Source organism: Jiella avicenniae (assembly GCF_021390325.1).
Lineage (GTDB): Bacteria > Pseudomonadota > Alphaproteobacteria > Rhizobiales > Rhizobiaceae > Jiella > Jiella avicenniae.
In genome coordinates, this window is the sequence record NZ_JAJUWU010000020.1 from 1 (window position 1) to 57,465 (window position 57,465).

Below are 57,465 nucleotides of genomic sequence, written 5' to 3' on the forward strand. Positions count from 1 at the left end.
ACTGTTCAGGTTGAACGAGCGAAGCGGGAAGGGACCAGGCCATGCCACGATCTCCCGAAGGGCGATCCGGATCCCGTCGGTCTCCTTCCCGCACCCTTCATACACCAAGCCAAACACACAGGATCCCGGCTCGGAGGCCGGGATGACGAAGCGTTTATTTTCGCGGTCATCCTTTTCAGCCGATGCCGCGCGGCATGAGGCTGCCGGCGGAGCCGAGGGTATGCGTCAGTCTCGTCGGGACAAGTCCGAAGGCCACGCATATGCAGTGCTTCGACCCCGCTTTTCAGCCCTCTGTCGGCGGGGAGTGTGGGGCGTTCCTCGCCGAATTCCGCTACCGAGGCGTGTTGCCGCTGTTGGACACCGTCCGCGGACCGAACCACACCACGAGCGGTTCCGCCTCCGGCGACGGCGGCAGCCTCAGCGCGAGATGGCCGGAGGCGGGATCGGCCGAAAGGGTCTGCGCGCCGAGCCGGGCCGCGACGAAGGCGCTGGCGGGGATCTGCGGCAGGGCGAGCGTCGCTTCGACCTCCCCGCCGGGAACGCGGCAGGAAAACGAGCCCGGACCGAAGACGATCTCGGTAAACGCGCCCCGCCGATCGGTCTCGAAGACCGCATCGGCCCCGCGCGTCAGCCTCAGCGTTCCGTCTCTCACGGTGAGGCTGATCCGGCCGAGCGGACTTTCCACCGGGCCGAAAACGACGTCGGACCCGGCGTTGGTCACGCTCCAGCCGTGCCACGGCGAAAAATCCATGACCGCGGCGGTGGCGATCAAAGGCAGCATCGCGCTCCAGCCGTAGAAGCGGTCGGCATCGACCTGGTCGGTCGCAGATCCCGTCTCCGCATCGTAGTTTTCGGCGGCAATGCGCTCGTTGGCCCATGAGGCTTCGAACAGGGCGAGGCTCTTCCGCGCCAGTTCCGCGGCATCGGCGTCGAAGCCGTAGCGGCGCAGACCCTGCCAGACGAACCAGTTGACGTTCGGCCAGATGCGGCCGCGCCAGTAGACGTTGTCGCGATAGGCGGGATCGTCGCGGGCAGCGTTCGGAATGACGAAGCGGCCGCCGAATGTCGCGGGGTCGGCAAGGTGCCGCAGCAGGGACGCTGCCTGATCCGGCGTCGCGGCGCCGCAGGCGAGGGGATAGAAGCTCGTCGGCCCGACGCTTTTCACGAAGCCGCCGCTCCGCTGCCGGTTGGCGAAGAGGCCGCGACTTTCGTCCCACAGCTCCTCGCGAATGCGCCGGCGGGTTTCCTCCGCGAGCCGACCGAATTCCTCCGCCTCGTCGCTGCGACCCATCTCGGCGGCGATCAGGGCGAGCATCTCCGCATCGAGCGCCAGCGAGGCGTTCAGCCCGACGTCGAAGGTCGAAAGCGTCCGGGTCGCCGGATCGTACGCCGCCTCGTCGTGGGTGGCGGAATTGTCCATGCCGGTCTCGTTCCTGGCGCCGAAGGCCGTGCCCTTGTACAGCGCCTCGCCGACGTCCGACGTGCCGCAGGAGACCAGGCCGGCGCCGGTGGGATCGCGATGGGCGCGCCACCAGCGCTGATTGCGGGCGAGCGGCGCGTAGCAGCTTTCGAGCAGCGAGCGCTCGCCGGTGCGCAGGTAGAGCAGCCACAGGACGAAAGCCCCGTTCGGCGTCTGGGTGCGGTCGACCCAGGCGTCGTTGGAGGTGACGATGCAGGCGAAATTACCCTGCGGCGTCGCGCTCACCATCGCCGCCGCGAGATTGACGCGCGCAAGCTCGCGATCGAACAGGCCGGCCATCAGCGCGTGATAGGTCTGGTCGTTGTACCAGACCGCGAATTCGCCGAGGTTCCAGATCCGGCTGACGGCGGTGTAGGGCCTGCGGTTGACCGGGTCCCAGACGGTGTTCCAGGCCATGACGTCGCGCACGGCTTCGAGGGCCCTTACGGGCGCCTCGCGCTCGGCCGGCGGCCGTGCCGCCTCATCCAGACAGGCAGCGGCCAGCGCCTCCCGGGCCTTGGCGACGGCGAGGTCCGCGCGGTCGGCGACGGCCGCGGCGAAGCGCCCGTTGCGCATCATTTCGAGGTTGAAGCGCAGGCCGATCGTCGGCCCGGCGGTGCCGCGGCTGGCCAAGTGGAAATAGCCGTTCGCCTCGAAGTCGGCGGCGAGCGCCGCAACGTCCTGGTGCGTGGTCACCTGGACCGGCTCCTCCTCCGCCACGAGGGCGACGAAGCGTTGGCCGATCTTGACCAGCGCGGCGCGCTCGTCCGGCTGGTAGGTGACCGTTTCGCCGCCGTCCGCCGAAAGGCAGATCGTCACCCAGAAGCGCAGGCCCCATTCGCCGAGTTCCAGACCCTCCCATCGGCCGGCGACGGCAAAGGGATCGCCGGACTTTTCGTAGGACAGTGAAAGGCGCGTGCCGGCGTGTGTCGTCTCGATCCCGATAAGACTGCCGTCGATCGCGTGGCGGCCGAGCCGGGAGTCGCGCGCGCCGATCGTCGTCGCCTTGCGGGCGCTGGTCGAATAGATCACCGGCGTGATGCGGACGCCGAGCGGCAGGAACACCATCTCCGCCGGCCGATCCGACCAGGTGTTCCAGGCGCGGTCGGCGGGAATGGTCGGATCGATCAGCGGACGTCTCATGCCTCGTCCTTTCGCGGCCAGGACCGGACGATCTCCGAGCTCGTCGCGAGCTCGATCTGCTCGGGCAGGCGCGTTGCAAGATGCGCCAGCGTCCGGTCGTGCGAAGCTTCGGCGGCGCTCGCCAGCGCGTCGGTGGCAACGACGACCCGAAAGCCGCGCTCGATCGCATCGATCACCGAGGCGAGGACGCAGACGTCGGTCTCGACGCCGGAAAACACCAGCGTGTCGGCGCCGACGGCCCGCAGGCGCCCGTCCGTTTCCGTCGGAGTGAAGATCGAATAGGTGGTCTTGTCGATGATGCGCCCGGCCGCGGCGAGGCGCGCGAGCGGCGCGACGAGGTCGAGAAGCGCCTCGTCCATCCGCTCGCCCGTCAGCTCCGGCCAGCGTTCGTAGTAGTGCTGCCAGCGCCCCGGCGCATCGGCCGCCCGTGCCGGCACGAGGAAGCGGGCGAAGAAGGTCCGTTCGGGCCGGTGCTCGACCAGCCGGAGGATCGCCGGCAGGATGGCATCGAGGCCCGGCGTGTGCCACGCCGTTTCCTCGGCGAAGACCCGCTGCATGTCGACGACGACATGGACGGCGGAGGCGGGCAGGGGCTCTGCGAGCGGCATGACCGGCTCAGCCTTCGACCGACACGCTGTGGCGCGCCGCCCAGGAAAGGACGACGGCGCTCCCCTCGGCCAGCGGCGAGCCGTCGCTGTTCTGGGCGAAGACCTTCAGGGAAAGGTCGCCTGATCGCAGCATGTAGGTCAACGCCGTGCCGGTATAGATCACGGATGCGACCGTCGCCGGCAGGCTGTTTTCCAGAGCCCCGCTTCCGGCGGCATCGGCCGGGCGGATCGCGATCTTTTCCGGCCGGACCGCGAGCGTCACGGTCGCGCCGTCCGGCGGCAGGCGATCCTCGGTCGCGATGGCCGCGCCGGCGATCTCGACCCGGCCGGCGCGGACGATGCCGGTCAGGAAATTGGCGTCGCCGAGGAATTCGGCAGCGAATTTTGTGCGCGGCCGCTCGTAGACCTCCGCCGGGCGGCCCATCTGGACGATCCGGCCGCGATCGAGGATGGCGACCTTGTCGGATAGGGTCAGCGCCTCCTCCTGATCGTGGGTGACGAAGATGGTCGTCAGCCCGCTTTCGCGCTGGATGCGCAAGAGTTCGACTTGCATCTCCTGGCGCAGCCGACGGTCGAGGGCGGAGAGCGGTTCGTCGAGGAGGAGCACGTCCGGCCTGATGACGATCGCCCGTGCCAGCGCCACCCGCTGCTGCTGGCCGCCGGAAAGCTGCTTTGGATGGCGCGCGCCGAAGCCCGGCAGCCGCACCATTTCGAGCGCCTCTTCCACCTGCGCCCTGGCCGCCTTGCCGCGAATGCCGCGCCGGCCGAGCCCGAAGCCGACATTGGCGGCGACGCTCATATGCGGGAAAAGGGCGTAGGACTGGAACACCATGCCGATGTTGCGCGCATAGACCGGAACGCCGGTGACGTCGGCGCCGGCGATGCGCACGCTGCCCTCGTCGGGCGCGACGAAGCCGGCGACGATCCGCAGGAGCGTCGTCTTGCCCGAGCCGGACGGGCCGAGCAGGCTGGTGAAGGTGCCGCTCTCGAAGCTCTGGGTGATGTCCGTGAGGACCCTGGTGGCGCCATAGCTCTTGGCCACGCCGGTCACGTCAACTCCGCTCACCGATGCCTCCCGGTCTGGCGAAACGCGCGAAGCCGAGGATGACGATCATCGAGGCGACGAGCAGGATGGTGGAAATCGCGTTGATCTCGGGCGTGAAGCCCTTGCGGATCGCCGAATAGATCTCGACCGGCAGGGTCGTCATGCCCGGCACCGAGAGGAAGTAGGAGATGACGAACTGATCGAGCGACACGGCGAAGGCGAAGAGCGCGGCGCCGACGATGCTCGGCATGAGCAGCGGCAGCGTGACCCGGAAGAAGGCGTGGATCGGCGTCGAGCCCAGACTCATCGCCGCCTCTTCGAGATCGGCGCGCAGCGTCTGCAGCCCGGTGCCGACGACGAGCACGACATAGGGGATGGCGAGCGCGACGTGGCCGATGAGCATCGCGTGGAGCCCGCGGCCGATGCCGGTCCAGAAGAAGAAGACGAGCATCGCCGTGCCGGTGATCAGCCAGGGAATGGCGATCGGCGGCAGGAGCAGGATGCGCAGGATTGCCCGGCCCCGGAAGGTCCGCCGCCAAAGGGCGAGCGCCGCGAGCGTGCCGAGCGCGGTGGCGATCACCGCCGTCAGCACCGCCAGCCAGATGCTGTTCCAGCCGGCTTCGATCAACCGGCCGTTGCCGGCGAGTTCTTCATACCAATGGGTGCTGAAGTCGAAGGGCAGCGCATAGAGCGGCGAGGCGTTGAAGCCCATCGCCGCCATCACGACGATCGGCAAATAGAGGAAGACGAGCACGAGGCCGAGAAAGATGCGGGCAAGACTTGTCACGTCTTCGCCCCTTACGTCGCCGCCGAGCGGCGCAGCACGCCGGAGAAGGTCGCGAAGACCGCGAGCACGACGGCCAGCATGGTGAAGGCGAGGGCGGAGCCGAGCGGCCAGTTGAACGCCTGGGTGAACTGGTCCTCGATCACCGTGCCCATGGTGACGCCGACCCGGCCGCCGAGGATGCGCGGCTCCATGAAGGCGCCGATCACCGGCACGAAGATCAGGATGGCGCCGGTGACGAGACCGGGCGCGGCCAGCGGCACGAGGATCTTGAAGAGCACCGTCCACCATCTGGCGCCGAGGCTCTGCGCCGCCTCGATCACCGCGTCGTCGATCGACAGCAGCGCGATGTAGCAGGTGAGGACCATGTAGGGCAGGTAGCCATGCACGAGGCCGAGGACGATGGCGGGCGTCGTGTAGAGGAAACCGAGCGAGGGCGCCGACGGCCAGAACCAGCGGACGAACACGTCGAGAAAGCCGCCTTCGCGGATCACCATGGTCCAGGAGAAGACCCGGACGAGCCCGTTCGTCCAGAACGGCAGGAGGACGAGGATCAGCAGCGTCTCGCGCGTCCGGCCGGCGGTGGCGCGAACCAGGGCGAGAGCCGCAGCAAAGCCGACGACGGCACAGATGCCGGTCGTCCACAGCCCGATCGCCAGGGACGTCCAGGCGACGCCCAGAAGGTATGGCTGGTCGTGGAAGGCGCGATACTGCTCCAGCGTCCAGACGACCGGCTTGTTGCCGAGCGGGGTCGCATGCAGGAAGGAGAAGACGAACATCGCGGTGAGCGGCAGAAGCACCGCAAGGGTCAGCCAGGCGTAGCTCGGCAGCAGCAATGCCGCCGTGGCAAGCCATGGCGGCATGCGGCGGCGGGTGGCCGGAAGCCCGGCCGCGCCGACCTCAGGCGGCATAGAAGGCCTTCACCTCCTGCCACAGATTGTTGAACGCCGTGCGGCGATCGTCCGGCAGCGGCGCCATCAGCGTCATCGTCTCGATGTATTCCGGCTTGTGGATCTCGCGGTTGAGATCGTCCGCCGGCAGTTCTTCCATCGCCTTTTCGTTGGCGGAGGCCGGAGCACCGACCTTCGTCGCCCATTCGACGTAGAATTTCGGGTCGATCATGTAGTTGATGAACTTCTGCGCCGCCTCCGGGTTCTGGCTGGTCGCCGGAATCGAGAGGCTGTCGAGCCAGCCGATGGCGCCTTCCTTCGGCACGACGAAATGAAGCGGCAGCTTGAACTTGCGCTGCGAACGGACCGCTGCGCCGGACCAGTAAACCGAAAGGTCGAACTCGCCGGCGGAGAACGCCTTGTTCCACTGGTCCTCGCTCGACCAGAGCAGCTTGACGTTCGGCTTCATCGCCTTGAGCTGCTCGGCGACCTTGTCGAGATCCTGAGGATCGTTCATGTCCTGGCCAGAGAGGAATGCGCCGATGCCGATCATCGTCACCGCGTCGTCGAACAGGGCGACCTCGTTCCGGTATTCGGGCGCCGCCAGCGCGGCGTAGCTTTCCGGCTCGTCCATGCCGTCGCGGATCGCCAGGGCATTCATGCCCCACACCCAGGAGACGCCGTAGAGCGTCCCGTCGGTCTTCAGATAGGCGTTGTCGCGCAGCGCCGGGGCGAGACCCTCGGCATTCGGGAAGTTCGACAGATCGAGCGGGGTGAGAAGGTCTTCGCCGGCCGCCTGCTGCGAGCGGGCGCTGTTGATCAGCACGACGTCGTAGACGCCCGGATTGGTGCGCAGCTTCGTCAGCATCTCGGCTTCGGAGTTGAAGTAGTCGTGGACCACCTCGATGCCGGTGTCCGCCGTGAAGGCTTCGAGCGCCCAGCTCTCGTCCGTGCCGTAGCCCTGCCAGTTGAGGACGGTGATACGATCGGCTGCTCGGGCAGGGCCGACCAGAAGTTTCGAGCCCGAGAGGGTGGCAAGTCCGCCGCCCATCAGGGCCAGCGTCCGACGTCGCGTCAACTTCAGCATGACTGTACTCCCCCGATCGGTGTCTGCGTTTTATTAGCGTACAAACGAATAAAGCATCATACCAAGGGACGGTCAATCGGGCGGAAATTGCAATTCCATCGCACTTCGCGGTGGGCGCAGACGCCCCGTCAGCGGCTCTCCATCGCGACGAGCCGCGGCGGCGCGAGGAGACCGGAGTGGGTGGGCGGATCGGCTGCGAAGGGCGTCCCCGCATAATAGCGGTTGGCGCCGGTGTTGCGGATGTGGAGATCGACGAGGATCTCGCCCGTCCGATCGAGCGCGAAGCGCTTTTCGCCGTAAAGCCGGCGGCCGATGCTGCACCCGTCGATGCGGCATTCGACCGTCTCGCCGACGCGGTCGAGGACGAGATCCCACCGCTGGTCGGGCTTCAGGCGCGGGAGGGTGAGGCGGCGGCGATAGATGCCGGTGCCGGAATGCTCCGGCCAGCCCTGACGCTCCCACCCCGCCGTGACCGAGATCGGCACGAAGCCCTCGTCCTCTCCGACGGCGCGAAACTCCCAATCGTCCGCCAAGACGACGGGTGGCATCGCCGCCGGTACCCATGCCCTCGGTCGATCGCCCGGACCGGCGCCGCGGGGGTCGGCGCCTGGCCGGATCTCCAGGCAGATGACACCTTGCGCCGACAGTTCGATCCGCCCGTCGGGCGCAAGCGGGAAGGCACGGACCGCGCCGCTTTGAGGATCCCAGCGTTCGGCCAGCATGGCGTCGTTGCCGAGGTCGAGATGGAGCATTCGGGGCTCTGCGGTCTCGTTGAAGGCGGCGAGGCGCCAGCTCGTTCCGTGTCGCGCGGCAAAGGTCCAGGACGGCGCGCCTTCGAGACGGAGGCTCGGGCGAGGGCGATCGAGCGACCGGACGAAGCCCTCGATGGTGGCCTGGCTCGCCGCCGGAAGATGCAGGACCGTTGTCTTTGCCAGTGCCTCGGGCAGACGACCGGAGGCGACGAGGCTGCCGCCCTGGCAGGCGAAACTGCGGAGGCGGCTGGACGTCCCGGCCGCCGAAAGGACATGCGCGTCCGGCAGGATGAGGGTCCCGTAGCGCCCGCCCGTCGTGACGAGCTCGTCGCCCTGCAGGGCGCTGCGTGCGACGTCGCGTTCGTCGAGGACGTCGTAGCCGATCCCGGCCTCGGCCAGCGCCCGCGCCCACCAGCCGAAATGGTCTGCGCAGGGCGGGGTGCCGCCATCCTGCCAGAGGGCGGCCAGCGGATAGAGGAGGCCGACCGGCCGAAACGGTTCTCCCGCCTCGACAAACGCCGAAAGCCGGGCGATCTCGTCGAACACCTCCGGCAGATCCTCCCACCAGGGCTGGAAATTGACGCCGGGCGGAAAGTCGAAGCGCAGGTTCGCCGGCCCGTCGTCGCGCCAGGGGTGGCCGTCGTCGAGATAGACGGCGTGGAACAGGAACTGCCGGGCGCCGAGCAGCGTGTGGCGGATGGCCTGGGCTCTCAGCCGCTCGATCGTCAGGTCCCATTGCCCGGCAAGCCCGGGCCTGCCCATCTCCCGTCCGGTCGAGTACTGTTCGACGATGCAGCGGCTGCGGCCGTTCGAGCGTGCCACGGAGTCGCCGAGCTTGGCGGCGAGCTGCGAGCCGTAGTCGGCGGCGTCGACCGCCGTCACCGTGCGGAACGCGTCGAGCCCGAAATGGTCGACGCCCGGCATGCCGCGCGGATCGAGCGGCCCGAGCCCGCCTCGAAGCCCCCACTGGCCGACATGGGAGAGAAGCTCGTGTCCGGTGAAGCCGAAGCCCCGCCGATCGCACCAGCGCCGCAGCGTTCCGAAAAAGGCCTCGTGCATCCGGCGGGCATGTTCCGCGAAGACGGCGAGGCGGCGCCGGGCCGTCTCGGGACCGACGCATCCGACGATGGCCAGGAGGTCTTCGGGCGCGACCGCACGACCGAAATCGTCGCTCCACGAGAGGCTGTGGCCGAGATCGCCGCAGTGTTCGCGCCAGCGGTAGAAGCCGGCATAGGGATGATCGAAGAAGAAGGCCCGTGCGACACCCGGGCCCGCCGCCTCGGCGGCTTCGGCGAGCGGCGCGTAGACCGTCTCGGCGAACCGCTCCGCGGCCTCGGGGAGCAGGTAGTTGATCATCCGCGAAGAGGCGCAGCGGGCCGCGACGAAGACCCAGGCCGTGCGGCCGGCGAGGTCGCCGGCATCGACCGCGATCCGGCAGCCGGACGGATCGGCCGCGACGATCTCGGCCTCGACCGGGATGGCTGTCGAACCATTGCCGTGTGCGAGCGCGGCGACGACGGTCCAGTCGTCCCAGCACGCCTCGCCGCCCTCGTAGATCCATTCGCGGGCGGCTTCGCCGAGAAAGTCCAGAAAGTCCGAGCGGATGCCGGAGACGGTCAGTTCCAGCCGCCCGTTCGCGCCGGCGCTTGCGGCGTCGGCCCGCGTCCAGAACAGGTGGCGTTCGCGAAGGTCGTCGGCGCCCGCGACCGTGCGGCCGCCGCCGTGGCCGGACATCCAGGCATATTCGTCGTAGATCACCGCTTCGAGGCCGATCCTGGCGGCTTCGACGAAGGCGATCCGGCACGCATCGAGAAAGGGCGGCGAGAGATAGTCGCGAAGCGGCAGCGACAGCCGCGCCTGGATCATGAAGGTTCCGATCCCGGCCTGCTTCATGGCCGCGAGGCCGCGACGGATTTCGTGCTCGCCGGGAATCCGGTTCCAGAACCAGAAGACGGCGGGCCGGAACTCCGGCGGCGGGCTGTCGAAACGCGAAAACGGGCTCGTCACCGGGCCGACTGCCTCCAAAGACCTGCTTCGTCATCGACCCCGTCGAACGGCGCGTCGGCGGCCTCGCCATCCTCTTCTCCCATAGCCTACGCGATCGCTCGAAGACGAAAAAGTGCGAAAGCCGCCGTTCGGCCGCCATTGCGGGACAGGGACGTGGATCTCGGACCCGGCTCGCTCGGCCGTGCCGGTGAACTAGATTCAATCGGGAAAGACGATGGCGCGCTCGCGCCGTCCACTGGGAGAGCCGGCATGGGCATGGAAATGCGGAGCGACGCCGATGAGCGGTGAAAACGAGACGAACGGCGCGGAACGCCTGTGCGATTCCCTGATCGCGCAGGGGGTCGATACCTGTTTCGCCAATCCCGGCACCTCCGAGATGCATTTCGTCGGGGCGTTGGACCGGCGGCCCGAGATGCGCTGCGTCCTCGGCCTGTTCGAGGGGGTCGTGACGGGTGCGGCCGACGGCTATGCGCGGATGGCGGACAAGCCGGCGGCGACCCTCCTGCACACCGGACCCGGACTCGCCAACGGCCTCGCCAATCTGCACAACGCCAAGCGCGCCCGAACGCCGCTGATCAACGTGGTCGGCGATCATGCGACCTATCACCTGAAATACGAGGCACCGCTCGCCAGCGACATCGACAGCCTCGCCCGGCCGATGTCGAACTGGCTGGGCCGGGCGAGCCATCCCGACAAGGTCGCGGCGCAGGCCGCGGAGGCCTGGCAGGCGGCGGTCTCGACGCCGGGCGTCGCGACGCTCGTCCTGCCGGCCGACATCGCCTGGGGGCGCGCCGAGCCGGGGCCGATCGTGCCCTTGGAGCGGATCGCGCCGAAGCGCCCCGACGAGGGCAGGGTCCGGGCCGTCGCGCGGGAGATGGAAAAGCCGGGGCGGACGGTGCTGCTGATCGGGGGCAGGGCCGTCCGGGAAGGCCCGCTCGCGCTGATCGCCGCCATCGCAGAGAAGACCGGGGCCGACTTCGTCGCGGAAACCTTCAACGCGCGGATCGAGCGTGGCGCGGGGCGGGTGCCGGTCGCCAAGCTTCCCTATCCGGTTGACGACGCGGTCGCCCATCTCGCCGGGGCCGAACGGCTCGTTCTGATCGATGCGCGGCCGCCGGTCGGCTTCTTCGCCTATCCGGACAAGCCGAGCCTCCTTCACGATCCGGCCGCGAGCCTGCACGGTCTCGTCGAAGCCGACGAGGACCTCGGCGAGGCTCTCGCGCTGCTCGCGGAGTTCCTCGGCGTCGAAGCCCGGCGCGCCGACGCCGGTGCGGCCCCTGCCGTTGCGCGTCCCGAAGCTGCGGACTTGCCGCGAGGTCCGCTCGACGCTCAGGCGACCTGCGCCATCGTCGCCGCGCTGCTGCCGGAAAACGCCATCGTCTGCGACGAATCCGTCAGCGCGGGCGGCACCTTCTTCCCGGCGAGCCACGTCTCGCCCCGGCACGACTATCTGCAGATCACCGGCGGCTCGATCGGCATCGGCCTGCCGCTCGGCGCCGGAGCCGCCGTCGCCTGCCCGGACCGGCGGGTCGTCTGCCTGCAGGCCGACGGCAGCGCCATGTATACGATTCAGGCGCTGTGGACGCAGGCGCGCGAGCGGCTCGACGTGACGACGGTGATCCTGTCGAACCGGCGATACGCCATCCTCGAACACGAAATGCGCAATGTCGGCATCCGGGATTATGGCGAGAACGCCCGCCGCATGCTGCGCTTCGACGATCCGGCGCTCGACTGGCTGGCTCTCGCCCGCGGCCATGGCGTCGAGGCGGCACGGGCGGAAACCGGCGCGGCTCTCGCCGATCTTCTGCGGACGGCCAATTCCCGAAAGGGGCCGTTCCTCATCGAAGCCGTCATCTGAGGAGCAACGGGCGGAGCGAGGGCTACTCGGCCAGTTCGAAGACGTGATGGTGGATCCAGCCGTCGAACATCTTCATCAGCTCGCCCGTCTCCGCCCGGCTTTCGAAGCGGACCGGCGCATTCAGCGCTTCGGTGAGCGCTGCAGCATCGTCGAAGGTCATCGCAAGGACGAGCGGATAGGAGGGGGCCCCTTCGTCGCGCTCCAGCGCGAACATCACCTCGACCCTGCGAACGCCGACGAACCTTCGCCACATCGGCATCAGCCGCTCGCTGACGAAGCGGCGGAACTCCGCCTCGCGGCCGGCATGGATGGTCCCGTCGAACAGAGCCTGGCGGACGATCATCGTGCGTTTCCTTCGAGCTGGATCACCGAGGTCGGCGGCGTTGCGCCGTCGAAGAAAGCCGCGAGATTGGCGAGCACCAGTTCGCCCATCGCTCGCCGCGTCTCGATCGTCGCGCTGCCTTGATGCGGCATCAGAAGCACGTTTTCGAGCGTCATGAATTCGTTGCGGATTTTTGGCTCGCCGACGAAGACGTCGAGGCCGGCGCCGGCAATCGTTCCGTCCCTCAGCGCCGCGATCAGCGCATCCTCGTCGACGACGCTGCCGCGGGCGACGTTGACGAGGACGCCGTCTTTTCCAAGCGCAGCCAGCACCTCGTGCGACACCATGTTCTCGGTCGCCGCCGTGCCGGCGAGGCAGACGGCGAGGACGTCGCATTCAGAGGCCAGCGCCGTCGGGGTGTCGCACCGCCGATAGGCCGCCGGAGCCTCGACGGGCGAGCGGTTCCAGTAGGCGATCGTCATGCCGAAGGCCTCGGCTCTTCTGGCGAGTGCGCGCCCGATCTGGCCGAGCCCCAAAATACCGAGGCGCCTGCCGCGAAGGCTGGAGCCGAGCGGCAGCGTGCCGCCTTGCGACCAGTGCAAGCTGCGCACCAGCCGGTCGCCTTCGCCGAGCCGGCGAAGGATGCCGAGAACCAGCGCCATGGCGAGATCGGCCACGTCGTCGGTGAGAACGCCGGGGGTGGTCGAGACGTGGATGGCGCGCCGGCGGGCGAGGTCGAGATCGACCTTGTCGGTGCCGACCCCGTTCACGGCGACGAGCCCGAGCTCCGGGAGCCTGTCGAACCACTCGCGGGCAAGGCCGGTGCCGCCGCCGGTGACGACGGCGCGGATCCGGCCCTCCGCCGCCTTGGCGGCTTCGGCCCCGCCCGGCTCGAACAGCCGGACGACCGCATAGGCGGCATCGAGCCGCTCCTCGATCTCGGCGAGCATCGGCTCGACGAGCAGGATGTCGTGTTTCACGTCTTGCCTCATGAAAGCGGGGGCGGCCTCAATGGCCGGTGATCTGGCCGAGGAAGGTCCGCGTCCGCTCGTGCTGCGGGTTGGAGAAGAACGCGTTCGGCTCGGCGATTTCGACGATCTCGCCGCGGTCCATGAAGATGACGCGGTCGGCGACCTGCCGGGCGAAGCCCATCTCGTGGGTGACGACCATCATCGTCATGCCTTCGCGGGCGAGATCGATCATCGTGTCGAGCACCTCCGACACCATCTCCGGATCGAGCGCCGAGGTCGGCTCGTCGAAGAGCATGATCTTCGGGTTCATGCAAAGAGCCCGCGCGATCGCGACGCGCTGCTGCTGGCCGCCGGAAAGCTGCGCCGGATATTTCTCGGCCTGTTCGGGAATGCGCACCCGCTCGAGGAACTTGCGGGCGGTCTTCTCGGCTTCGCTCCGATCGACCCCGCGCACCTTCATCGGCGCGAGGGTACAGTTCTGCAGCACCGTCATGTGCGGAAAGAGGTTGAACTGCTGGAAAACCATGCCGACGTCGCGGCGAACCTGCTCGACGTTCTTCGGCCCGGCGGTGAGCTCGATGCCGTCGACGACGATCCGGCCTTTCTGCACGGCCTCGAGCTGGTTGACGCAGCGGATCAGCGTCGACTTTCCCGAGCCGGACGGGCCGCACACGACGATCTTCTCGCCGCGCGCGACCGTCAGGTCGATGTGTTTCAGGGCGTGGAAGGTGCCGTAGTATTTCTCGACACCCTCCATTTCGACGGCGGGCGTGCCTGCGGCTGCGCCGGAGCGCCCGTCGGGCGAAGTGTTGCTCATCGCTGACATCCCGCTTTCTCTGGCCCGAAAGCTCAGTTCTTGGTGTTGGCGATGAACTCCGGCAGCGGCGCGTCGAGCCACTTCTGGTGCAGTTCGTTCAACGCGCCGTCCTGCTTCGCCTTGGTGAGGAAGTCGTTGACCGCCGCCATCAGGTCGGTCGAGCCCGGGCGCGTCGCGATGCCCTGCTTCTGCTGGCTGAGCGAGAACTTGGTGTCGTAGGTGTCCGGCCGCACGGCCTCGACCTGCGCGACGACGGTGTTCGACGCGCCGATCAGCGGCACCTGGCCGGAAAGCAGCGCCTGGACGGCGGAAGCGTCGTCGTCGAAGCGCTGGATGTTGGTGCCCTCGGGCGCGATCTTGGTGATCGCCGTATCCTGGGTCGAGGCGCGGGCGACGCCGACGCTCTTGCCGGCGAGCGCCGCGGCGTCGGGGACGTCCATGTCGTTCTCGCCGAACAGGAAGATTTCGATGCCGGCATAGGGCTGCGAGAAATCGACCTGCTTGGCGCGCTCCTCGGTGATGCCGAGCGAGGCGACGAGGACGTCGACCTGGCCGGACAGGAGGTAGGGAATGCGGTTCGGGCCGGTGACCGGGACGAGCTTCAGTTCGACGCCGAGGTCCTTGGCAAGCAGCTTGGCGACGTCGGCGTCGTAGCCGTCGGGCTGGCCCGAGGTGTCGAGAATGCCGAAGGGCGGGAAGTCGACGAGCATGCCGACATTGATGGTGCCGCGCGATTTGACGGCTTCCAGCGTCTGCGCCCCGGCGGAGGCCGCACCGAAGCCGGCGAACAGCGCCGCCGCGGTCGCGAGCGCCGCGGCTTTCCTGAAGATGTTCATGTTCGTTCTCCCTGTTGTGGTTCGGCCACCCGTTCAGCGCTGGGTGGCCACTGCGAAACGTCGTTCCATCCAGCGGGCCAGGAGCGACAGCGGCCAGCAGATGACGAAGTAGAGGATTGCCACCAGGCCGAAGACCTTGAAGGGAACGAAGGTGGCGTTGTTGATGATCTGCCCGGCCCGCGTCAGTTCGACGAAGCCGATGATCGAGGCGAGCGAGGTGCCCTTGATCAGCTGCACCAGGAAGCCGACCGTCGGTGCGACGGCGATCTTAGCCGCCTGCGGCAACACCACCGATTTCATCCTGTCGACATAGCCGAGGCCGAGCGCCCACGACGCTTCCGACTGGCCGCTCGGCACCGCCTGGATGCAGCCGCGCCAGATCTCGCCGAGAAAAGCGCTGGCGTGCAGCGTCAGGGCGAGCGAGGCGGCAAGCCACGGATTGATGCCGGCGCCGAAGATGTTGAGGCCGAAATAGACGAGGAAGAGCTGCATCAGCAGGGGCGTGCCCTGGAACAGCCGGACATAGCCGAGAGCCAGGTAGCGGGGCAGTCTGGCCTGCGAGACCCTGAGGAGAGCGATGATCAGCCCGCCGACGGCGCCGCCGGCAAAGGCGATCGCCGAGAGCGCCAGCGTCCACTGGATGGCGAAGACGATGAACAGGGCTTCGTCGAGACCGAAGGGACGGATCATCTTGTCGCTCCTAGCGGCTCAGCGGATAGTTGAAGGCCAGGCGCTCGATGACCGAAAACAGCCCGGACAGGCCCACCGCCAGGACGAGATAGATGCCGGTGATGACGAGATAGACCTCGAAGGAGGCGAAGGTCTGCGATTGGATGTCGTTGCCGGCGGCGGCGAGATCCGTCGCCGAGATCACCGAGACGACGCTCGAGGTCAGCATCAGATAGATGAACTGGCTCGTCAGCGCCGGATAGACCGTGCGCAGCGCCGGCTTGACGACGATGTAGCGGAAGATCTGGACGCGCTTCAGTCCGAGCGCGGTGCCGGCCTCGACCTGACCCTTCTGGATCGACTCGATGCCGGCCCGGATGATCTCCGTCGCATAGGCGCCGACATTCACGGTCAGCGCGACGAGCGCGGCGGTGTTCGGCGAAAAGCGGATGCCGAGCGCCGGCAGGCCGAAGAAGATGAAGAAGATCTGGATCAGGAAGGGCGTGTTGCGGATGATCTCGATATAGGCGTCGACCAGCCATCGCACCGGGGCGGGGCCACCGGTCTTGCCGGCGGCGCAGGCGATCGCCACGACCGTCCCGAGCAGCATCGCGCCGAATGACAGCTCGATCGTCACCAGCATGCCGGCGAGGAGATGGTCGAAGTTCGCGAAGACCGGCGCGAAGTTCAGCTGATAGTTCAAGTCTCGAAACCTCCCATGCCGCATCGCCTCCCGGCTTGCGGCGCTTTCGAGCGACTTGGCGTCGTTTAGATCGATCTAAGGGAGGCCAAGTCCATGGTCAAGGGCGGCCGGAGCGGGCCCTGTGGATTCCCGTTCGACGTATCGCGTCGGAACGATCCTGCGTTCGATCGCCGCCGCCGGCGCGTGGATCCGGCGCAGCAGCAGCCGCGCGGCGTTTTCTCCCACCTCGAAGGGCCGGGTCGCCACCGAGGTGAGGCCGGGCAGGACGAGGGCGGCTTCCGCAACGTCGTCGAAGCCGACGAGGGAGACGTCGCGGCCGAGCCGCAGGCCGAGATCGAGAAGGCCCCGGTGCAGACCGAGTGCGACGACGTCGTTGAAGCACAGGAGGGCGCTCGGCCGCTTCTGTCTGTCGAGGATGGTGGACGCCGCGGCCCGCGCGGCCGTATGTGTCAGCCGGAGTTCGACGACGCCGCCGGCGTCGAAGCCGTGCGCTTCCATTGCGGCGCAAAAGCCTGCCAGCCGGTCGAAGCGCGCCGAATGCCGGCGATTGCCGCTGACGAACAGGATGTCCCGGTGGCCGAGGGCGATCAGCCGTTCGGTGGCGTCGCGCATGCCTTCGCGGTAGTCGATGCCGGCGTAGTCGCTCGTCGTTTCCGGCACGTAGCGCAGCGCCTGGACGAGCGGCAACTCCCACTTCGCCGCATCCTCGACGAGCCGTCGGTCGCTGCCCTCGCAGGGACAGACGATGACGCCGTCCGCCGCATGTTCGCGCATGCGCTTGAGGAAGCCGGCCTGCTTGGCGATGTCCTCGTTGGAGTTGGCGAGGATCACGGCGAGGTCCTCCGTCTCGAAGACCGCTTCCATGCCGGCGATCAGAACGGCGAAGAACGGATTGGTGAGGTTCGGCACGACGACGCCGACGGTGCGGCTGCGCGAGGCGCGCAACCGTGCCGCGCCGGCGTTGTAGACATAGCCGAGCTCGGCCATGGCCGCTTCGACGCGCTGGCGCGTCGTCTGCGAGACCAACGGGCTCTTGCGCACGACCAGCGACGCCGTCGCGCGCGACACGCCGGCATGTTCGGCGACGTCCATCAGGGTCGGGCGCCGCCCGCGGCCGGGTCGCTGATCGTCCGCCATCCGTCGAGGTCCTCCGCGAAATTGGATCGATCCAATCCTAGGCGTCGAAGGCGGCTCGCGAAAGTCCGTCGTCGTGGTCGCGCGTCACGGCGCCGAGATCGCCCGTCGGAAGGCGGCGAAACTGCCGCTCGTCGCCTATCGGGGCGACGTTCAAACGGAGAAGCTCTCCGGCGCTCCCGGATACGCTGGAGACCCGGCGATCTGGATGGGTTCGAGCCCGGTGATCTTCATGGCTGGCGGTCCGCATGAGTCGCTGGTTCGAATGGCGCCGGCATCGATGAGACGCGTCGCGTCGGGGCCGAATGACGTCGACGAAGCCAAATTGATATATTAGTATATTAATACGGCTTGGCTTCTCGGCTCAGATGTCTATGACAAACACCATGCTCGCCACCGGGCCTCGTGCCGCTTGCCGGCACCCGGCGCCTCGCGGCCGTGCAATGGAGAGGAGAATCCCCGAATGCTTTACGATGTTCGCACCTATGCCTGCCGGCCGGGCGCCTTGAAGAAACACATGGCGCTCTACGAAGAGCACGGCTATGCGGTGCAGAGCCGCCATCTCGGCGAGCCGCTCGCCTATCTGGTGACGGAAACGGGGCCGTTGAATTCCTACACCCACATCTGGGTCTACGAAAACGCGGCCGACCGTGAGGAGAAGCGCGCGGCGCTCGCCGCCGATCCGGAATGGCAGGCCTATCTCGCGAAGAGCGGCGAGGCCGCCTATCTGGTCAGCCAGGAAAACAAGCTGATGACGCCGGCCCGCTTCGCGCCGATCAAGCGCTGATCGATGCGACCTGCTCCTTGCGGTCACGTCGCGAGGAGCAGGGCCAGGACCGGGATGGTGACGAGAGAGGCGAGGGTCGCGGCGAGAACCAGCGTCGCGATCCGGTTGACCGCCGTGTCGTAGGCCGCCGCCATCATCACCGAATTGATGCCGGGCGGCAGGGCCGCGCAGATCACCAGCGGCGCGACCACCGTTTGTGGCAGCCCGGCCAGCCATGCGAAGACGAACACGGTCAGCGGCAGCACGGCCATCTTGCCGAAGACGCCGACGACGCTGCTCGCCGCGCCGCTGCGGATCTCCTGGCCATGCAGCCCGGCTCCGATGACGATCAGCGCCACTGCCGGCATCGCCGTCTTCAGCATCTCGGCCGATTGCGACAGCCAGCCGGGAAGGTCGATGCCGGCGGCGCTGATCGCCAGGCTGACGACGATCGCAACGATGATCGGATTGCGGAACTGGCTGCGAAGCGTCGTCGAAAGCACCGACCGGCCGGCGGTCCCGCTCGCGCGGCTGCCCTCCATCAGGACGACCATCGGGGTCATCAGCGTGAAGGCGTGAATGCTGATGATCGCCGTCAGCGTCACCAGCCCTTCGTCGCCATAGAGGATGCCGACCACCGGAATGCCGACGATGCCAATGTTGGAATAGACCGCGCCGAAGGCGATGACGATCCGTTCGCTCCGGACCATGCCGCGCATCGTCAGGAGTACGGCGTAGATCGAAAGAGCCGTGGTCAGCACGGCGCCGAAATAGACCGCCCAGATGCGCAGATTGAGGATCTCGCCGACATGGATCGCGGTGACTGTCGAAAACAGCGTCGCCGGGATCAGCACCCAGTAGGTCAGCTTCGTCAGCCCGCCGAGGCTTTCCTTCGTCAGGATGTTCCTCCGCGCCAGGACGTAGCCGATCGCGATCAGAAGGAAGACGGGAAGGAGACGGTCGGCAAGCGACAACAGCATCGGGCGGACCGGGACGAATTGCTCGTTCCTCGCCGCATCGGCCGTGCGGCGGCGGGGAACGGAACTTGCGGAGTGCGTTCCGCCGGCCGCGAGGCCTGAAGCTTGACGAGCCGGCGAACGGAGAACGAGAGACCCTGCATTGCCCCGCGACCGGTTAAGTCGTGGTTACCGGCGTCTTCGGCGGCCTGATCACCATGAAGTAGAAGAACAGGGCGGTGAGGGCAAGGAAGAACAGGCTGTCCGGGCTCGTCAGGAAGGTCGAGGGATCGCCCTTGTTCAGCTGCAGCGATCGCCGCAGATACTGTTCGAGGTCCGGTCCGAGGATGAAGCCGAGCAGCAGCGTCACCGTCGGGTAGTTCGCCGTCCTGAGGAAGAAGGCGGCGATCCCGAAGACCAGCGCCAGCATCATCTGGAAGCTCGAATAGGTGGCGACGTAGCTGCCGACGAGCGCGACGACGGCGATCGAGGAATAGAGCAGCGCCTTGCGGATCGAGACGATCCTGACGAAGTACGGCCCGAGCAGGAACAGCGTCAGCGGAATGAGGATCAGCGCGCTGATGAACAGCGAGGCGAACATCGGCGCGATCAGGTCGATCTGATTGTCGAGCAGCCTCGGGCCCGGCTGCAGGCCGTTGATGATCAGGACACCGAGGACGACGGCCGTCGTCGGATCGCCGGGAATGCCGAACATCAGCATCGGCACGAAGGCGCCGCCGCACATCGAGTTGTTCGCCGTCTCGGCCGCCGCGATGCCCTCGCGGCTGCCCTTGCCGTAGAGTTCCGGCCGCTTGGATCGGCGCATCGCATCGGCATAGGAAACGAACGCCGCCATCGAGCCGCCGGCACCCGGCAGGACGCCGATGAAGAAACCGATGATGGTGCTCTTCAGATAGGTCCACACCCCGATCTCGCGGATCTCCGACATGAGCGGAATGAAGTCCCACCGCTTGATCGCGAAGTTCGCCACCTGATCCCCGTCGACCGTGCGCGCGTGGACGACGTCGCGCGCCTGGATCAGAAGTTCGCTGACCGCGAAGGTGCCGATGACCACCGCCATGAGGTTGATCCCCTCGACGAGCGCGGAGGTGCCGAAGGTGAAGCGCGCCACCGGCTGCATCACGTCGATGCCGATCGTCGCCACCATCACGCCGAGACCGGTCGTCACGACGCTCTTGGCGATGGCGCCGCGCTGGGAGATGCCGATCACCACGAGCGCAAAGAGGATCAGCGAGAACTTGCCCGGCGTCTGGATCAGGAGCGCGAGCTTGGCCGCGATCGGCGTGAACAGGATGAGGAAGACGGCGCCGATGCTGCCGCCGATCATCGATCCGAGCGCGGCATGGCCGAGGGCGTTTGCGCCGAAGCCCTGCTTCATCAGCGGGAAGCCCTCGACGCCGGTCATCATCGAGGAGGGCGCCCCGGGAATGTTGATCGTCGTCGCGGTGATGCTGCCGGCATACATGCCGGACATGAAGATGCTGGCGCACATGACCAGCGCCGTGACCACGTCGAGGCTGTAGGTGATCGGCAGGAGGAGGGCGATGGCGAGAACTGCCGTCAGCCCCGGCACGGCACCGAAGAAGGTGCCGATCAGAAAGCCGAGGACCATGTAGAACAGGACCGTCGGATCGAGCAGCGCCGAAAAGCCGCCGAGGATGTGGAGCGAGAATTCCATCAGAACCACTCCGTCAGCGTCGGCAGCCTGACATCGAACAGGGTGTGAAACAGGATGTAGAAGACGGCGGTGATGATGATCGCATAGATCGCCCGCCAGACGACGTTCTGGTCGAACTTGAAGACGAAGAGCAGCGCGAAGACGTAGAGAAGCGTCGAGACGACGTAGCCGAGCGTCTCGAAGACGGCGATGTAGACGAGCGTCGCGATGACGACCGCGATCGCCGGCAGGAAGTTGCGAATCTCGGGCCTGGCTCGCTCCGGCCGCGGCTCGCCGCTTCTCAGGATGTCGAAGACCAGGAAGCCGAGCCCGGCATACATGACGATCGAAACGACGATCGGCAGGAAGCGCGGCCCGACGAAGCCCTCGTCATACTGCGGATGGATCTGGAAGGCCTCGTAGAGATAGATCGTGGTGACCACGAACAGAGCGGCGGGAAGGACGAGGCGGCCGTCGCCGAGAAGTCTGGATCGCATGTGAATGTCTCGAAGCGCGAGAAAGTGGCGGCGGCCGATGCCGCCGCCGGTGGTCGTCACTGGCTGATCGCGCCGCTTTCCTTCAGACTGTCGAACTGGGCGAAGATCCGGTCCTGCTCGTCCTTGACGAAGGCGGTCGCCTCCTGCGGGCCGAGCCAGGCGGGGGTCACGCCGACCTTGGAAACCCAGCTCTGGAATTCTTCGCCGTTGAGGGCGTTCTCGTAGGCCGTCGCCAGCTTCTCGACGACGTCCTCCGGCGTCTTCTTCGGGGCCGCGACGATGATGAAGCTGCCCGACTGGACGTCGAGCCCGGCCGACTTGGCGTCCGGAACGTCCTTGTAGGTCGGATTGGGCGTGTCGGAGAACTCGACGAGGCCGCGGGCGTCGCCCTCTTCGATGAGGTTCGAGAAGTCGCCGAGGCTGGTGACGGCGATGCCGACCTCGCCGGACAGCATCGCTTCCTTCTGCGGGCTCGCACCGCCCGGATAGGCGATGAGATCGAGGTCGGTGCCGGTCAGCTTCTCGAACTTCAGCATGGCGAGATGGGTGCGCGACCCGGTGTTCTGGACCGCGACCTTGATTTCGCCGGGCTCCTTCTTGGCGGCGGCGATCAGCTCGTCGACGCTCTTGTAGGGCGAATCCTTGGAGACGATGATCGCGTCCGGCTCGAGCGTCAGGCGGCCGATCATCTGCAGCTTGTCGAGATCGTAGCTCGGCAGGAGCTTCTGATAGGGAACGGTGATGACGCTGTCATAGGTCAGGACGCCGATTGTATAGCCGTCGGGTCGCGCCGACATGACGTTCATGATGCCGTTGGCGCTCATGCCGCCGTCGACGTTCTCGACATAGATCGTCTGGCCGAGCTCCTTCTCGGCGATGGCGCTGACCTTGCGGCTGATGCCATCGGTGCCGCCGCCGGCCGCCCAGGGCACGACGAGGCGGATGTCCTTGGTCGGGTAATCCTGCGCCGACGCCGGCGCGGCGAACCAAATCGCGGCCGCGGCGGCCGCGGCGAAGAGCGTGGTGGTTTTCAAGAGTGTCATGCACTTTCCTCCCTTGTCGATGGACTTGCGGATTTCTCCAGGCTTCGTCCCGCCTGCGATCGGAACGGGTGGCCTGCCTCAGGCGGCTTCGGCCAGCCGGGTTTCGACCCGGGCGATCAGCCGATCGATCTCCCGGTGGTCCTCGCCCGTCAGCGCCGGCCCCGGCTGGCGCATGGTGGCGTGGGCAAGCGCCCCACGCCGGCGCATCGCCTCCTTGCGGGCGGCGACGCCCCAAAACCCCATGGCCTCGTAGCGAAGAAGCGGCAGATATCGCTCGAAGAGATCGTTCGCCGCATCGACGTCGCCGGCCTTGTGCAGCCGGAAGACGCCGGAGAGCATTTCCGGATAGGAAAAGCCCGCCATCGGCCCGTCGACGCCCCGCGCCAGCTCCAGCGGCAGGTACATCGCATTGTTGCCGGTGAGGATGGCGATGCGCCGGCCGCCGGCCTGGCGAAGCCGGGTGATCTTGTTCAACGACGGCAGGTCCTCCTCTTTGAGGACCTGGATCTGCGGGTGGCGGCTCACCAGTTCGACGATCGCCGGAACGGACATGCCGACATTGGTGGCGAAGGGAAAGTCCTGCAGGACGACCGGCACGTCGCCGATCGCGGCGAAGACGGTCTCGAAATAGCGGAAGAGATCCTCGTCGGTGCGGATGCTCGGCGCCGGGGCGATCATCACCCCGGCCGCGCCGGCGTCCATCACCGCAGCCGTCAGGCGCGACAGATGGGCAAGGTTCGGGCTGCTGACCCCGACGATCACCGGCATCCTGCCGGCGCGTGCGACGTAGCGACCGGCGACGGCGAGCGCCTCCTCGCCGGTCAGCTTGCCCGCTTCGCCGCTGACCCCGAGCACGGTCAGGCCGTTCGCGCCGTGGCGGGCATAGAAGTCGACCAGCGTGTCGACGCTTTCGAGGTCGATCGCCTGCCGGTCGTCGAACGGCGTCTGGGCGACGATGAAGACGCCCTCGATGGCTTCGAGCATGATCCCTCCCGGATGCTCAGGCGGGCCGCCGGAAGTGTCGTTCCGTCGAGGGCGGGTGCCGTCCCTCAAGACATATGATCACTTGCGTCTGCCGTATGATTACTGCCATAAAGACATCGATGTTTCGGCCTGTCAATGCCGATCGGCGAGGCCGACGGCATGGCTCCGCTGCCGGCCGGGATCGGCATGGGCGGCGTGGCGGAGGCCGCAGGGACGAGGAGAATGCCGGGGTGACCAAGCCACTGCGCATCGTGTTTCACGGGCGGAACGCCGCCTCGTTCGTCGACGGATTCGAGCCGTTGCTGAACGTCGGCGCGGAGCTCGAGATTCTGCCGGATGACCTCGCCGACGACGCCCAGCGCGCCGCCTTCGCACAGGCGGACGTCATCGTCGGCAATCGCTTCGATGCCGCGATGCCCGCTCCGGACCGGCTGCGGCTCTACCAGGTCTGCGCCACCGGTTACGACGGCGTCGATCTCTCGTTGCTGCCGGCATCGGCCGTCGTCTGCAACTGCTTCGGCCACGAACCGGCGATCGCCGAATACGTCATGGCCGGGCTGTTGTCCCATCAGGTTCGCCTCGTCGACGCAGACCGGCGCTTGCGGCAGGGCGAATGGGCCTATCGCGCCGGATCTCCGGCGACCGTTCACGGCGAAATCGCCGGCAAGGTGCTGGGTCTTCTCGGCTTCGGCCATATCGGCAAGGCCATCGCCCGGAAGGCCAAGGCCTTCGACATGCTCGTCCACGTCGCCAATCGCAGCCCCGTCGAGCCCGGCGACCTCGTCGACCGCAGCCATCGTCTCGAGGCGCTGCCGGATTTCTACGCAGCCGTGGACTTTCTCGTCGTCTCCCTGCCGCTGAGCGAGGACACCCGCAGCCTCGTCGACGACCGGGCCTTCGGTCACATGAAGGCCGGCGCGGTGCTGGTGAACGTCGGGCGGGGGCCGGTGGTCGACGAGGCCGCATTGTTCGAAGCCCTGTCCTTGCGCCGGATCGGCGGCGCGATCATCGATACGTGGTATCGCTATCCCGGCGCAGAGGGCGAAACGGCGAGCCCGTCTCGCTTCGATTTCGCCGGGCTTTCGAACGTCGTGATGACGCCGCACATGTCCGGCTGGACCGATGGCACGATCGACCGGCGGCGCCGGACGATCGCCGGCAACGTCAACCGCCTCGTCGCCGGCGAAGCGCTGGACAATGTCGTGCGGGCGGCCCGATGATCGGCGTCCTTTCCTGCGCGTCCTCCCCGCGAAGCTGCCTCATGCTCGCGAGCGGCTGCGGGGGGAGTCGTCATATGTTATCGACCGGACGTTTTGCGCTGGTCCATCCGGACTGGATGGGACGTCGCGAGCGGGCGTGAAAGTCCGCGCGGATTGGAGGTGGCCTGCTTGGCGGTGGAAAAGCTCAAGGACCGACGCACCCGGACGTCGCGGGTCGTCGACGCGCTGCGCGCGCAGATCGATGCCGGCGACTATGCGCCGGGCGACAAACTGCCGACCGAACCGGTCCTGGTGGAGCGCTTCGGCTTCAGCCGGACGGTGATCCGCGAGGCGATCGCCGCCTTGCGCGCCGACGGGCTGGTCGAATCGCGGCAGGGCGTCGGCGTCTTCGTGCTCGGGCCGCGCCAGCGAGAGACGCTGCCCAGCCTGTTTCTCGAGGCGACCGACAAGATTTCCGACATCATCGAGGAGCTGGAATTGCGCCTCGGCATCGAGGTCGAGGCCGCCGGTCTCGCGGCGCTCAGAAGCTCGCCGGCCCAGGAGGCCGAGATCCAGGCACAGATCGAGACGTTTCAGAAGCTGGTGGAGGCAGGGGAGTCGACCGACAACGCCGATTTCGACTTCCACATGGCGATCGCCGCCGCGACGAACAACGAGCGGTTCAAGCTGTTCCTGTCGCATATCGGCCAGCGGATCATCCCGCGGGTGAAGTTTCGCCGGGCCATGGGTGGCATCGACCCGCTGCCGAACCGCGATCGCCAGCTTCTCGCAGAGCATGCCGAGGTCGCCGAAGCGATCTGGAACCGCGATCCGGAACGAGCGCGCGATGCGATGCGGCGCCACCTCCTCGGCGGCATCAAGCGCTACCGCGCCATCATCCGGCCGGCGGCGCGGGTCGAAGCGGCCGATTGACAAGCCGAGACAAGTCATCATACGTATTCCCCGAATTCATCATACTATGTGCGGGGAAGCCATGTCGCCGGAAACACTCAAGCAGACAATCTCGTCGGGGCTTCTGTCCTTCCCGGTCACCCATTTCAAGGACGATCTGTCGCTCGATCTGGAGAGCTACCGCGCCCATGTCGACTGGCTGTCCGGCTTTGAGGCGGCGGCACTCTTCGCGGCGGGCGGCACGGGCGAATTCTTCTCGCTGACGCCGAAAGAGATCGGCGACGTGACCAGGGCGGCCAAGGAGGCTGCCGGCACCGTGCCGATCATCACCGGCTGCGGCTACGGCGCCGGCTTGGCCGCGGAGATCGCCCGCACGGCGGAAGCCAACGGTGCCGACGGGCTGCTGCTCCTGCCGCATTATCTCATCGGGGCGTCGCAGGAGGGAATCTTCCGGCACGTGAAGTCGGTCTGCGACGCGACGGGCCTCGGCGTCATCGTCTACAATCGCGCCAATTCCATCGCCAATGCCGATACGGTGGCGCGGCTTGCCGAGGCCTGCCCGAACCTCGTCGGCTTCAAGGACGGCACCGGACAGATCGGTCTGGTGCGGCAGATCACCGCCAGGCTCGGCGACCGGCTCTGCTATGTCGGCGGCATGCCGACCCACGAGCTCTTCGCCGAGGCCTACAACGCCATCGGTGTCACCACCTATTCCTCGGCGGTGTTCAACTTCGTGCCGGAACTCGCCGTCCGCTTCTACAAGGCGATGCGCGCCGACGACAAGGCGACCATGGCGGAGATCCTCGACGCGTTCTTCTTCCCCTTCGCCAGGATCCGCGACCGCGAGGTCGGCTATGCCGTGTCGATCATCAAGGCGGGCGTCGAACTGATCGGCCGCACGCCGGGTCCGGTCCGCCCGCCGCTGACCGATCTGACCGCGGAAGAAAAGGCGATGCTCCGCGAACTGCTCTGATCCCGGCCGGCCTTTCGCGCCTGAGGCTTTTCGGCGCCGCGTTGCGCCGCTTGGTGATCCCGGCGACGATCCGTGCAAGATCGTGCCGGGTTTTTCATGTCGGATGCCATGGTCCGCTCCGTGATCGGGAGCTCGATTGCGAAGTCGCCGGCTTGTGTTCGCCGCAGCGCCGATGCGATAGCGAAGCCTGTCGGGAGAGGGCGGCGCTCGGCGAAGTCTCGCCGCCGACGGGACGCCACTCTGGCCGGCGCGAAACACGAGGGGGATGGCCGCGATGGATCGCAGCGAAACGTTCGGCGACGGAAAGATCGCGCTTCGGATCGACGGCGACATCGCCACCGTGGTCATCGACAACCCGCCGGTGAATGCCGGCAGCCACGACGTCCGCCGCGGCCTTCTCGACGCCTTCGCCGCAATCGCAGGCATGGACGGAATCGCCGGCGTCGTTCTGGCGGGGGCGAACGGCACTTTTGTCGCCGGTTCGGACCTGAAGGAATTCGGCGCGCCGCTCGGCGAGCCGCAGCTTCCAGCCGTCATCGCCGCGATCGAGGCGACGGCCGTGCCGGTGGTCGCCGCCCTCGACGGGGCGGCGCTCGGCGGCGGTTTCGAGCTGTCGCTCGGCTGCGACGGCCGCGTGGCCGCGCCCGGGACCGTGATCGGGCTTCCCGAGGTCGGGCTCGGCATCGTGCCCGGTGCCGGTGGCACCCAGCGCATGCCCCGCCTTGCCGGCGTTCCGGCCTCGCTCGGGCTGATCTGCGGGGCGAGGCGCATTGCGGCCGAGGAGGCTTTGCGGCTCGGGCTGATCGACGCCGTCGCGGCCGATGATCTGCGCATGGCCGCCCGGGACCTCCTTCGGCGGCTCGATGGCAAGCGCCGGGTGCGCGACCTTGCGGTTTCGGCGGCCGATCCGGTCGAGCTGGAGGCGGCGAAAGCTGCGGCCTTGAAGGCCGGCAGGAACAGGCCGGCGGCGATCGAGGCCGCCCGCCTGGTCGAACTGTCCGCCACCGTGCCGTTCGACGAGGCACTCGCCGAAGAACGCCGCGTCTTTCAGGAGATCCGGTCGAGCCCCGAGGCCGTGGCACTCCGCCACGTCTTCTTCGCCGAGCGCGCGGCCGGCCGAGTGGACGGGCTTTCGGCCGCACCTCGCAGGATTGAGCGAGCCGCCGTCATCGGCGCCGGGACGATGGGCGCGGGGATCGCCTATGCGCTGCTGAGGGCTGGGTTCGAGGTCGTGCTGATCGAGCAGACCGAGGCGGCTCTCGCAGCAGGTCGCGAGCGCGTCGAGGGCCTCGTCTCCGGCGACGCCGCGAAGGGGCGGATCGGCGAAGGCGAGGCGGCCGCAATGCGGTCGCGGCTGTCGCCGGTCGCCGATCTCGCCGCCGTGGCGACAGTCGATCTCGTCGTCGAGGCGGTGTTCGAGGACATGGCGGTGAAGTCCGCGCTTCTCGCCGGTCTCGGCCAGATCGCCGCGCCGCAGGCGATCCTCGCCTCCAACACCTCCTATCTCGATCTCGACGCGCTCGCCGCCGCGAGCGGCCGACCGGATCGCGTCGTCGGGCTCCACTTCTTCAGCCCCGCCCACGTCATGAAGCTGCTCGAGGTGGTGCGCGGGGCGAAGACCTCCGACGAGACGCTGGCGACCGGGCTTTGGCTCGGCCGCAAGCTGAAGAAGACGGCGATCGTCGCAGGCGTCGGCGAAGGCTTCGTCGGCAACCGGCTCTATGCCGCCTATCGCGGCCAGGCCGAGATGCTGGTGGAAGACGGCGCGCTGCCCTGGCAGGTGGACGCGGCGCTCGAAGCCTTCGGCATGGCGATGGGGCCGTTTGCCGTCTCCGACCTTTCCGGCCTCGACATCGCCTTTGCCCGGCGCAAGCGCCTCGCGGCGACGCGCGATCCGGCCGAGCGCTACGTGAAAATTCCCGACATGCTCTGCGAAGCCGGCCGGCTCGGCCGCAAGACCGGCGCCGGCTGGTATCGCTACGACGGCCGCAAGCGCCAGCCCGACCCGGAGGTCGAGCGCCTGATCCTGGCCGAGGCGGAGGCGGCAGGACGCGAGCGCCGGGCGATTTCCGACGAGGAATGCCGGGATCGCTGCCTGGCGGCGCTGGTCAACGAGGCGGCGCTGGTGCTCGACGAGACAATCGCCCAGCGCCCCGGCGACGTCGACGTCGCCTTCGTCAACGGCTACGGCTTCCCCCGCTGGCGCGGCGGCCCGCTCTGGTGGGCCGCACATGATGGCCGGGACGCCGTCCTCGCGGCGCTGCCACAGGTCGAAGCCGCCGTCGGTCAAGGCTTTCGGCGCGGCGACGTCGAGGGGATGCTGGAGGGGATTTCGGGATAACGTCGCAACGGGCGTCCCGGCGAGACCGTTTGCGGAGGGCGCCGGGCAGAGGATGAGCGGCGGCGGCATTCTCCGCCCAGCGAGATCAAGGCAATCGCTTGAAGACGAGTGCCATCGGCGACGCTTCGATCTCCCCCCTTGTGGGGGAGATGGGTGGCAACCCAGAAGGGGGGGGGCTGCGCCACCCTCCAGCAGTCCGGCGCTTGGTCGCCCCCCTCTGCCTGCCGGCATCTCCCCCGCAAGGGGGGAGATCAGGCCACTTGCCGGCCTGGCTCCGGCTTCGAGCGATTGCTCTGCCTGCAAGATATCGGCCTTGCTCCGATCGTCGGCCGGCGGTAGCTTTTCCGGACAGGCTTGGCCCGCGCCTCCTCCCTCCAGTCGGGAAGTATCGCACATACGGGGTGACGAAGATCATCGAACCATCTGTTCGAGCGTTCGCATAAGGAGGGATTGCGTTTCCGGCTCGCAATGGAGGTTCCGTGATGCGACTGTCCGCCCCGATCCATCGCTTGAAACGTCGCGCCAGACTGTTGGCCCGCGATCAGAATATCCCGCTGCACGAGGCGCTTGACCACGTCGCACGGGCGGAGGGGTTCTCCGCGTGGAGCCTGCTTTCCGACCGTTTCGCGACGAACCGGCCTGCCACTTCGCTCTTGCCGCAGCTGGCGGAAGGCGACATGCTTCTGATCGGCGCGAGGCCGATGCATGGCAAGACGCTCCTGGGATTGCAGCTTCTTCTCGACGCCGCCCGCATGGGGCGACGAGCCGTCTTCTTCACACTGGAATATACCGAGCGGCAGGCGATGGAGCGCGTCAGCTTCCTCGATCCCAAATCGGCAGAAAATGCGCTGGAGATCGTCACCTCGCCGGAGATCAGCGCCGATTTCGTCGTCCGTCACCTGTCGGGCGCGCCGCGGGGAACCGTCGCGGTGATAGACTATCTGCAGATTCTCGATCAGCAGCGAAGCAAGCCCGCGCTCTTCGATCAGATGCTGGTCCTGCAGGCGTTTGCCAGAGACGCCGGCATCGTTCTCGGCTTCATCTCGCAGATCGACCGGTCCTTCGATCCGGAGCGGACCTCCGTGCCGACGCTCGACGACATTCGCCTTCCCAATCCGATCCCGGCGAGAATCTTTTCGAAAACCTGCTTTCTCCATGCCGGCGAAGTGCGGGTCGAAAACTTGAACTGAGGAGGCTCTACCGGGCCCCGCAGGGGGCTCCGGCAGATCATCCGGCGACGGCCGCGTGACGAGCGGCCACGGTCGTGCAGAGCGGGTCCGCGTCCAGCCGTCGCCCATCTCTTACGCGTCGTCCTCGACCGCCGTGCGCGGCCGGTCGCCGCCGGACGAGACCTCGGCGTGCCACTTGCCGCCTTCGTCCTCCCAGACGATGCCGGCGCTCTCGCCGGGCTGCTGTTGCCTGACCGCCGCCTGACGGGCGGCGATGAAGGCGGCGTCGTGGGTGGCGAAGGTTTCCGAATAGACGTCGCCCAGCTTGTAGGCGTAGCCGCCGTCGTGCTCGACGATGTGATAGGTGATTTGCGGCATGGCCGTTCTCCGTCGAAAGCGTGATCGCGCCGGGCCCTCATGACCCGCGCGAGCCGAAAAGTCCTCGACCCAAATGCTGTCGAACCGCCCGCCGGCAAGGAGGGCGGCGCAGATCGGCGGAGCGCCGCCGGCAGGAAGCCTCGAAGTCGAGCGTCGGGCTGGCGCGCGGCGATGCGAGGCGCCGATTTGACGGCAACTTCAGTGGCTCAGGCGACGGTCCGCAGATGCGGCGTCGCACAGTCGCAGGCGTCTTCGTCTCGCGCGTCCCCGGCCCAGCACTTCAGCTTCGACGTCCTGCCGATGCCCGGATTGAAGGTGTTGGTGGGGTCGAGCCTGCGGTAGAAGTCCCGCAGGGCGGGCTTGGCGTCGTAGAGATGGCCGACATTGTGCTCGGCCGGGTACTCCGCCCCCCGCGCATCGAGGAGCTTCCACAGCGCGTGCTCGATCGCCAGACAGTCCTCGCCCTTGCGCACGAGATATTCCTGGTGGAGGACGTGGCAGAAGAAGTGGCCGCAATACATCTTGAAGGCGATCTTCTCCTCGATCTCCTGCGGCAGCTTTTCGAACCAGTCCAGCGTGTTGCGGGGCAAAGCGACGTCGAGGGCGACGATGTCCTCGACCGTCTTGGGATGGACGGCCCGGTAGCGCACGATCGCGCCGCCGACGGCGAAGCGGTTGAGAAACGCCGCGCTGCCCTCTTCGGCGTCACATTCGAAGAAGTCGCCGGTGGCCGAGGGAAAGCGGCGTTCGAGATAGGCCCGCGCCTCTGCGGATCCGCCATTGCCCATCTTCAGCAGAAGGTGGTGGGCATAGCGATCCCGATAATCGTTCATCCGGCGGGGCAGATGTTCGGGGAACAGTCGTGACAGCCCCTGCAGGAAGCGGTCGGAGATCGCGCCACCGAGGCCGAGCTTTTCGGTGAGCCCGTCGATCCGGCTCTTGACGGCGAAAGCCTTCGGCACGTTGTCCGTGCCGAAATGCCTGATGAACAGGAACAGGTCCTTGCCGTAGCGCCGGCTCGCGTCATAGGCCGTGCGGTGCATGTACTCGCCGGCGATCGGCAGGTTTTCGAAGCCGGTCAGGATCTCGCGGCGGATGGTTTCCAGTTCCGCCGGCTCGTTGCTGCCGATGTAGAAGACGGTGACGTCCTCGTCGGCTGGGAACGTGTCGAGCCGCACGGCGAAGACCGCGACCTTGCCGGCCGAGCCCGACGCCTCGTAGTGACGGCGCGGATCGGCATTGAAGCGGGCGGGGGAGGCGGCGTCGACCTGCCGGACATGACGCTGATACTCCCGGTCCGAGGCCCAGCGGTCGGCCGGGAACGCGATCTGGCTCTCGTCGAAAGAACCCGCGTCGATCGCCGCGAGGATGGTTTCGGGGTCGTTCCCGGCCTCGATCCCCAGGTGATTGACCAGCTGCAGCGCGCCGGTCTCCGTAACCTGCGCGAAGAGCGCCATCTGCGTGAAGGCCGGGCCACGGCGGATCAAAGCGCCGCCGGAATTGTTGCAGATGCCGCCGGTCACCGAAGCGCCGATGCAGGACGAGCCGATCACCGAATGGGGCTCGCGGCCGAGCGGGCGCAGCTGCTTTTCGAGCTGGTTGAGCGTCGAGCCCGGCTGGCAGACCACCTGACGCCCCGAGTCGAGAAGATGGATGCGGTCCATCCGCAGCATGTTGACGATGACGATCGGACGATCGTAGCCGTCGCCATCCGGCGTCGAGCCGCCGGTGAGGCCGGTATTGGCGGCCTGGCAGATGATCGCGACGTCCGCCGCGACGCAGGCCTTCAGCGTGCGCCATTGCTCGACCAGGCTGCCCGGCCGGACGACCGCGAGGACGTCGCCGTCGCCGTAGCGATAGCCCTTGCGGAAGCGGCGGGTCGCATTTCGGCCGGTCAGCACGTGGCGCGTTCCGGCGATGCCCTGAAGTTCTGCGACGAGATCGCTCATGCTGTGCGGGGAGACGTCTCCCCTCCCTGTTCGATTGGCTGATCCGGCCGCCCGGTCGGCGCGGCACGAACCCTCAGAGACTCGTATAGCCGCCATCGACGGAAACGATCGACCCCGTCATCAGGCTGGAGGCGTCGGACGCGAGGAACTGGACGACGGCGGCGATCTCCTCCGGCTCGCCCAGCCGTCCCATCGGGGTCATCTTCAGCCATTGATCGACCAGTTCGGCCGATCCTTCGGCGACCCCGGCGATCAGCGGGGTATTGATATAGGTGGGCGCCACGGCGTTGACGCGCACGCCGCGGGCCGCCCATTCCACCGCCAGGGATTTCGTCAGGTGGTGCACGGCGGCCTTGGTGGCGTTGTAGTGGCACTGCGGCTGCGGCCAGTTGACGATCTGGCCGGACATCGAACCGACATTGACGATCGATCCCTTGCCGCTTGCCAGCATTTTCCGGCCGAAGGCGCGGCAGGTGCGGAAGACGCCGGTCAGATTGACGTCGACGACCTTCTGCCAGTCGTCGTCTTCCATCTCGTCTGCGGGCGTATTGGTGACGACGCCGGCGTTGCAGACGAGGATGTCGAGGGCCGGAAGCTCGTCCGCGAGTGCCCGAAGCGCGGCCGTGTCGGTGACGTCGAGCCGATGGACGCCGGCGACCCGTCCCTCGGGCAGAGTCGCGGCGGCCGCTTCTGCGCGGGCGAGGTCGATGTCGGTGCAGTGGACGTCGGCGCCCGTCTGCGCCAGCGCCATGGCGATCGCCGCCCCGATCCCCTGTCCGGCGCCCGTCACCAGGGCCGTCTTGCCGGAAAGGTCGAGCTTGCGGCGATAGTCTGTCATGGCGGGCCCTTCGGCGGTGTTCTGCGGCCCGGCTTGGCGCTGCAAGGGGCTCGCGGTGCTCGGTGGCGACGGCAGATCCGAACGTCCGAGCGAATCGATCTCGAATGCCCATCAGGCGATATAGCAAAACTATATTATCCACCCTCGCACCGTCAACGTGCTTGAGGCGTCTGTGGGCGGTCCCCGACATTCGCAGCTTCGACAGATATCTACACAGAGCGCTGCAAGAAATTGAGAATATGAGGGAAAAGCAAATTCCACGCGACCCCGTCGAGGCCGGCGTCATGCGGCTCTGCGGATACCGTCGCCGATCCTTCGCAGACGTCATCCGCAATTTTCGGTCTTCCGTTCAGAAAAAATCTAGTTTAGCTATGCCGCGATGATGTCGCAGGGCGCAAGGGCGCTACGGCCGTGAGCGGCCGTGATGGAAGGGCAGTCGGATGTTCGAGAGCGAAATGTTGATCGGCGGCGAGTGGATCTCGGGCGAAGGCGCGGTCCTCGAGGTGCAGAACCCGGCGACCGAAGAGACGATCGGCACGATCACCAACGCCACCCCGGAAGAAATCGACCGTGCCATCCACGCCGCGCGCAAGGCATTTCCCGCATGGGCCGGGCTTTCGCCGTTCAGGCGGGCGGAACTGCTGCACAAGGCCGGAGACCTGATCGACCGGCGCAAGGACGACATCGCCCGTGCGATGACGAGCGAGCAGGGCAAGCCGTTGAACGAGGCGAGGGGCGAGGTGTCCAAGCTCGCCCAGACCCTGCACTTCTACGCGGAAGAAGGGGTCCGGGTTCACGGCGCGATCATCCCGAACGAGAGCAATGCCTATCAGAGCCTCGTCGTCCGCGAGCCGATCGGCGTCGTCGCGGCGATTTCGCCCTGGAACTACCCGGCCGAGCTGATCGGCTGGAAGATCGGCGGGGCGCTCGCCGCCGGCTGCACGATCGTCGTCAAGCCGCCGGAGTTGACGCCGTTCTCGCCGCTGGCGATCGCCCGCGCTTTGCACGATGCCGGGATCCCCGCCGGGGTCGTCAACATGGTCACCGGCAAGGGCTCGAGCGTCGGCCAGCACCTCGTCGAAAGCCCGCTGATCGACAAGGTCGCCTTCACCGGCTCGGGCGCGGTCGGTCTTCGAATCCAGCAATCCAGCCCGACGGTGAAGAAGCTCTCCTTGGAGCTCGGCGGCAACTGTCCGATGATCGTCACCGCGACCGCCGATCTCGACGCGGCGGTGAAGGGTGCGGCCCGGCGCGCCTTCCGCAACATGGGCCAGATCTGCATCGCCATCAATCGCATCTACGTCGCCGAGAGCGTCTACGAGGCCTTCCTGTCGAAGCTCGCGGCGGCGGCGGATGCGCTCACCATCGACAACGGCCTCGACGATCCGGCTGCCGATCTCGGCGCGATGGCCTCGGCCGAGCCTCTCGGAAAGACGAAGACCCATCTGGCCGACGCCCTGGAAAAGGGCGCGCGGCTGATGGCCGGCGGCCGTCCGCCGGAGGGCGAGAAATTCAAGAAGGGCTTCTTCTTCCGCCCGACCGTCCTCGCGGACTGCACCCACGAAATGCAGGTGATGACGGAGGAGACCTTCGGGCCGCTGGTCGGCGTCGCGCCCTTCCGCAGCCTCTCCGAGGCGGTCGAAAAGGCCAACGACACGCCCTACGGCCTCGCCGCCTACGCCTACACCAAGCATATGGACGAGATGCGCTACCTGTCGTCCCGGCTCGACTACGGCAACGTTGCGATCAACAACGTCGACGCCGGCATCATCAACGCCCCCTATGGCGGCCGCAAGCAGAGCGGCGTCGGCTACGAGCACGGCCGCGAGGGCATGCTGGAATATTTCAACTTCAAGCATGTGCGCATCTGCTTCGACGAGCCGGAGGACGCCTGATGGCGATCGACACGGCGATCCTCGGCATCGACATCGGCACGTCCGGCTGCAAGGCGCTGCTGCTCGACGCCGCCGGAACGGTCCTTGCGACCCATACCGCGACATACGACGCGAGCGCCCCGCGGCCGGGCTGGTCGGAGCAGGATCCGGAAGACTGGATCACCGGCGCGCGAGCCGCCATTTCCGGCGTCCTGGCCAAGCGCCCGGGGACCGGGATCGTCGCGATCGGCCTGTCGGGCCAGATGCACGGGCTGACGCCGCTCGACGAGGCGCATCGGGTCCTGCGTCCGGCGATCCTGTGGAACGACCAGCGCAACGCCGCCGAATGCGCCGAGATGACCGAGGCCGTCGGTGGCCTTTCGGCGCTGCTCGCCGAAACCAACAACCGGATGCTGCCGGGCTACACCGGCGGCAAGATCGTGTGGATGCGCAAGCACGAGCCGGAGGCGTATCGCCGGCTGCGCCATGTGCTCAATCCCAAGGACTATCTGCGGCTGCGGCTCACCGGCGAACTGGCGACCGAGGTCTCCGACGCATCCGGCACCGGGCTGTTCGACGTCCGCCGGCGGGCCTGGTCGACGAAGGTGGTGGAGGCGGCCGGGATCGATCCGGCCGTGCTGCCGGCCTGTCACGAATCCCAGGAGGTCTCCGGCCGCGTGTCGGCTTCCGCCGCCGATTTCTTCGGCCTGCCCCAAGGGCTTCCGGTGGTGGGCGGCGGCGGCGATTCCGTCATCCAGACCATCGGCGCCGGCGTCATCGATCCCGGCGACCTGCAGACGACCGTTGGGACGGCCGGCATCCTCGCCTGCGCGCTCGCCGCGCCGCGCGACAATCCGGATGGCCGGCTGCAGGTTTTCTGCAACGTCGCGCCGGACCGGTGGCATTGCATGGGCGTCTCGCTGAACGCCGGCGGAGCTCTCGCCTGGCTGCGACGGCTGGCGCAGGGCTTCGGCGATCTCACCGAGAACGGCTGGCACGACATTCCCTTCGACCGCCTGATGGAGCGGGCCGCGGCCAGCACGGCCGGGTCCCGCGGGCTGATCTTTCTGCCCTATCTGAACGGCGAGCGCTGCCCCTATGCCGATCCCGATGCGCGCGGCGCCTTTCTCGGTCTGACCTCGCGGCACGGCGAGAGCGACATGATCCGCAGCGTCCTCGAAGGCGTCGTCTTCGCGCTCCGCGACATCTACGCCCTGATGGCGGAGACCGGCATCGCCGCCGACCGTATCCGCGCCTCCGGCGGCGGCGCGGCCTCGACCTTCTGGCGGCAGATCCAGGCCGACGTCTTCGGCTGCGACGTCGTCACCACCGAAGGCGCGGCGGAGGGGGGCGCCTTCGGCGCGGCCATCGTCGCGGGCGTCGGCGTCGGGCTTTGGCCGGATGCGAGCACGGCGGCCGGCCTTTGCCGGACCGTATCGCGGCAGTCTCCGTCGAAAGATCGGGGCGTCTACGCCGAGATGTTCGACATCTACCGGAGCCTCTATCCGGCCCTGCAGGCGACGTTCGGAAGGCTGGCCGATCCGGTCTTCGATCGCGAGGAGCAAGCATGACGGCCAATGGCCAGATCAAAGCGGTCGTCTTCGACCTCGACGGAACGCTGATCGACAGCGCGCCGGACATCGCGGCGGCCGTCAACCGCGTCCTCGCCGAGCATGGCTGGGCGCCGCTTGCGACCGCCTACGTCGAGCGGTTCATCGGCGACGGCCCGAAGACGCTGCTTCTCCGGATCCTGCAGGAGCAGGGCCTGCCGACCGACGACGCCTTCGTGGAGGCCTCCAAGGTCGCCTATCTGAAGAACTACGCCGAGGCGCCGGCGACGCACACGACCTTCTTCGCCCATGTCGCCGAGGACCTGAAGGCGCTGAAGGCTTCCGGCCTCAGGCTCGGCATCTGCACCAACAAGCCGCACGGCCTGACCCAGACGGTCCTGTCCATCCTCGGGATCGCCGACCTCTTCGACAGCGCCATCGGCGCCGACGCGGTGCCGCGGCGCAAGCCCGACGCGGCGCATCTTCTCGCCGTCGTCGAGGCCATGGGTCTCGGCAAGGACGAGATCGCCTATGTCGGCGATACCGACGTCGACAGCGCCTGCGCACGGGGCGCCGGCGTGCCCTTCTTCATCGTCCCGTGGGGTGGTGGTCCGCACGTCGTCGACGCCGACGCGACCCGGATTTCGCGGCTGCGCGATCTCTTGTTCCACCTCGGCCGGACGAGCCCCGAAGGCGTGCCGGCATGATCCAGAGCCTTCTCCATCAGATCCGGGAGGAAATGCCGAAGATGGCGGCGGCGGAACGCCGGGTGGCGGAAGCGGTCAACGCGAAGCCCAACGACGTCATCCACATGAGCATGGCGGTCCTCGCCAAGGACTGCCGCGTCAGCGATCCGACGATCATCCGCTTCTGCCGGCGCTTCGGCTTCGAGGGCTACCAGGACTTCAAGGTCAATCTCGCCCAGAACATCGTGCCCCGGGCGCCGTTCCACTACGACAAGATCACCGCCGACGACACGGTCGAGAACATCGTCCGCAAGACCTGCGAGAATTCGCTCAGCGCCATCCAGCGGGCGCTGGAGGACCTCGTCCCGGCGCAGATCGAGGCCGGGGCGAAGGCCATCCACGCCGCCTCCTGGCTGGCGATTTACGCGACCGGCATCTCCGAGGTGACGGCGATCGATGCCGAGCACAAGTTCCAGCGTCTCGGCTTTCGCTGCTCGGCCATTCTCGGCGAGAAGCGCCAGCGCACCCAGGCGGGCTTCGCGCGGCCCGGCGAACTGGCCATGATCTTCTCCCAGTCCGGCGCGACGCGGCAGATGGTCGAACTCGCCAAGGCGACGCGGGAGCAGGGCGCGACCGTGCTGTCGATCACCGCCGGCGACACGCCGCTGACGGTGGTGAGCGATCACGTGATCGCCGTGACGCCCTACGACCACACCGAACTCCTGACGCCTCTGGCCTCGCGGCTGAACCATCATCTGGTGGTCAACATGCTGGTCACGGCCATCGCCGTGATGACCGGCAACGAATTCCCCGACCAGCTGCCGGCGCTCGATTCCTGGCTGACGGAAAAGCTTTGACGCGGCCTCAGAGCCGCGCCCGATCGAAGGATTTCACATGACGCAAGACGACGCCAAGCGCTTGGCCGGCATCAAGGTGATCGACACCTATGTGCGCGACGGAATGAAGCTCGGCCTCGGATCGGGCACGACCTCGCACATCTTCGTGCGGGAGCTCGGCGCCCGGGTCGCGGGCGGCCTGAAGCTCACCTGCACCACCACGTCGAACAGCACCAGCGCGGTGGCGCGCGAGGTGGGCATCGAGCTGACCGACGTCAACGACATCGACATGCTGGACCTGACGGTCGACGGTCCCGACGAGATCGATCGCCGGTTCCGGATGATCAAGGGCGGCGGCGCCTGCCTGTTGTGGGAGAAGATCGTCGCGCATGCCTCCCGCCGCATGGTCACGATCTGCGACGAAACCAAGATCGTCGACACGCTGGGCCGCTTTCCGCTGCCGGTCGAGGTCGTCCAATACGCCTGGAAGCAGACCGAACGCGCCATCCGCCGCACCTTGCCCGGCTACGGCGTCGCCGGGACCGAACTCGTTCGGCGCATGAAGGACGGTGCGCCGGTCGTCACCGACAGCGGCAATTTCATCATCGACTGTCACTGCGGTTCGATCGGCGATGCCGAGGGGCTGGAGGTGGCACTCAACATGATCCCGGGAGTGGTGGAGAACGGCCTCTTCACCCGGGAGTCCAGCGCCATGGTCGTCGGCTGCTTCGACGGAACCGCCTATGTGAGCGAGCGGCCGGTGGCCTGAACGGGAGTAAATCTAGTTTTACGAGATGCGACGCGACTGCGCGAACGAGTTCGCTCGCCCATGCTGTCCTCGGTATACTGACGACGATGGTCGAACTACTGAAATGACTGAACAAAATCGATGAAATGTCGCTCTTTGCCGACGAGGCGGCTTGACGGCGCGCAGGTCGCATGATGTAAAACGGCATAGTAAAACTACATACGCATCGGATCCATGGGAGGACAAAATGCTCAAGAAATTCGACGTCTCGCGCCGCTCCGTCCTGAAGGGCGGGCTCGCCCTCGGCGCCGCCAGTCTCGGCATGCCGGGCTTTGCGAAGGCTGCCGACCGCGTCTTCGTGCCGTTCAGCAACAAGAGCCTCGACTACTATTTCTTCGTCATCCAGGAAGAGGCGGTGCGGCGCGCCGTCGAGGGGCGCGAGTGGGAGTTCCAGGCCACCAACGCCAACTTCGACAACACCCGCCAGCTCGAGCAGTGGCAGAGCCTCCTCTTGAGCCAGCCCTCGGCCATCGTCTGCGACCCGATCGACAGCCAGGCGATCGCCTCGTCGATCGCCCGCTACAACCAGCGCAAGGTGCCGGTCGCCATCATCGACACGCCCGCCGACGGCGGCGACGTGGCGATCACCGTCTCCTTCGACAACTACCAGGGCGGCGTCATGGCCGCGCAGGAGATCGTCAAGCGGCTGGAGCAGAAGTACGGCAGCAAGAAGGGCACGGTGCTCAACTGTTTCGGCGCCCTGCAGAGCGTCGCCTGGCGCCTTCGCAAGGAGGGCTTCGAGGCCGAAATGGGCAAATATCCCGACATCAAGCTACTCAGCCGTCCGACCGAGGGTCAGCTCGACCTCATGCTGTCGGTGACGTTGTCGACTCTTTCGGAATATCCGGATCTCGACGCCGTCCACGCCCCGAGCGACAGCCCGGCCCGCGGGATCGCCACCGCGTTGCAGCAGCGCGACCGCTGGAAGAAGGTGGGCGAGGAAGGCCACGTCGTCTTCATCAACATCGACGGCGAGCCGATCGCGCTGCAACTGATCAAGGAAGGCTACATGGACGCCTGCGTCTCGCAGGATCCGATCGCCTACGGCCAGATTGCCGTCGACATGCTCGAAAAGCACGCGATGAAGGGCGAGGCGGTCCCGCTCGGCGCCTACGAGAACGACAAGTACTTCTGGGAAAAGGGCGAGATCGTCGATTCCAAGACCGGGCCGGCACTCGTCATCCCGCCCTTCGTCATCGATGCCTCGAACGCCGAGGACGAGCGCCACTGGGGCAACATCGCGGAACAGGAGTGGGGCATCGCCTACAAATAGACCGACCGGTCTCCGGCATGCGGGCGACGGCCCGCATGCCGCGACATGGGTGGATGAGGCAGGGAGAGCCGGGTGGAGCACATGACAGTCGGCAATGCCGGGACGGCCGACGCCGATATCCTGCGCATTGCCAATCTCACCAAGACATACGGGCGGTTCTCGGCCCTCAAATCCGTCAGCCTCGCGGTCCGCCGCGGCTCGATCCACGGCCTGCTCGGCGAGAACGGCGCCGGCAAGAGTACGCTCGTCGGCATGATTTCCGGCCAGCGGCAGCCGACCGGCGGCACCATCCGGTTGAACGGCGTCGAGGTGCAGGGCCACGACGTCAAGGAGATGGAGAAAGCCGGCGTCTTCCTGGTGACCCAGGAGCCGATGATCATCGATCACATGAGCGTCGCCGAGAATCTCCTGCTCGGAATCTGGCCGCGCAAGGGCTGGATGATCGACTGGAAGCGGCTTCGCCGGGACGCGGCGCGGATGCTCGAGGACACGGGCATCGATCCGTCCCAACGGGCCGGCACGCTCGACGCGGTGGCGCGCCGCAAGCTGAACATCCTCAGGGCGATGTTCAGCGGCGGCAAGGTCGTCATCCTCGACGAGCCGACCGCCTCGCTCGACGTCGAGGCCCGCCAGCAGCTCTTCGCCTTCATGCGCCGCCTCAAGGCCGAAGGCGTCACCTTCGTCTTCATCTCGCACTACAACGACGAGATCCTCGAAATCTGCGACGCCGTCAGCGTCCTGCGCGACGGCGAGCTTGCCGGCGGTTCGGACGACGTCGGCGAGATGACCTCGGACATGCTGTCCGAACTCGTGCTCGGCCGTGGCCTGTCATTGTTTCAGCGCAAGCGACGGGAGTTCGACCCCGACGAGCCGGCGATCGTCGTCGAAGGCGTTCGCGCCCGCAACGTCGCCGTCGATGCCTTCCGCATCCACCCCGGCGAGATCGTCGGCTTTGCCGGCCTGCCCGGCGCCGGCGCCAAGGAGTTCGCCCGCTGCCTCTTCGGGCTCGTCCATGCCAAGGCCGGAACGATGCAACTGGAGCCCGGCTCGCAGACGAGCGGCCTTCCCGGCCATCCCTTCGAGGCCTACCGGCGCGGCATCGCGTTCCTTTCCGACGACCGGCGCAAGGACGGTCTGGTGGGGCATCTGTCGATCGGCGCGAACATGTCCCTGTCGTCGCTGCCGGCGCTGTCGCGCCGCGGTTTCGTCGACGAGGAGGCGGAGCGGTCGATGATTTCGCGCTATTTTGCCAGCATGGGCGTCAAGGCGCCGAACCCGGACGTCGCCATCGATACGCTCAGCGGCGGCAACCAGCAGAAGGTCTGCCTCGGGCGCGTCCTCGCGACGGAACCGAAACTTCTGATCCTCGACGAGCCGACGCGTGGCATCGACGTCGGCGTCAAGCAGGACGTCCACCGGATCATCGACGATCTGAGCCGCGAGGGCGTCGCCGTGATCGTCGTCACGACGGATTCCGACGAGATGATCCGCCTGGTCGACCGGGTCTGCGTGTTTTCGGAAGGCCGCATCGTCGGGGAGCTGACGGGGGAGGCGATCAGCAAGGACCGTCTCCGGCAGATCAGCGGCTGAGGCCGCGTCGAATACGGCTCGAGGCTCTCGACGCCCCGCCGACACCATCAGGAGTTCGATCATGAGCAACGTTTCGATCAAGGCGGAAGCGGCGCCCGGACCGCGCAGCGGCACCTCCAACCGGGCCATCGTCGGCTGGGTCCTGCACAACGTCGTGTGGATCTGGCTGGCGATCCTGGTCGTGTTCTTCGGCCTGTTCAACTCGTTCTTCTTCACCGTCTTCAATTTCCAGAACATCATGGTCCAGGCGACCGTGCTCGGCATGCTGGCCACTGCGGTCGCCCTGCCGCTGCTCGTCGCCGAGATCGACCTGTCGATCCCGGCCAATCTCGGCTTCTCCTCGGCCGTCGGGGCGCTCGCCGTCACCGATTACGGCGCGCCCTGGTGGCTGGGTGCGCTGCTTGGCGTCGTCGTCGCGACGGCGATCGGCTTTTTCAACGGGCTGTGCATCACCCGCCTGCGCATGGTCTCGCTGATCCAGACCCTGTCGATGATGATCATCCTGCAGGGCGCGCTCCTGGCGCTCACCCAGGGCAAGACGATCACCAGCCTGCCGGACGGCTATACCTGGATCGGCCAGGCGACGATCGACGGCTGGCCGGTCATGCCGCTGGTCTTCGTCGTCGCCCTGATCTTCATGGCCGTTCTCCTGCGGCGCACCGTCCTCGGCCGCAGCATCTATGCGGTCGGCGGCAATGCCGCGGCGGCCAATTCCGCCGGCATCCGCGTCGACCGCACCAAGATCGTCGCCTTCACGATCGCCGGCTTCCTGGCCGGGATCGGCGGCTATCTGCTCGCCTCCTGGCAGATGGCGATCACCTCCAACCAGGGCAGCAGCTTCCTGCTCTACGCGATCGCGGCGCCCATCATCGGCGGCGTCAGCGTCTTCGGCGGACGCGGCAACGTCGTCGGCGTGTTCGGCGGCGTCATGCTGCTGACCGTCATCCAGGTGGGCCTCGCGATCATCGCCGTCCCGTCCTTCTATGTCGGCATGATCGGTGGCGTGATGATCTTCATCGCCGTGGCCATCGACGCCATCCGGGTGCGCTATTTCCAGTAACGGATAGGGCTGCGACGCATCCGTCGGGGAGCCGAACGAGCGGATTCGGCCTTGCCCCCGCGGCGCGACTGCGCTCTCTGTGGGTCCACTCACGACACTGCATACGGGAAACGCCATGTCTGTCATCGACGAGCCCTCGGGACTATATCTCGGTCGCGCCTTTTCACCCGGGGCGAACGGCCCGGCCGTCGTCACCTTGCGCGACGGGCGGCTCGTCGACATCACCTCGTCCACGGCGCCGACCGTCAGCGACATCTGTGAAATGGACGACCCGGCATCCTACGTCCGCTCGGCCGCCGGGAAGGATCTCGGGGCTCTCGCGGACGTCGCCGGCGAGACGGATCGCTCCGGCGAGAAGCCCTATCTGCTGGCGCCCTGCGATCTCCAGGCGGTCAAGGCCTGCGGCGTGACCTTCGCCAGTTCGATGATCGAGCGGGTGATCGAGGAAAAGGCCAGCGGCGATCCTTCTCGCGCCGAGGCGATCCGCGGCCGTATCGGCGCTGCCATCGGCGAGAGCCTGCGCGACATCCGCGCCGGATCGCCGGAGGCCGAGCGCGCCAAGGCGGCGCTGATCGAAGAGGGGTTGTGGAGCCAGTATCTCGAGGTCGGGATCGGCCCGGATGCCGAGGTCTTCTCGAAGTGCCAGCCGATGGCGGCGGTCGGAACGGGGAGCAATGTCGGGCTGCATCCGCGCTCCAACTGGAACAATCCGGAGCCGGAGATCGTCCTCGCGGTTTCTTCGGCGGGGCGCATCCTCGGCGCCACCCTCGGCAACGACGTCAATCTCCGCGACTTCGAGGGCCGCTCGGCCCTTCTCCTGTCGAAGGCCAAGGACAACAACGCCTCGACCGCGATCGGCCCGATGATCCGGCTGTTCGACGACGGCTTCTCGCTCGACGACGTGCGCCGGGCCGAACTCACCCTGACCATCGACGGGCCCGAGGGCTTCCGCCTCGAAGGGCATTCCTCGATGAGCCAGATCAGCCGCGACCCGGAGGATCTCGTCGCCCAGACCGTCGGGCGCCATCACCAGTATCCGGACGGCCTCATGCTGTTTCTCGGCACGCTCTTTGCGCCGACCCAGGATCGCGACCAGCCGGGCGAGGGGTTCACTCACAAGGTCGGCGACGTCGTGCGGATCGCCGCCCCCGGTCTCGGCTGCCTCGAAAACACCGTCGCGCTGTCGACCGAATGTCCGCCCTGGACCTTCGGCACCCGCGCCCTGATGCGCAATCTCGCCGCGCGAGACCTGATCGGAGGGCCGTCGGGCGATTGAGGGCCGCGTTCCTCGATCGGCAGACAGGGGCGGTTCGTCGACCCTTCCGGTCCCGGCCGCCTGTTCGCTTCGGCGACTGGTTCGCTGTGGCGTGGAACCGGCCTGACGGCTGAGCGATCAACTGAGCTCTTTGCGGTGCGCCTCTGCGAGTTCGGCCATGGAGGTGAAGCGGAAGGCGTAGCTCGGCATTTCGCCCGGGTTCATCGTCGCGCCGAAACCCTCCTTGCCGTGGCGGCGATAGATCCAGGCCGAGGTGAGGCCCGCCTTGTTGGCCGGCTGGTGGTCGTGGAACATGCTTTCGGCCGTATGCAGGATGTCGCCCTTCGCGACGCCGAGCCCGGCGAGCTTGTCCAGCATGTAGTCGAAATTGCGCAGCGAGGGCTTGTAGGAGCCGACGTCCTCGGCGGTGTAGATCGCGTCGAATTCGACGCCGAGCCGGGCGTTCGAGCCGGCGAAGCTGCGGTTGTCGACATTCGACAGGATGACCAGCTTGTAGTGCTGCTTCAGATAGGCGAGCGCTTCGGCGGAATCCGGAAAGGCCGGCCAGTCGGGAACGGAATTACCGTAGGCCAGACACTCGTCCCACGTCGCCGGCACGTCCCATTCCTCGGCAAGGCGGCGATGGACGGTGGCGAGAAGCCGGCTGTAGGGCATCGCCGGCGTCTGCGCCTGCTGCGAGGACTCGTGCACCGCGTGACGCTCCAGCACCCGGTCGCGGGGAATGTCGGTTCCGACCTTGTCGAGAAGCGGACGCAGGGCGGTGAAGATGCCGGTCTCCCAGTCGATCAACGTGCCGTAGCAGTCGAAGGTGAGGGCCTTGAAGTCGGAAAGTTTCATGAGCTTGTTCTCTCGACTGACGTGGGTCAAAGGGCGGAGCGCGTGATCGCGCCGCGCGCCATGACGAGTTTCAGATGGGTGTCGGGCCTGGTGAGGACGGCGATGTCCTCGAGCGGATTGCCCTCGACGACGATGAGATCGGCCGAAAGCCCGGGCTTGACCTGACCGAACTCGTCTTCGAGGCGCATCAGCTTCGCGCCGTTGATCGTCGCGGCGCGCACCAGATCGACCGCCGGGACGACGCCGGACCGCAGGGAAAACTCCGACAGCTGGCGCCGGTGCATGGCGCCGAGAAGATCGGTGCCGTAGGCCATCGGCACGCCGGCCCGATGGGCCATCTCGACGGCGTTGATGCCGGCGTCGAGGACGTCGTCGATCTTGGCGGCGAGTTCGGCCGGAAGCCCCGCCTCGACGCCTTCGTCCTTGAGGGCGCGATAGGTCGCGAGAGTCGGCGTCAGGAAGGCGTCCCGCTCCTTGATCATCGCGATGGCTTCGGGATCGGCGAGGTTGCCGTGCTCGATGGAGCGGACGCCGAGCTTCAGGCTGCGCTTGATGGCGCGGGCGGTATAGGCATGGACGACGACGTAGAGATTGGCCATCTCGGCCTCCTCCACGACGGCGGCGATTTCTTCCTCGGAAAACTGGTCCGACGAGATGCGGTCGGTCGGCGAGGAGATGCCGCCATTGCCCATGATCTTGAGGTGATGGGCGCCGCGCCGGATCTCCTGCCGCGCTGCCTTGCGAACGGCGGGAACGCCGTCGACGATGCAGCCGAGGCCCGGCTGGTTGTAGGCGTCGTCATGTGCGTCGATGCCGGCGGGGCGGACGTCTCCGTGGCCACCCGTCGGCGACAGCGCCTTGCCGCCATAGATCAGCCGCGGGCCGCGGATCAGCCCCTCGCGCACCGCCCGGGCGAGGCCGAAATCGGCGCCGCCGACGTCGCGCACGGTGGTGAAGCCGCGATCGAGCATTCCGCCCATGATCGCCGCGGCCGCGGCCGAGACGTAGCTCGGCGGCGTGCGCTGCAGCTCGGTGAAGTTCGCCGAATAGGCGGTCACGTGCACGTGGCTGTCGACGAGGCCGGGCATCAGCGTCCGCCCTGCGACGTCGATCCGGCGGGCGTCGCTTGCGGAGACGGGCGCTTCGGCGATTTCGCGGATCCGGCCGTTCTCGACCACCACGTGGCGGTCGGGCAGAAGCGCTCCGGCCTCGACGTCGAGGACGGAGGCGTTTTCGAAAATCGTGATCATGCTGGTCTTTCCGTTTCTTCGATGCGGTTCCGCATCCCACTCTGCAGGCGGCGAAAGGCGGTCAGCGGCGGGCCGCGAGATAGGCCGGCGCCAATGTTCCGGCGACGAGGTCGAGGCCGGCGAGATCGGCCTCGTCGTAGGATCCCTTCGGGCCGAGCACCGAGACGACGCCGAGAACGTCGCCGTCCCAGCGTATCGGGGCGTTGATGCAGGCCTCGCAGCCGAGCGAGAGGATCAGCTCATGGTCGGGGAAGGCCCAGCGGATGTCGTCGGCGCCGTTGCCGAGCCACGTCCGGCGGCCCTTCAGGACCCGCGCGCCCCATTCGGTCGGCCCCATCGGCTTGCGGCCCTTCAGCGGATACTCGGCGGGCCGGCTGGAGTAGATGCGCTCGACCTCGCCGGCCGGGGCGTCCCATGCGAGCAGGGTGAAGAGCTGGTGGCCGACGCTTTTCCTGCAGAGCTCGTCGAAGGCCGCGAAGAGGGCCGTGGGTTGCCCGGCTTCCGCGGCTGCCGCGCCGAGCGTGCGCAGCGCCGACGGCAGGTCGAATCGGCCGGTGGCGATTGGGGATTCGGTCATTGCATCTCACCCGTAGAGGATGCGCGGCAGCCAGAGTGCGATTTCCGGAAAGACCGCGAGAATGGCGGTGCCGAGCGCCATGAGGAAGAAGAAGGGCAGGGAGTACCAGGCGATCTTGCCGATCGGCACGCCCGTCATGCCCTGCAGGACGAAGAGGTTGAAGCCCACCGGCGGGGTGATCTGGCCCATCTCGACCATGATGACGAGGTAGACGCCGAACCAGATCGGGTCGAAGCCGGCCTGGACGGCGAGGGGCAGGGTGATGGGAAGGCTCATCACCACGATCGACACGCCGTCGAGGAACAGGCCGAGGACGATGTAGAAGATCGACAGGACGAAGAGCAGCGCAAAGGGCGAAAGGTTCAGCGCCGCGATCGCCTCCGCGACGTTCGACGGCAGGTGCAGATAGCCCATCGCCGTGGAAAGGACCGCCGCGGCGATGAGGATGATCGACACCATGCAGCTGGTGCGCACCGCCCCCATCAGGGTCTCGAGGAACAGCCCGAAGCTGAGCTGGCGCATGAGGATGGTCAGCACCAGCGCGGTCGCCACGCCCACCGCAGCCGCCTCCGAGGGCGTCGCGATGCCCGAATAGATCGCGCCGAGCACGATCGCCATGAGGATGAGGATCGGCGCGAGGTCGAGGCCGATGTGCAGATAGCCGCGAAGGGTCGTGCGCACGCCGCTCGGGGGCGCGAAGCCCGGATTGGCGAGGCAGCGGATCATGATGTAGCCGGAATAGAGGAAGGCGATCAGAAGGCCCGGCAGGATGCCGGCGGCGAAGAGCCGGCTGATCGAAACCTCGGCGAGGATGCCGTAGACGATCATCACGATGGACGGCGGAATCAGCAGCCCCAGGCTGCCGGCGCCGGCCAGCGAGCCGAGGGCGAGGGAGCGGTCGTAGCCGCGCTGTTCGAGCTCGGTGGTGGTGATCTTGCCGACCGTCGCGGCCGTCGCCGCCGAAGAGCCGCTGACGGCGGCGAAAAGCGTACAGCCGAGGACGTTGGTGTGGAGAAGCCGGCCCGGCAGATGCTCCACCACCGGCGCGAGGCCGCGAAACAGCCGGTTGGAGATGTCCGTCCGGAAGATGATCTCGCCCATCCAGATGAACATCGGGATCGCCGCCAGCTCCCAGGTCGAGGCGTAGCGATAGGCGATGTTGGCGGCGATCGTACCGATCCGGTCGATGTTCATGCCGAGAACCAGCATCAGCGAGCTGATCGCGACGAGCAGGAGGCCCGCGAAGACCCAGATGCCGAGGCCGAGATAGATGAAGATCAGGATCCCGACGATGCCGGCCGGATAGAGGGCTTCCATCGAAACTTCCTTGTGCGGGAGATCGGAGCGAAGGCTGGCGGGATCAGATCTCGTTCGCCGTTTCCGCCTCGACCGGCGGCGGCGTGTCGAAGACCTGGCGCAGGAAATAGGCGAAGACCTGGAGCCAGAAGACGCACAGGCCGAGAAGCACGAAGCCCTCCGGGATCCACATCGGCACCGCGGCGATCGAGCTCGACGTCGTTCCGCGGGCGACGTTTCGTGCCACGCGGATCCAGAAGAACCAGATGAAGATCGACGTCAGGCCGAGGGTCAGGGCGGCGCACCCCGCCTCCACCACCCGTCGGCCGACGCCGTCGAGACGGGCGAGGAGAAGGTTCACCCGGATGAGATTGCCGTGTTCCAGCGAATAGCCGAGCGCCATGAAGGTGCAGGCGGCGACGCCGTAGCCGACGAACTCGTCGAGGACGAAGGTCGACGTCGCGAAGAAGTAGCGCAGAATGATCTCGTAGAGGATGTGCCCCACCATCAGGACGAGGGCGAGAGCAGAGATCGCCGCGGCGAGGCGCGAAATGGCGAAGACGATTGTCTGGAACCGACGCATGCGCTCACGCTTCGTTGGGCGGGGAGAAGGGATTCGAGCGTGGCCGGCGAGACCGGCTCCGCCGAGGGGCGGGAGGTATCTTCGACACTCCCGCCCCCCGGCCGATCATGCCTACTGCTTGCGCCGGCTCTCGTAGTCGGAGAGCAGCGCATCGGCGTCGGGGAACTTCGCCTTCCAGTCGGCGATCGATTCCTCCGCCGCCTTGCCGAGCGCGGCGAGATAATCCGAGGAGACGTCGGTGACGATCGTCATGCCGTTCTCCTTCATCTGCGCGTAGTTCTCCTTGACGCGGTTTTCGAGCAGGCCCCAGCCGAAGTCCTCGGCTTCCTTGGCCGCCTTGGTGACGGCCTCCTTCTGCTCGTCGGTCAGCCCGTCATAGACGTCCTTGTTCATGTGAACGATCTGCAGCGGGCTCGCATAGTTGACTTCGGTGAAATGCGACTGGTGCTCCCACAGCTGTGCCGCCGCACCGCCGTCGGCGGAGGTCAGGACGCCGTCGATGCCGCCGGTGGTTAGCTGCGGCACGGTGTCGGCCCAGGAAAGCTGGATGGGCGCCGCGCCGGCATTACGCAGGGTGATCGTGCCGTTGGCGTCGTAGGTGCGGATGCGGACGTTCTTGATGGCATCCATGGAATCGAGCGGCTTGTTGCCCCACAGCCCGCTCGGCGGCCAGGGCGTGGCGAACAGGAAGACCTGGTTCGAATCCGCCAGCACCTTCTCGTAATAGGGCTTGCTCGCCTCGTAGAGGGCGCGGGTATCCTTCACTGTCGGGGCGAGGAACGGCAGGGAAGAGACGAGGAAGATCGGGTCGATGCCGGCCCAGGCGCCGACGAAGGAGGAGGCGACCTGGACGGCGCCGTCGCCGACCGCGTCGAACTGGTCCACCGACTTGTAGCCGAGTGCCGCGCCGTGATGGGCGGTGACGACGATCTCGCCGTTGCTGGCTTCGTCGAGCGCCTTGATGAACGTGTCGGCCGATTGGGCATGAACCGAATTCGGCGGATACTCGTTGGCGAGGTCCCAGCGCTCCTGGGCCGCGGCCGCACCGGCCGCAAAAGCGAGGCCGAGCGATACGCCGGCCGCCATGATCGTCTTCAACATCATACGCTCTTTTCCTTCGTTTCGCGATTTCATCCCCGTCGGCGGCGAGTACAGCACACCTCCGGTCAGTCCGAAAGCTTCGCGGCAGGGTAGTGGGTTTCGAGATAGGTTCGGCTGTACTTGCCGGACACGAGGTCGTCCCGCAGGCTCGCCGGGTCGCGCTCGGCGGGTGCGCCGTAGCCGCCGCTGCCGGGCGTCTCGATCACCACCCGTTCGTCCGGGCCGACCGTGACGCCCGACGGTTTGACGTCGAGAATCGTTTCGCCGTCCTCGCCCTCGAGGACGTATCGGCCAGGCCGGCCGGGACCGCCGCCGAAGATGCCCCAGGGCGCATTGCGGAACCGCTCGCCGGCGCCGTTGAACAGGCAGTCGTGGCCGATCGGCTGGATGACCCGGCGCAGGCCGCCGCCGCCGCGATGGCGCCCGGCGCCGCCGGAATCCTCGACGAAACCGTAGCTGACCACGCGCAGGGGATATTCCGTCTCGATCGCCTCGATCGGTAGGTTCGAGGTGTTGGTGATGTGCACCTGCACGCCATCCTTGCCGTCCCGGTCGTTGCGCCCGCCGAAGCCGCCGCCGAGGGTCTCGAAATAGAGATAGTCGCGCCCCGTGCGCGGGTCCTTGCCCGAGAACACGGCGGTGGTGTTGGCGCCGTTGGAGGCGCCGACGGCGCGTTCCGGGATCGCCGCGGCGAAGGCGCCGATGATGATGTCGATCAGCCGCTGCGAGGTGTGCGCCCGGGCGGCGACCGGCGCCGGCGCCCGGCAGTCGACGATCGAGCCGGGGTCGGTGACGAGTTCGCAGCAGTCCAGAATGCCCTGGTTGTTCGGGATCTCGGGGTCGAGCAACGCCCTCAGGCCGTATGCCACGGCGGCCTTGGTGGCATTGATCGGCACGTTGATGTTGCCGCTCACCTGCGGCGAGGAGCCGCGCCAGTCGAAGACGGCCCGATCGCCGGAAATGGTGATGGCGAGCCTGATCGGAATGTCGACGGTGGCGACGCCGTCGTCGTCCATCACGTCCTCGAAGCGATAGGTGCCGTCCGGCACGCCGGCGATCGCCTCGCGCATGCGGGCCATCGTCCGGGTGACGAGTTCGTCGAACACCTGGCGGATCGTCGCGACCCCGTACCGCTCGCCGATCTCCTTGACGCGCCTGACGCCGAGCCGGCACGCGGCGATCTGGGCGAAGTGGTCGCCGCGCCGCTCGTCCGGGATGCGGGCGTTGAGCAGGAAGAGGTCCATCAGGTCCTGCTGCAGTTCGCCCTTGCGGAACAGCCGGACGAGCGGGATGCGCAGCCCCTCCTGATAGATTTCCGACATGCCGCCCGCCATCGAGCCCGGCGCCATGCCGCCGATGTCGGCATGATGGGCGATGTTGCAGACGAAACCGATCAGCTCGTCGCCGAGAAACAGGGGCGCGGCGTAGTTGATGTCGGGAAGATGCGTGCCGCCCGCCACATGCGGATCGTTGGCGACGAAGACGTCGCCCTCGGCGATGTCCTCCAGCCGGTATTTCGACAGGATCGTCTCCATCAGCCCGGTCATCGAGGCGATGTGGATCGGCAGCGACATGTCGGCCTGAACGATCAGCCTACCGTCGCGGTCGCAGATCGCGGTGGAGTGGTCGTGCCGCTCCTTGATGTTGGTGGAATAGGCGCTCTTCATCAGCGCGATGAAGGTCTCGTCGACCACCGAACGGAAGGCGCTGGCGACGATCTCGATCGTGATCGGGTCGAGCGGCGATTCCTGGAGGGGCGGGCGGCTCATGAAGCGTCTCCGCGCGTGATGATGATGTTGAGGGCGTCGTCGACCCGCGCGACGTCCTTCGGGAAGAGGAGGCTCGTCGCGTCGAACTGGTCGATGACGGCCGGGCCCTCGATCCGCGTCCCCGGCGCGAAGCTGGCGCGGTCGTAGATCGGCGTCTCGATCGCCGCCTCGCCGTCGAACCAGACCGGCCGGTGCGTGCGCGGCTGCGGCGTCGCGCTGGCGCCGGCGCCGATCGGCGGCGTGCCGGGCGAGGGCAGGCGGCCGAGCGCCGTCAGGCGCACCGCCATGACGTCCACCGGATCGTCGGGATTGTGGAAGCCGTAGGCCTGCTCGTGAGCCGCGAAGAACAGCCGGCGCAATTCGTCGACCGAGGGCAGTTCGTCGACGCCGATCTGCAACTCGTAGTTCTGGCTGGCATAGCGCATGTCGATCGCCAGCTTGCGGCTGCGCGCCTTGGGCTCGACTGATTCCGCCTCCCACCAGCCTTCCGCCTCCGTCATCATCGAGGCAACGAGATCGGCGAGTTCGGATGCGTTCTCCTCCGCCAGCGCCAGGCGGCCGGAGCGCACGAAGCTCTCGGCGCGGTCGGCGACGAGGAGGCCCTGGGCACACAGGATGCCCGGCGAATAGGGGATGATGATCTCCTTGATGCCGAGCGCCCGGGCGCAGCCTTCGGCATGCAGCGGCCCGGCGCCGCCGAAGGGCATCAGGACGAATTCGCGCGGGTCGTGGCCGCGCTCCACCGAGATGGCGCGGATGGCGCGGACCATGTTGGCCGAGACGATGTCGAGGATGCCCTTGGCCGTGCGCTCGACGGTAAAGCCGAGGCTCTCGGCGATCTTGCCGACGGCGCGGCGGGAGGCCTCGACGTCGAGGGTCATCGAACCGCCGAGAAGGCCGTGGCCGGACAGCCGGCCGAGGACGACGTTGGCGTCGGTGACGGTCGGCTCGGTGCCGCCCCGCCCGTAGCAGGCCGGGCCCGGCACGGCGCCGGCGCTGACCGGCCCGACCTTGACGAGGCCGTCGCGGTCGAACCAGGCGAGCGAGCCGCCGCCGGCGCCCACCGTGTTGATGTCGACCATCGGCATGCGCACGGGAAAGCCCGCGACGTCGCGGTCGAAGGAGAGCTTCGTCTCGAGATTGCGGATCAGCGCGACGTCGGCGCTCGTCCCGCCCATGTCGAGGGTGACGATGTCGGCGCGGCCGGAAAGGCGCGCGGTGTGGATCGCCCCCATCGCGCCCGCCGCCGGGCCGGAAAGAGCCGTGCGGATGGGGAAGTCGCGGGCCTTGTCGACGGACATCAGGCCGCCGCTCGACTGGTTGATGCCGACCGTCGCGCCCGGCGACATCTCGGCCAGCGCGTCCTTCAGCGTGGTCATGTAGTGGGAGAAGGCAGGCTGCAGATAGGCGTTGAGCAGCGTCGTCGAGGAGCGCTCGTATTCGCGGAATTCCGGCTGCACCTCGGAGGACGTCGAGATCGCGATCTCCGGCAAGGCCGCCGCGATGCGCGCCTTCACCGCCTCCTCGTGGGCGGGGTTGAGATAGGAGAAGAGGAAGGCGATGGCGACCGCCTCTGCCTTGCAGGCCTTCAGCTTCTCGATCACCGCCTCGACGCTGGCTTCGTCGAGGGGCGTCACCACCTCGCCGGCCGCGCCGATGCGCTCGCGCACCTCGAAGCGCATCTCGCGCGGGGCCAGCGGCATCGGATGGTCGGCCTTCAGATCGTAGAGCTTCGGCCGAATCTGCCGGCCGATCTCGACGAGGTCGCGGAAGTTCTCCGTCGTGACCACGGCGACCCGCGCGCCGCGGCGCTGGATCAGCGCGTTCGTCGCGACCGTGGTGCCGTGGGCGAGGTTGCGCACGGCCGAAAGCGGAAAGCCGGTCTTTTCGGCCAGTTCGCGCAGGCCGGAAACGATCGCGTCGGCGGCATTGTCCGGCGTACTCGACGTCTTGTGGAGCGCGACGGTGCCCGAGGCTCGATCGAACGCGTAGAAATCGGTGAAGGTGCCGCCGACGTCGACGCCGACGAGCCAGTCATCTGCCTGCATTTCGTGCCTGCCCATTTATTTGTCAGAAGCGTATGCTGCTTGTATACAGCTTGTCAACCGGTCGGCATTCCGATCAGATGCGAGTGGAAGACGATGAGTGACACGACCTCGGAGCCCGGTAGCGAGCGGGTCTACAGGGACCTGCGCCGGGAGATTCTGCGCCTCGTCCTGAAGCCCGGCGAGGATCTCGACGAAAGCTTCGTCTCGAACCGTTTCGCCGTGTCGCGCACACCGGTGCGCGAGGCGCTGATCCGGCTGACGGCCGAGGGTCTCGTCACCTCCGCCCGCGGGCGAGGCGCACGCGTGGCGCCGCTCAGCATCGGCGATCTCCGGGCGTTCTTCGAGGCATTGGACATCCTCCAGCGCAGCGTGACGCGGCTCGCTGCTTCCCGTCGCCAGGAGAGCGATCTTGCCCGGATCGAGACGTTCATGCTCGCCTTCGAGGAGGGGGCGAGGGCGCTGAAAACCGAGATCGTCGCCGACGTGAACTACGACTTCCATTCCGCCATCGCCGATGCCGCCCGGTCGAGCTTTCTCGCCGCGTCCTACCGGCGAAGCCTGGTCGAGGGGCTGCGCATCGGCTACGTCTCCTTTTCCGAACACGAAGGGCTGGGCGAGCGCCTGGAGACCCATCTCGCAGCGACCATGCAGGACCACCGGGAGATGTTCGAGGCGATCGCCGGGCGTGACCCCGATACGGCCGAGCGCCTGGCGGGGCGGCATGTCGAACTGTTCCGCAACCGGATCGCGGCGACCATCCTGTCGACGGACCTGACGCGGCGCATTTCGGCGGTCTCGCCGCTGAGCTGAAAGCTGCGAAACTCGGTGACCGGATCGGCGGCACGTCCGAGAGTCCCGTCAGGACTGCGCTGCAAACCCGCAACACCCGCCTCAGGAATTTGCCGGGGAGCTAAAACATGACTCGATCAGTCATGTTTCGTCCGCTACCGGTCGAGCGGTATCGTTTTGAGTCGCGGGTTTCCGATGTATCAGTTTCCGTCCCGTCCTGCCGGTCGGTCCTTCCGTCAGCGCGCCCTGGCGAGCAGTTTTCTTGCGATGGGGTGGCTCGGCCCGCTCGGCCTGCAGCCGGCGCTCGCCCAGACGGTCGTCCGGCTCGACGAGGTCGTGATCGGCAGCGAGGGGAACGGCACGGGAACGGCGGACGGCTCGGCCGGACTTGCCACGCCCGCCCCCGTCGACGGCTACGTCGCCACCGAAGCGACGGCAGGTGCCAAGGTCGCGACGCCGCTCGCCGAGATTCCCCAGGCGGTCTCGGTGGTCTCCCGCAAGGAACTCGACGACCGTGGCGTCCAGAAGGTCGACGAGGCGCTGCGCTATACGCCAGGCGTCTTCGCCCAGCCCTTCGGCTCGGATTCCGACACCGACTGGGTCTATATCCGCGGCTTCGACGCCACGCAGTCGGGCATGTTTCTCGACGGCCTGCAACTCTTCCAATACGCCTTCGGCGGCATCACCATCGATCCGTTCCTGCTCGATCGCATCGAGGTGCTGCGCGGGCCGGCATCGGTGCTCTACGGCGGCTCCAATGCGGGCGGCATCGTCAACGAGATCTCCAAGCGCGCCGACGGCGCCCATCACGGATATTTCGAGACGGGAGTCACCGACGATCCCAACGGCTATGTCGGCTTCGACATCGGCGACCAATTCTTCGAGGCCAGCCCCTGGAGCTACCGCGTCGTCGGCCGCGTCAAGGGCGGCGACACCCAGACCGACCACGCCGACAACTTCCGCGGCGTCGTCGCCCCGAGCCTTCTCTACGAGCCCGACGCCGACACGCGGCTCGAACTCTATGCGACCTACCAATATGACGACCAGAAACATACCGGCGGCTTCTGGCCCTATGTCGGGACGGTCATCGACGCGCCTTACGGCCGGATCCCGCGCGATCTCTTCTACAGCGAGCCCGATCTCGACAACTTCAGGTCGAAGCAGGCGAGCATCGGCGCCGATCTCGAGCAGGCGCTGACCGACCAGATCACCCTGCGCTCCAACACCCGGCTGTTCCACGTCGAGCGCAGCGAATACGGCCCGTACCCGTATGACTTCGACACCACCGACAGCACGCTCTACCGCCTGAACTTCGCCCACGACACCGAGGCCGATCTCTTCGAGACCGACAACCAGATCGTGTTCGAGGACCAGATCGGCGCGGTCCATCATCAGCTGCTCGCCGGCATCGACTACAAGTACTATCGCATCGACCAGTGGCAGGCGACCGGACCGGCGGACCAGCTCGACCCGATCGACCCGAACTACACCGACGATCTCGGAGCGCTCTACGCCCCCTATCTCGACGAGATCGTCGACATGAACCAGCTCGGCTTCTACGCCCAGGAACAGGCCAAGTTCGGTGACGGCTGGATCCTGACGCTCAACGGTCGCTACGACAACGTCTGGATCGACCGCGACGACCGCACCGCGATCGACAACGACTACGACCGCGAGGACGGGGCGGTCAGCGGCCGGGCGGGCCTCGCCTACGAGTTCGCCGGTGGGCTGACACCCTATGTCAGCGCCTCGCGCTTCTTCCAGCCGCAGATCGGCACCGACACGGCGGGCCTGCCGGTCGGCCCGCAGACCGGCGAGCAGTACGAGGTCGGCCTGAAATATTCGCCGACCTTCCTCGATGCGAGCTTCACCGCCTCGCTGTTCGATCTCACGCGCCGCAACACCCTGCAGAACCGGACGGTCAACGGCGCCTTCATCACCGAGGCGCTGGGCGAGGTGCGTTCGCGCGGCGTCGAACTCGAGGCCAGCGTCAATCTCGACGAGGCCTGGAACGTCACCGGCGCCTTCACCGCCTACGACCTCGAAATCACCGAGGACGCCGACCGGAGCATCGTCGGCAACCGCCCCTGGCTGATCCCGGAGGTGCTCGCTTCGGCCTGGGTGAACTACACCGTCCCGTCGGGCGCCTGGAAGGGTGTGACGGCGGGCGCCGGCATCCGCTATCAGGGCGACAGCTACGCCGACAACGAGAACACGCTGAAGGTGCCGGACGCCACGGTCTTCGACGTCAAGCTCGGCTACGAGCAGGAGAGCTGGGGCCTCTCGCTCAACGTCAACAACGTCTTCGACAAGAAATACGTCGCCGGCTGCCAGAGCGCGGCGAGCTGCGCCTATGGCGAGGGTCGGAGCGGCCTGTTGAAGGCGCATTTCTCGTTCTGATGACTTCGGGCAGCATGCGGGCCGATGACGGGAGCGGCGTCCACCGGGCGCCGCTCTTCCGGCTGGAAGGCGTGGGTTTCACGATCTCCGGCCGGACGATTCTGGACGATCTGGACCTGACGCTGGAGCCCGGCCGCGTGCACGGTCTGATCGGCCCGAACGGCTCCGGCAAGTCGACCCTCGTCAAGCTGCTGGCCCGGCAGGCGTCTCCGCACCGCGGCACGATCGGCTTTTCCGGTCGTCCCATCGAAACTTTTGGCGACCGCGAATTCGCCCGGCGGCTCGCCTATCTGCCGCAGACGCCACCGCCGACCGACGGCATGACCGCCCGCGAACTCGTGGCCCTCGGCCGCTATCCCCATCACGGCGCCCTCGGACGCCTCGGTGCGGCCGACACGGCGGCGATCGACGAGGCCATGGCCCGCACCGGCACGCGGGAGTTCGCGGCCCGAGCCGTGGACACGCTGTCCGGCGGCGAGCGCCAGCGCGTCTGGCTCGCCATGATGATCGCGCAAGGGGCGAGCTGTCTCGTCCTCGACGAGCCGACCTCGGCCCTCGACGTCGCCCATCAGGCCGAGATGCTGGAACTCGTCCGGCGGCTTTGCGACGACCACGACCATTCCGTGGTGATCGTTCTCCACGACATCAACATGGCGGCCCGCACCTGCGATCGGCTGATCGCCCTGAAGGGCGGAAACATCGTCGCGGACGGGCCTCCATCTGAAATCGTCGAGCCGGAGATGCTCGAACGGATCTATGGCGTGCGGATGGGCGTCTTCCGCCAGCCCGGCACCGGCGCACCGATCGGCTACGTCGCATGACGCGCCCCCGAACCGGGCTGACGCGCCGCGCATTCCTTTCGGCAGTCGGGGCGTCGTTCGCATGTCCGGGCGTCGCCATCGCGGCCGCGGGCGACGGCTTCGCCGTCGTCGACTGGGCACTGCTCGAAACCGCGCTCGCCCTCGGCCTCGTGCCGCTCGCCGCGCCCGAGCTGATCCTCTATCGCAGGCTCGTCGTCGAACCGCCGGTGCCGGCGACGGTCCTCGATCTCGGCCTGCGCGGCGCCCTCGGCTTCGAGCGGCTGGCGCTCCTGC

50 protein-coding genes (1 of these 50 only partly in view) are annotated in these 57,465 nt (G+C 67.3%); 20 read left to right on the forward strand and 30 right to left on the reverse strand.

The features are described 5' to 3' along the window. Positions 1-331 precede the first annotated feature (331 nt). From LZD57_RS18510 to LZD57_RS18540, 7 genes are all read right to left on the reverse strand, one after another. On the reverse strand, positions 332-2,602 hold the full coding sequence (locus tag LZD57_RS18510) for an MGH1-like glycoside hydrolase domain-containing protein (protein ID WP_233721013.1): 2,271 nt from the start codon (positions 2,600-2,602) through the stop codon (positions 332-334). Beyond that, positions 2,599-3,210, reverse strand: a complete 612-nt coding sequence (locus LZD57_RS18515; RefSeq protein ID WP_233721014.1) for a cysteine hydrolase family protein — start codon at positions 3,208-3,210, stop codon at positions 2,599-2,601. Before LZD57_RS18515 ends, LZD57_RS18510 begins: the two co-directional genes overlap by 4 nt. A gap of 7 nt (positions 3,211-3,217) precedes the next feature. Further along, complete coding sequence (locus tag LZD57_RS18520) at positions 3,218-4,276, reverse strand: ABC transporter ATP-binding protein (protein WP_233721016.1); 1,059 nt, start codon at positions 4,274-4,276, stop codon at positions 3,218-3,220. Further along, positions 4,263-5,042, reverse strand: coding sequence for an ABC transporter permease (locus LZD57_RS18525; RefSeq protein WP_233721018.1), 780 nt, complete (start codon positions 5,040-5,042; stop codon positions 4,263-4,265). Before LZD57_RS18525 ends, LZD57_RS18520 begins: the two co-directional genes overlap by 14 nt. A gap of 11 nt (positions 5,043-5,053) precedes the next feature. Continuing rightward, positions 5,054-5,950 carry an ABC transporter permease gene (locus LZD57_RS18530; protein ID WP_233721020.1) on the reverse strand — a complete coding sequence of 299 codons (897 nt, stop codon included), beginning with the start codon at positions 5,948-5,950 and terminating at the stop codon, positions 5,054-5,056. After that, on the reverse strand, positions 5,940-7,016 hold the full coding sequence (locus LZD57_RS18535; RefSeq protein WP_233721022.1) for an ABC transporter substrate-binding protein: 1,077 nt from the start codon (positions 7,014-7,016) through the stop codon (positions 5,940-5,942). The genes LZD57_RS18530 and LZD57_RS18535 overlap by 11 nt, the downstream gene beginning before the upstream one ends. Positions 7,017-7,144: 128 nt before the next feature. Further along, positions 7,145-9,775, reverse strand: coding sequence for a carbohydrate-binding protein (locus tag LZD57_RS18540; protein ID WP_233721023.1), 2,631 nt, complete (start codon positions 9,773-9,775; stop codon positions 7,145-7,147). A gap of 277 nt (positions 9,776-10,052) precedes the next feature. On the opposite strand from LZD57_RS18540, the gene LZD57_RS18545 reads away from it, so the two are divergent. Next, positions 10,053-11,633, forward strand: a complete 1,581-nt coding sequence (locus LZD57_RS18545) for an acetolactate synthase large subunit (protein ID WP_233721025.1) — start codon at positions 10,053-10,055, stop codon at positions 11,631-11,633. A gap of 22 nt (positions 11,634-11,655) precedes the next feature. Here the strand turns inward: LZD57_RS18545 and LZD57_RS18550 are convergent, their stop codons facing one another. The 7 genes from LZD57_RS18550 to LZD57_RS18580 all read right to left on the reverse strand — a co-directional run bounded on the left by LZD57_RS18550 (position 11,656) and on the right by LZD57_RS18580 (position 17,088). Next, positions 11,656-11,976, reverse strand: coding sequence for an EthD domain-containing protein (locus tag LZD57_RS18550; protein ID WP_233721027.1), 321 nt, complete (start codon positions 11,974-11,976; stop codon positions 11,656-11,658). Beyond that, positions 11,973-12,947, reverse strand: a complete 975-nt coding sequence (locus LZD57_RS18555) for a 2-hydroxyacid dehydrogenase (protein WP_255700043.1) — start codon at positions 12,945-12,947, stop codon at positions 11,973-11,975. Before LZD57_RS18555 ends, LZD57_RS18550 begins: the two co-directional genes overlap by 4 nt. Before the next feature lie 16 nt (positions 12,948-12,963). Further along, the gene (locus LZD57_RS18560; protein WP_275949688.1) at positions 12,964-13,743 is read right to left on the reverse strand and encodes an amino acid ABC transporter ATP-binding protein; all 780 of its coding nucleotides are present in this window, start codon (positions 13,741-13,743) and stop codon (positions 12,964-12,966) included. Positions 13,744-13,775: 32 nt separating this feature from the next. Then, on the reverse strand, positions 13,776-14,579 hold the full coding sequence (locus LZD57_RS18565; RefSeq protein WP_233721029.1) for a transporter substrate-binding domain-containing protein: 804 nt from the start codon (positions 14,577-14,579) through the stop codon (positions 13,776-13,778). A gap of 33 nt (positions 14,580-14,612) precedes the next feature. Then, the gene (locus LZD57_RS18570; RefSeq protein WP_233721031.1) at positions 14,613-15,269 is read right to left on the reverse strand and encodes an amino acid ABC transporter permease; all 657 of its coding nucleotides are present in this window, start codon (positions 15,267-15,269) and stop codon (positions 14,613-14,615) included. A 10-nt stretch (positions 15,270-15,279) separates the two neighbouring features. After that, positions 15,280-15,951: an amino acid ABC transporter permease gene (locus LZD57_RS18575; protein ID WP_255700044.1), complete on the reverse strand. Its 672-nt coding sequence runs from the start codon at positions 15,949-15,951 to the stop codon at positions 15,280-15,282. A gap of 75 nt (positions 15,952-16,026) precedes the next feature. Further along, a complete protein-coding gene (locus LZD57_RS18580; protein ID WP_233721033.1) occupies positions 16,027-17,088 on the reverse strand; it encodes a LacI family DNA-binding transcriptional regulator in 1,062 nt (353 codons plus the stop codon). Between the two features lie 460 nt (positions 17,089-17,548). Here LZD57_RS18580 and LZD57_RS18585 point away from each other — a divergent pair, with 460 nt between their 5' ends. Further along, positions 17,549-17,872, forward strand: a complete 324-nt coding sequence (locus LZD57_RS18585) for an NIPSNAP family protein (protein ID WP_233721035.1) — start codon at positions 17,549-17,551, stop codon at positions 17,870-17,872. A 23-nt stretch (positions 17,873-17,895) separates the two neighbouring features. Here the strand turns inward: LZD57_RS18585 and LZD57_RS18590 are convergent, their stop codons facing one another. From LZD57_RS18590 to LZD57_RS18610, 5 genes are all read right to left on the reverse strand, one after another. Then, positions 17,896-18,831: an AEC family transporter gene (locus LZD57_RS18590; protein WP_233721036.1), complete on the reverse strand. Its 936-nt coding sequence runs from the start codon at positions 18,829-18,831 to the stop codon at positions 17,896-17,898. A 154-nt stretch (positions 18,832-18,985) separates the two neighbouring features. After that, on the reverse strand, positions 18,986-20,506 hold the full coding sequence (locus LZD57_RS18595) for a tripartite tricarboxylate transporter permease (RefSeq protein ID WP_233721038.1): 1,521 nt from the start codon (positions 20,504-20,506) through the stop codon (positions 18,986-18,988). Beyond that, complete coding sequence (locus tag LZD57_RS18600) at positions 20,506-20,982, reverse strand: tripartite tricarboxylate transporter TctB family protein (RefSeq protein WP_233721040.1); 477 nt, start codon at positions 20,980-20,982, stop codon at positions 20,506-20,508. Before LZD57_RS18600 ends, LZD57_RS18595 begins: the two co-directional genes overlap by 1 nt. A gap of 56 nt (positions 20,983-21,038) precedes the next feature. Next, on the reverse strand, positions 21,039-22,025 hold the full coding sequence (locus tag LZD57_RS18605; protein ID WP_233721041.1) for a Bug family tripartite tricarboxylate transporter substrate binding protein: 987 nt from the start codon (positions 22,023-22,025) through the stop codon (positions 21,039-21,041). Between the two features lie 78 nt (positions 22,026-22,103). Next, complete coding sequence (locus LZD57_RS18610) at positions 22,104-23,009, reverse strand: dihydrodipicolinate synthase family protein (protein WP_233721043.1); 906 nt, start codon at positions 23,007-23,009, stop codon at positions 22,104-22,106. Between the two features lie 230 nt (positions 23,010-23,239). Between LZD57_RS18610 and LZD57_RS18615 the strand changes: the two genes are divergently transcribed. The 5 genes from LZD57_RS18615 to LZD57_RS18635 all read left to right on the forward strand — a co-directional run bounded on the left by LZD57_RS18615 (position 23,240) and on the right by LZD57_RS18635 (position 29,624). Then, positions 23,240-24,229 carry a 2-hydroxyacid dehydrogenase gene (locus LZD57_RS18615; protein WP_233721044.1) on the forward strand — a complete coding sequence of 330 codons (990 nt, stop codon included), beginning with the start codon at positions 23,240-23,242 and terminating at the stop codon, positions 24,227-24,229. Between the two features lie 168 nt (positions 24,230-24,397). Further along, positions 24,398-25,141: a FadR/GntR family transcriptional regulator gene (locus LZD57_RS18620; protein ID WP_233721046.1), complete on the forward strand. Its 744-nt coding sequence runs from the start codon at positions 24,398-24,400 to the stop codon at positions 25,139-25,141. 61 nt (positions 25,142-25,202) lie between these two features. Then, positions 25,203-26,093, forward strand: a complete 891-nt coding sequence (kdgD, locus tag LZD57_RS18625) for a 5-dehydro-4-deoxyglucarate dehydratase (protein WP_233721048.1) — start codon at positions 25,203-25,205, stop codon at positions 26,091-26,093. 274 nt (positions 26,094-26,367) lie between these two features. Then, complete coding sequence (locus tag LZD57_RS18630) at positions 26,368-28,434, forward strand: 3-hydroxyacyl-CoA dehydrogenase NAD-binding domain-containing protein (protein ID WP_233721050.1); 2,067 nt, start codon at positions 26,368-26,370, stop codon at positions 28,432-28,434. Between the two features lie 482 nt (positions 28,435-28,916). After that, positions 28,917-29,624 carry a DNA helicase gene (locus LZD57_RS18635; protein ID WP_233721052.1) on the forward strand — a complete coding sequence of 236 codons (708 nt, stop codon included), beginning with the start codon at positions 28,917-28,919 and terminating at the stop codon, positions 29,622-29,624. A 111-nt stretch (positions 29,625-29,735) separates the two neighbouring features. Here the strand turns inward: LZD57_RS18635 and LZD57_RS18640 are convergent, their stop codons facing one another. The 3 genes from LZD57_RS18640 to LZD57_RS18650 form a co-directional block, all read right to left on the reverse strand. Beyond that, the gene (locus LZD57_RS18640) at positions 29,736-29,981 is read right to left on the reverse strand and encodes a DUF2188 domain-containing protein (protein ID WP_233721054.1); all 246 of its coding nucleotides are present in this window, start codon (positions 29,979-29,981) and stop codon (positions 29,736-29,738) included. A gap of 206 nt (positions 29,982-30,187) precedes the next feature. After that, positions 30,188-31,930 carry a D-lactate dehydrogenase gene (gene dld / locus LZD57_RS18645; RefSeq protein ID WP_233721055.1) on the reverse strand — a complete coding sequence of 581 codons (1,743 nt, stop codon included), beginning with the start codon at positions 31,928-31,930 and terminating at the stop codon, positions 30,188-30,190. Positions 31,931-32,003: 73 nt separating this feature from the next. Then, entirely contained in the window at positions 32,004-32,768 is a 765-nt protein-coding gene (locus LZD57_RS18650; RefSeq protein ID WP_233721057.1) for an SDR family NAD(P)-dependent oxidoreductase, read from the reverse strand. Between the two features lie 440 nt (positions 32,769-33,208). On the opposite strand from LZD57_RS18650, the gene LZD57_RS18655 reads away from it, so the two are divergent. The 9 genes from LZD57_RS18655 (at position 33,209) to LZD57_RS18695 (ending at position 43,721) form a co-directional block, all read left to right on the forward strand. Continuing rightward, a complete protein-coding gene (locus LZD57_RS18655) occupies positions 33,209-34,663 on the forward strand; it encodes an NAD-dependent succinate-semialdehyde dehydrogenase (RefSeq protein ID WP_233721059.1) in 1,455 nt (484 codons plus the stop codon). Next, on the forward strand, positions 34,663-36,213 hold the full coding sequence (gene xylB, locus LZD57_RS18660; RefSeq protein WP_233721060.1) for a xylulokinase: 1,551 nt from the start codon (positions 34,663-34,665) through the stop codon (positions 36,211-36,213). Before LZD57_RS18655 ends, xylB begins: the two co-directional genes overlap by 1 nt. Further along, complete coding sequence (gph, locus tag LZD57_RS18665; RefSeq protein ID WP_233721062.1) at positions 36,210-36,899, forward strand: phosphoglycolate phosphatase; 690 nt, start codon at positions 36,210-36,212, stop codon at positions 36,897-36,899. The genes xylB and gph overlap by 4 nt, the downstream gene beginning before the upstream one ends. Continuing rightward, on the forward strand, positions 36,896-37,735 hold the full coding sequence (locus LZD57_RS18670) for a MurR/RpiR family transcriptional regulator (protein WP_233721064.1): 840 nt from the start codon (positions 36,896-36,898) through the stop codon (positions 37,733-37,735). Before gph ends, LZD57_RS18670 begins: the two co-directional genes overlap by 4 nt. A 37-nt stretch (positions 37,736-37,772) precedes the next feature. Then, positions 37,773-38,483, forward strand: coding sequence for a ribose-5-phosphate isomerase RpiA (gene rpiA / locus LZD57_RS18675; protein ID WP_233721066.1), 711 nt, complete (start codon positions 37,773-37,775; stop codon positions 38,481-38,483). Between the two features lie 226 nt (positions 38,484-38,709). Further along, entirely contained in the window at positions 38,710-39,795 is a 1,086-nt protein-coding gene (locus LZD57_RS18680; RefSeq protein ID WP_233721067.1) for a substrate-binding domain-containing protein, read from the forward strand. An 81-nt stretch (positions 39,796-39,876) separates the two neighbouring features. Then, complete coding sequence (locus LZD57_RS18685) at positions 39,877-41,385, forward strand: sugar ABC transporter ATP-binding protein (RefSeq protein WP_233721197.1); 1,509 nt, start codon at positions 39,877-39,879, stop codon at positions 41,383-41,385. 61 nt (positions 41,386-41,446) lie between these two features. Further along, positions 41,447-42,445: an ABC transporter permease gene (locus LZD57_RS18690; RefSeq protein WP_233721068.1), complete on the forward strand. Its 999-nt coding sequence runs from the start codon at positions 41,447-41,449 to the stop codon at positions 42,443-42,445. Positions 42,446-42,560: 115 nt separating this feature from the next. Next, positions 42,561-43,721 (forward strand): fumarylacetoacetate hydrolase family protein, encoded by a 1,161-nt coding sequence (locus tag LZD57_RS18695; protein ID WP_233721070.1) that lies wholly within the window; start codon positions 42,561-42,563, stop codon positions 43,719-43,721. 117 nt (positions 43,722-43,838) lie between these two features. Here LZD57_RS18695 and LZD57_RS18700 read toward each other — a convergent pair whose 3' ends face one another. From LZD57_RS18700 to LZD57_RS18735, 8 genes are all read right to left on the reverse strand, one after another. Beyond that, a complete protein-coding gene (locus tag LZD57_RS18700; protein ID WP_233721072.1) occupies positions 43,839-44,558 on the reverse strand; it encodes a haloacid dehalogenase type II in 720 nt (239 codons plus the stop codon). A gap of 26 nt (positions 44,559-44,584) precedes the next feature. Then, on the reverse strand, positions 44,585-45,808 hold the full coding sequence (locus tag LZD57_RS18705) for a metal-dependent hydrolase family protein (protein WP_233721074.1): 1,224 nt from the start codon (positions 45,806-45,808) through the stop codon (positions 44,585-44,587). Positions 45,809-45,869: 61 nt separating this feature from the next. Further along, a complete protein-coding gene (locus LZD57_RS18710; protein ID WP_233721075.1) occupies positions 45,870-46,385 on the reverse strand; it encodes a GAF domain-containing protein in 516 nt (171 codons plus the stop codon). A 6-nt stretch (positions 46,386-46,391) separates the two neighbouring features. Further along, a complete protein-coding gene (locus LZD57_RS18715) occupies positions 46,392-47,702 on the reverse strand; it encodes a TRAP transporter large permease (protein WP_233721077.1) in 1,311 nt (436 codons plus the stop codon). Positions 47,703-47,745: 43 nt separating this feature from the next. Next, positions 47,746-48,264, reverse strand: coding sequence for a TRAP transporter small permease subunit (locus tag LZD57_RS18720; protein WP_233721079.1), 519 nt, complete (start codon positions 48,262-48,264; stop codon positions 47,746-47,748). Between the two features lie 111 nt (positions 48,265-48,375). Further along, positions 48,376-49,368: a TRAP transporter substrate-binding protein gene (locus LZD57_RS18725; protein WP_233721080.1), complete on the reverse strand. Its 993-nt coding sequence runs from the start codon at positions 49,366-49,368 to the stop codon at positions 48,376-48,378. A 62-nt stretch (positions 49,369-49,430) separates the two neighbouring features. Next, positions 49,431-51,134 (reverse strand): hydantoinase B/oxoprolinase family protein, encoded by a 1,704-nt coding sequence (locus tag LZD57_RS18730; protein ID WP_233721081.1) that lies wholly within the window; start codon positions 51,132-51,134, stop codon positions 49,431-49,433. Further along, on the reverse strand, positions 51,131-53,182 hold the full coding sequence (locus tag LZD57_RS18735; RefSeq protein ID WP_233721083.1) for a hydantoinase/oxoprolinase family protein: 2,052 nt from the start codon (positions 53,180-53,182) through the stop codon (positions 51,131-51,133). Before LZD57_RS18735 ends, LZD57_RS18730 begins: the two co-directional genes overlap by 4 nt. Positions 53,183-53,275: 93 nt before the next feature. Here LZD57_RS18735 and LZD57_RS18740 point away from each other — a divergent pair, with 93 nt between their 5' ends. The 4 genes from LZD57_RS18740 to LZD57_RS18755 all read left to right on the forward strand — a co-directional run. Next, the gene (locus LZD57_RS18740; protein ID WP_233721085.1) at positions 53,276-53,992 is read left to right on the forward strand and encodes a GntR family transcriptional regulator; all 717 of its coding nucleotides are present in this window, start codon (positions 53,276-53,278) and stop codon (positions 53,990-53,992) included. A 246-nt stretch (positions 53,993-54,238) separates the two neighbouring features. Continuing rightward, entirely contained in the window at positions 54,239-56,371 is a 2,133-nt protein-coding gene (locus LZD57_RS18745; RefSeq protein WP_233721086.1) for a TonB-dependent siderophore receptor, read from the forward strand. Beyond that, positions 56,371-57,192: an ABC transporter ATP-binding protein gene (locus LZD57_RS18750; protein WP_233721088.1), complete on the forward strand. Its 822-nt coding sequence runs from the start codon at positions 56,371-56,373 to the stop codon at positions 57,190-57,192. The genes LZD57_RS18745 and LZD57_RS18750 overlap by 1 nt, the downstream gene beginning before the upstream one ends. Further along, positions 57,189-57,465, forward strand: the 5' end (the start) of a protein-coding gene (locus LZD57_RS18755) for an ABC transporter substrate-binding protein (RefSeq protein WP_233721089.1). 623 nt of this gene lie beyond the right edge of the window; the window shows 277 of its 900 coding nt (coding positions 1-277); it begins with the start codon at positions 57,189-57,191; its stop codon lies off the right edge, out of view. The genes LZD57_RS18750 and LZD57_RS18755 overlap by 4 nt, the downstream gene beginning before the upstream one ends.

Coding starts and splice junctions, on each gene's coding strand:
- LZD57_RS18510 (WP_233721013.1), bottom strand. CDS start 2,602: ATGAGACGTCCGCTGATCGATCCGACCATTCCCGCCGACCGCGCCTGG.
- LZD57_RS18515 (WP_233721014.1), bottom strand. CDS start 3,210: ATGCCGCTCGCAGAGCCCCTGCCCGCCTCCGCCGTCCATGTCGTCGTC.
- LZD57_RS18530 (WP_233721020.1), bottom strand. CDS start 5,950: ATGCCGCCTGAGGTCGGCGCGGCCGGGCTTCCGGCCACCCGCCGCCGC.
- LZD57_RS18535 (WP_233721022.1), bottom strand. CDS start 7,016: ATGCTGAAGTTGACGCGACGTCGGACGCTGGCCCTGATGGGCGGCGGA.
- LZD57_RS18545 (WP_233721025.1), top strand. CDS start 10,053: ATGAGCGGTGAAAACGAGACGAACGGCGCGGAACGCCTGTGCGATTCC.
- LZD57_RS18550 (WP_233721027.1), bottom strand. CDS start 11,976: ATGATCGTCCGCCAGGCTCTGTTCGACGGGACCATCCATGCCGGCCGC.
- LZD57_RS18555 (WP_255700043.1), bottom strand. CDS start 12,947: ATGAGGCAAGACGTGAAACACGACATCCTGCTCGTCGAGCCGATGCTC.
- LZD57_RS18560 (WP_275949688.1), bottom strand. CDS start 13,743: ATGAGCAACACTTCGCCCGACGGGCGCTCCGGCGCAGCCGCAGGCACG.
- LZD57_RS18565 (WP_233721029.1), bottom strand. CDS start 14,579: ATGAACATCTTCAGGAAAGCCGCGGCGCTCGCGACCGCGGCGGCGCTG.
- LZD57_RS18570 (WP_233721031.1), bottom strand. CDS start 15,269: ATGATCCGTCCCTTCGGTCTCGACGAAGCCCTGTTCATCGTCTTCGCC.
- LZD57_RS18580 (WP_233721033.1), bottom strand. CDS start 17,088: ATGGCGGACGATCAGCGACCCGGCCGCGGGCGGCGCCCGACCCTGATG.
- LZD57_RS18585 (WP_233721035.1), top strand. CDS start 17,549: ATGCTTTACGATGTTCGCACCTATGCCTGCCGGCCGGGCGCCTTGAAG.
- LZD57_RS18590 (WP_233721036.1), bottom strand. CDS start 18,831: ATGCTGTTGTCGCTTGCCGACCGTCTCCTTCCCGTCTTCCTTCTGATC.
- LZD57_RS18595 (WP_233721038.1), bottom strand. CDS start 20,506: ATGGAATTCTCGCTCCACATCCTCGGCGGCTTTTCGGCGCTGCTCGAT.
- LZD57_RS18600 (WP_233721040.1), bottom strand. CDS start 20,982: ATGCGATCCAGACTTCTCGGCGACGGCCGCCTCGTCCTTCCCGCCGCT.
- LZD57_RS18605 (WP_233721041.1), bottom strand. CDS start 22,025: ATGACACTCTTGAAAACCACCACGCTCTTCGCCGCGGCCGCCGCGGCC.
- LZD57_RS18610 (WP_233721043.1), bottom strand. CDS start 23,009: ATGCTCGAAGCCATCGAGGGCGTCTTCATCGTCGCCCAGACGCCGTTC.
- kdgD (WP_233721048.1), top strand. CDS start 25,203: ATGTCGCCGGAAACACTCAAGCAGACAATCTCGTCGGGGCTTCTGTCC.
- LZD57_RS18630 (WP_233721050.1), top strand. CDS start 26,368: ATGGATCGCAGCGAAACGTTCGGCGACGGAAAGATCGCGCTTCGGATC.
- LZD57_RS18635 (WP_233721052.1), top strand. CDS start 28,917: ATGCGACTGTCCGCCCCGATCCATCGCTTGAAACGTCGCGCCAGACTG.
- LZD57_RS18640 (WP_233721054.1), bottom strand. CDS start 29,981: ATGCCGCAAATCACCTATCACATCGTCGAGCACGACGGCGGCTACGCC.
- dld (WP_233721055.1), bottom strand. CDS start 31,930: ATGAGCGATCTCGTCGCAGAACTTCAGGGCATCGCCGGAACGCGCCAC.
- LZD57_RS18650 (WP_233721057.1), bottom strand. CDS start 32,768: ATGACAGACTATCGCCGCAAGCTCGACCTTTCCGGCAAGACGGCCCTG.
- LZD57_RS18655 (WP_233721059.1), top strand. CDS start 33,209: ATGTTCGAGAGCGAAATGTTGATCGGCGGCGAGTGGATCTCGGGCGAA.
- xylB (WP_233721060.1), top strand. CDS start 34,663: ATGGCGATCGACACGGCGATCCTCGGCATCGACATCGGCACGTCCGGC.
- gph (WP_233721062.1), top strand. CDS start 36,210: ATGACGGCCAATGGCCAGATCAAAGCGGTCGTCTTCGACCTCGACGGA.
- LZD57_RS18670 (WP_233721064.1), top strand. CDS start 36,896: ATGATCCAGAGCCTTCTCCATCAGATCCGGGAGGAAATGCCGAAGATG.
- rpiA (WP_233721066.1), top strand. CDS start 37,773: ATGACGCAAGACGACGCCAAGCGCTTGGCCGGCATCAAGGTGATCGAC.
- LZD57_RS18680 (WP_233721067.1), top strand. CDS start 38,710: ATGCTCAAGAAATTCGACGTCTCGCGCCGCTCCGTCCTGAAGGGCGGG.
- LZD57_RS18685 (WP_233721197.1), top strand. CDS start 39,877: ATGACAGTCGGCAATGCCGGGACGGCCGACGCCGATATCCTGCGCATT.
- LZD57_RS18690 (WP_233721068.1), top strand. CDS start 41,447: ATGAGCAACGTTTCGATCAAGGCGGAAGCGGCGCCCGGACCGCGCAGC.
- LZD57_RS18695 (WP_233721070.1), top strand. CDS start 42,561: ATGTCTGTCATCGACGAGCCCTCGGGACTATATCTCGGTCGCGCCTTT.
- LZD57_RS18700 (WP_233721072.1), bottom strand. CDS start 44,558: ATGAAACTTTCCGACTTCAAGGCCCTCACCTTCGACTGCTACGGCACG.
- LZD57_RS18705 (WP_233721074.1), bottom strand. CDS start 45,808: ATGATCACGATTTTCGAAAACGCCTCCGTCCTCGACGTCGAGGCCGGA.
- LZD57_RS18710 (WP_233721075.1), bottom strand. CDS start 46,385: ATGACCGAATCCCCAATCGCCACCGGCCGATTCGACCTGCCGTCGGCG.
- LZD57_RS18715 (WP_233721077.1), bottom strand. CDS start 47,702: ATGGAAGCCCTCTATCCGGCCGGCATCGTCGGGATCCTGATCTTCATC.
- LZD57_RS18720 (WP_233721079.1), bottom strand. CDS start 48,264: ATGCGTCGGTTCCAGACAATCGTCTTCGCCATTTCGCGCCTCGCCGCG.
- LZD57_RS18725 (WP_233721080.1), bottom strand. CDS start 49,368: ATGATGTTGAAGACGATCATGGCGGCCGGCGTATCGCTCGGCCTCGCT.
- LZD57_RS18730 (WP_233721081.1), bottom strand. CDS start 51,134: ATGAGCCGCCCGCCCCTCCAGGAATCGCCGCTCGACCCGATCACGATC.
- LZD57_RS18735 (WP_233721083.1), bottom strand. CDS start 53,182: ATGCAGGCAGATGACTGGCTCGTCGGCGTCGACGTCGGCGGCACCTTC.
- LZD57_RS18740 (WP_233721085.1), top strand. CDS start 53,276: ATGAGTGACACGACCTCGGAGCCCGGTAGCGAGCGGGTCTACAGGGAC.
- LZD57_RS18745 (WP_233721086.1), top strand. CDS start 54,239: ATGGGGTGGCTCGGCCCGCTCGGCCTGCAGCCGGCGCTCGCCCAGACG.
- LZD57_RS18750 (WP_233721088.1), top strand. CDS start 56,371: ATGACTTCGGGCAGCATGCGGGCCGATGACGGGAGCGGCGTCCACCGG.